This window comes from Klebsiella sp. JN_Kp121, assembly GCF_040062145.1.
In the GTDB taxonomy this organism is placed as follows: Bacteria; Pseudomonadota; Gammaproteobacteria; order Enterobacterales; family Enterobacteriaceae; genus Klebsiella; species Klebsiella aerogenes.
On the sequence record NZ_JBEAHX010000006.1, the window covers coordinates 173014 to 229613 of the forward strand.

Sequence of the window (56600 nt, forward strand, 5' to 3'; positions counted from 1 at the left end):
ATGCCGGTGCGCCTGAACTAAGTTCAGCTAGCACATGAAAACGGCGGGCCTGGTGCCCGCCGTTTTTTTATCTGCATCTGCTAAGCGCTGCGCCAGCAGGGAGCGCTCCCGGTTAGCCGTTATTGACCAGAATGACCCCGCCATGATCGTAGCGGTAGTGACAGTGCGCGTACTCCAGCGGCGTACCGTCTTCCAGATAGATAACCTGCTCAACCTCCAGCACCGGGTCGCTCGGCTCGCAGTTAAGATGTAATTTGTCCAGCTCATCCGGCTTCATCGCCCGCACCACCCGATAAGACCCCATCAGCTTCAGCCCCAGCGTCTCCTGCACATAACGAAACACCGAAGTCTGCAGATGACTTTTATTGAGCCCCGGCACCAGCGCCACCGGCATTACCGTGAGATCCAGCGAGACCGGCTCGCCGTTAAGCAACCGCAGGCGGACAAAGTCATACACCGGCGCATCGGCGTCGATCAGCAGCGAACTCTGTTCCTTCTCGCTGGGAAAACGCAGTTCAAAGCGCACTACTTCGCTTTGCACCTCGCCGAGATGCTCCCAGGTTTTGGTGGCGCCGAAATAGTCGCTGCCGGGCAGTTCCCACTGCGATAGCTGGAGGAAATTTTTCCGCACAAAGGTACCCTGCCCTTTGCGGGTGTAGATAAGCCCCTCGACAATCAGCTGACGCATTGCCTGCTGGATCGTCATCCGGCTGGTATTGAACTCTGCCGCCAGCGCAAACTGGTCAGGTAACGGCGCGCTGGCAGGATACTGCTGGCTAATGATCCGCTTTTTTATTTCCCGCGCGATATTAAGATACTTCGCCGTCATTCTCCGATCCTTTACTATTTTGTGAGGGGCTGGGGGGCAGCATACACCGCCCGCTCGCCGTTACATCTCTTCGCCATTACTGTGGATAACCCGCTTCAACCACGCGTAGCTTTTCTTCGGTACCCGCTTAAGATCCTTGAGATCGTGGTTTTCACGATTGACGTACACCACGCCGTAGCGTTTACGCATGTCGCCCTGCGAGCTAAGGATATCGATTAATCCCCAGCCGAGATAGCCTATCACCTGCGCCCCGTCTTCAAACATTGCCGCTTTCATGGCGTTAATGTGGTCACGGTGGTAGGCAATGCGGTAATCATCGGCGACCTGATTTTCGCCGTCCCAGGATTCGATCACCCCAATCCCGTTTTCAATTGGGAAGACCGGCAGCCGCCAGTCGTTGTAATAGCGGGTAATGATCGTGCGGAATCCCAGCGGATCGATCTGCCAGTTCCATTCCGTCGCTTTCAGGTATGGATTGTCCTGATTACCGAACAACATATAGTTGTTCACCGCCGTACCTGGCGGAATCGCGTCGCTATTGAGCGTGCGGCTGGCGTAGTAGCTGAATGCCAGATAGTCGACCTTCACCCTCGCCATCAACGCGATATCTTCAGGGCGATAGATATCGTCAAAACCTTCACGGGCGACAAAATGCATCACTTCCGGACTATAGCCCTCGCCCGCGTAGGCGCGCAGCAGATTCTGATTTAAAAACTCGTCCAGTTGCTGGGCGCACAGAATATCGCGCGGCTTACAGGTTGCCGGATAGACCAGCGCATGGGCCAGCATTCCGCCCATCAGACACTGCGGTTTGGCCTGATGCAGATAGTCGGTGAGATGGACGTGCGCCATCATTACGTGGTGCTGGATCTGGTAGAGTTCGCGCAAAGTTTTATAGCCACGCAGATAGCCGGTGATCAGAAAAGCCTCCGGCGAATGGTAAAGATTCTGTTCGTTGAAGGTCAGCCAGTACTTCACCTTATCGCCGTAGCAGTCGATCATCTTCTGGCCATAGCGGATAAAAGCGTCCATTACCCGGCGATCGGTAAAACCGTTATAGCGCTCCGCCAGCGACAAGGGCATATCGAAGTGATAGAGGCAGATCATCGGTTCAATACCGCGGGCAATGAGCTCATCAATAAACTGATGGTAGAACGCAATCCCCTCTTCATTAAACTCGCCATCTCCCTGCGGACAGACGCGGCTCCAGGCTATCTGGAAGCGATAGCAGTTCATGCCCAGATCCTGCATTAAATCAAAATCTTCGCGGAAGCGATGGTAGGAGTCGGTCGCTACCTTCCAGTCCGAGGCGAACTCCGACGGCTCACGGATATCGTACACCGACATCCCCTTCCCCCCCTCATTCCACGCCCCTTCGGTCTGCATGCTGGAGACCGAATTACCCCATAAAAAATTGGCCGGTAGTTTGTCTTTCATGGTTCGCCTCTGTATATGACTAGTCATTTAAATATTATGACTAGTCATATACAAAAAAACTACCGCCGAAGCAAAAGCAGGATCGTTTTCTGTGAGCCATACAAACAAAAAAGATCGCCGCAAGCGGCGATCTTTATAAGCACGAAAAAAACAGCGTTACTGGGCGTCAAGCTGCTTACGGCGATATTCCCCCTGGCGCTCCAGCATCCAACCCGGATACTCGCGCGGCAGCGCGCTGACCGCGTCAAGCTGGCGCAGCTCATCTTCACTCAGGCGAATAGCGGTGGCGGCAATGTTATCCTGCAACTGCTCGGCCCGTTTGGCGCCAATAATAACGCTGGTGACCGCCGGCTGATGCAGTAACCACGCCAGCGCAATCTGCGCCACCGAGACCCCTTTCGCTTCGGCTATCACCTGCATCACGTCAATGCAGTCAAAGGCGCGATCTTTATTCACCGGCGGGAAATCGAACTCCAGTCGACGACCGCCCGCTTCCGCCTGACCATCGCGGCGATATTTACCGCTCAACAGACCGCCCGCCAGCGGGCTCCAGACCATCAGGCCGAGACCTTCGCTTTGCATCATCGGCACCAGTTCGCGTTCCAGCTCACGCCCGGCAATCGTGTAGTAAGCCTGCAGAGAAGCAAAGCGCGAGAGCCCGAGGCGTTCAGCAATGCCCAGCGCTTTGGCGATTTGCCATGCCGCCCAGTTAGAAACGCCGATATAGCGCACATGCCCCTGCTGCACCAGGGTGTCGAGCGCCGACAGCGTCTCTTCAATAGGCGTCGCCGGATCGAAACCGTGTAATTGATAGAGATCGATATGATCGAGCTGCAGGCGGCGCAGGCTCTCTTTCACGCTGCCCATAATGTGGTAGCGTGAGCTGCCGCGCGAGTTCACCCCAGCGGTGCCGGTTTCGCCGAACACTTTGGTCGCCACCACCACGTTTTCACGCGGTATCTTCAGATTCTTTAACGCCTGGCCGGTAATCTCCTCCGAGCGTCCTTCTGAATAAACGTTGGCGGTATCGATGAAGTTGATGCCCGCATCCAGCGCGCTGCCCACCAGCTGTTCGGCTTCCGCCTGGCGCAGCTGGCCGATTTTTCCCCACATCCCCTCTTCGCCGCCGAAGGTCATGGTGCCAAGGCACAGCTCAGAGACAAACAGGCCGGTATTTCCCAGTTTTTGATAACGCATAGCAGTCTCCTCATTCGGATGATTAACGTCAGCCAGATAGTTATAGCCCGAGCGTCGTCATCGCGAATGGGGTGTTCCTGCCCGTTTCTTGCCCAATCCTCTGAAAATCAGCGCCACAGCGCGAGCATGGCGTAACCGGTGAGCGCCGCCCAGATCAGCAGCGGAATGGAATAAAGATGAAAACGCCACCAGATCCGGCGGTCGCCGGCCATCCGCAGCGCAATCAGGTTCGCCAGCGATCCGGGCAGCAGGCCAAAACCGCCGACGTTCACCGCCCAGGCTAACAGCATCGTTGGCGGCACGTAATTAAGCAGCAAAATAGTCGATGGCACGTTGCTGATAAACTGCGACAGTCCGATTGCCGTCAGCCATAGCCCGCCATGCGAGAGCTGGCCGACGCCGTTCAGCCACTGCTGCAGCACCGGCAGCTGCGTCAGCAGGTGAACGTCGATAAACATCGCCATAAACACCAGCAGCAGCGACCAGTCGACGTTGATAATCACCGCTCGCGCCAGCAGCAGGAACCCGACGGCAATGAGCGCCAGTCCCCAGAGTTCCTGCTTCATCTCCAGCGCAGCCAGAAAGATAAGGTAGAAAGCGAGGCAGCTCCACACCAGCTGCGGCCGCCACTCCGGCGCTTTGTCGCTACTTTGATAATTGAGCCGAGCGGCAGGGAAACAGAACCAACACAGCACCAATAGCGTGATCATCATCGCCGCCGCCAGCGGCAGCATCTGGCCGATAAAGGCAAGAAACGATAGCCCGGAGCGGCCCCACAGTAAAATATTCTGCGGATTGCCGATGGGCGTTAATAAAGAGCCGGCGTTAACCGCCAGCGCTTCAAAAATAATCAGCCGATTCACCGGAATGGCGCACCATTTTTTTAGCGTTAACGTGAGGGGAACGACAATGAACAGCGCGACGTCGTTGGTCAAAAAAGTGGAAAGCAGCGCGGCAGCCAGCACCATGAAGATGGCCAGTTGGCGTTCGGTGACGAAACGGCGCGCCATTTTGCGCCCCAGCACATCAAAATAACCGCTCAGTTCAATCCCTTTGGTCAGCAGCATCAGCCCACTAAGGGTGATGATAGTGTGCCAGTCGATAGCCTGCCCCCAGCGCTGAGGCGCGAAAGGAACAAACAGGCTAAGGATAACGGCGATAAGTAACAAAAGATGCAGGAAACGGTCGCGAGCGAGCGACTGCACAAAGGGGAGATTCATTCTGCGTGTAATCTCTGGGTAAACAGCTTAAATTGCGCCAGCGTCTCTTCGCTAACGTGGTGTTCCATTCCCTCAGCATCGCGGCGGGCAATCTCCGGACTCACGCCAATCGCCAGCAGAAAGTTTTCCACTATCTGATGACGCTCGCGGCTTTCATGGGCCAGCTTTTCCCCTTCCGGGGTTAAGAAGATCCCGCGCCAGGGGATCTGTTCGATCAAGCCGACACTCGCCAGACGCTTAAGCATTTTCGCCACCGTCGGTTGCGAAACGCCAAGACGCGCAGCCATATCCACCTGGCGCGCTTCGCCCACTTCGTTGATCAGATCGGAGATAAGCTCCACATAGTCATCAATCAGCTCGCGACGATGCGCTTCACGCACCTGACGAAACCCCTCTACGTGTTCTTCGACATTAACCAGCTGCGTCACTTTTTTAGTTATGGGCTTACCTGCGCGACGGTTCATTGTGCTTCCTCGTTGGTGTGACGCGTCAAGCATCATATAAAAGGATCCACATTGTAATGGATTGCGCCCGGAGCACAAAAAAATAACATTTTAGCCATAGCTATAAAATATAGCCTGTGCTATATCTGTATGTAATGCAAACAGCCATCACGGATTTGACGGCGCGAAGACGCAGGAGGAATAACCATGAACGAATTCAAGAGGTGCTTAAACGTGTTTAGCCATTCACCCTTTAAAGTACGCTTAATGCTGATCGGCATGCTGTGCGACATGATCAACGGCAAACCGCAGCAGGATAAACCTAACCACTAACGCGGCGTCGCGGTACGCCGCTTCATTTTTTTGTCATTTTTCCCCGTTAACCTACCCGGTTGTCTCGCCCTTCAGCGCTTTTTTCAAGTTTTGTAAGCTTTCTCGCAAAACAATCTGTTATGAACAGTTGACCTTACCATTCGCAGGCCCTATCGTTTGTCAGCCCTGCCACTACTGCGGCTCGCAGAGACCCTCTTCACGCACTGTCCAGCAGGTTTTACCCCCTTGATGCCAGGGGACGAACATGGCGTCTTGTTGATTACGAATTATGAATGTCACTCTGAAAGAAACGCTGGCCGCCCGCAGACTGGCCCTGAACCCGTGGACAGGATTCTACTTTTTACAGTCGCTGTTGATTAATCTGGCGCTTGGGTATGAATTTAGCTTGCTCTATACCGTTGCGTTTACCTGCGTACTCCATCTGCTTTGGCGCACCTTTCCGCGGGTACAAAAAGGGATAGTTGGCCTCTATTCCCTGCTGGCCGCGATGTACTATCCCTTCGGCCAGGCTTACGGCGCGCCAAACTTCAATACGCTGCTGGCGCTGCACGCCACCAACGTGGAAGAGTCGACGGAAATTCTCACTATTTTCCCGTGGTACAACTATTTGCTGGCGGTATTTATCTTCGCCCTCGGCGTCATTGCCGTACGGCGGAAACCACAGCCGCCCGCGCGCCTTGGCAAAGTGGAATATCTGGGGCTGCTGTTTAGCATCGGTATCTTCTTCCTGCAACCTGTGCAGAATCTGGCCTGGGGCGGCGTCTTTAAAGTCATTGATAGCGGTTACCCCGCCGTGCGCTTCGTAAAAGACGTGATCGTTAATAACAATGAAGTGCTGGATGAACAGGCGCGGATGGCGCAGTTGGCGAACATGAAAGATAGCTGGCACGTGCTGGCGGTGAAGCCGAAATACCATCTCTATGTCGTGGTGATTGGTGAGAGCGCGCGCCGCGATGCGCTTGGCGCTTTCGGCGGCCACTGGGACAACACGCCGTTCGCCAGTTCGGTCAACGGCTATCTGTTTAAAAACTACGTCGCCGCCAGCGGCTCCACGCAGAAATCGCTGGGCCTGACCCTCAATCGGGTGGTAGACGGTAAACCCCAGTATCAGGATAACTTCGTCACCCTCGCCAACCGCGCGGGCTTCCAGACCTGGTGGTTCTCCAATCAAGGGCAAATTGGTGAATACGACACCGCCATCGCCAGCATCGCCAAACGCGCCGATGAGGTACAGTTCCTGAAAAATGGGGATTTTGAAGCCAATAAAAATACGCAGGATGAGCAGCTGCTGAAACTGACCGAGCAGGTATTATCAGTCGAGCGCAGCCAGCCGCAGTTGATCGTATTGCATATTATGGGCTCGCACCCGCAGGCCTGCGATCGTACCAAAGGCAAGTACACCACCTTTGTGCAGTCAAAGGAGACCTCATGCTATCTCTACAGCGTGACGCAAACCGACGCGCTGTTGGCGAAACTCTACGGCCAGCTACAGAATTCCGGCAGCTCTTTCTCGCTCACCTATTTTTCCGATCACGGTCTGGCATTTAAAGAACGCGGTAAGGCGGTGCAGTATCTCGCCCATGATGACAAATATCAGCAGAACTTCCAGGTACCGTTTATGGTACTCTCCAGCGACGATAAAGCGCATAAGATGATTAAAGCCCGCCGCTCGGCGAATGATTTCCTCAGCTTCTTCTCGCAGTGGACCGGCATCAGCGCACAGGAAATTACCCCACGCTATCGCTTTATCTCGGAACAGAAAGCCGGACCGGTGTATATCACCAATTTCCAGTTACAGAAGGTGGATTACAACCATCTGGGCAGCGACGAGTTTACCGTCAACTAAACGGTATCGCCGAATCACAGGCAAAAAAAATCCGCCCCTTGAGGCGGATTTTTTATATCACCGAAGTGATTAGAAGCGGTAACCTACGCCAGCAATCCAGGTGCCGACGTCAACGTTACGAATGCGAGACTGCTCGTAGGAGAAGTCCAGGGCAACGTTTTCGATCGGGTTGAACTGCATACCAGCGCCGTAAGAGAAACCGTAGTCGCTCATGTCGGATTTCTGGTTCGGGAAGTTGTTGTTCTGGAACTTACCGTAGCCAACACCGATTACGCCGTAGATGCTCGCCCAGTCGTTCAGACGGTAAGCCGGACCAGCGGTGATGCCGTAGTACTGACCTTTGTTGTAAGTACCGTTGCTGGTGTTGTCTTTTTCGGTGTAGGTGAAGGAACCGATAACGCCCAGCGGGTTGTTATCTTGCTCGTAACGGTACTTAAGGTTGAAACCGCCTGCTTTGTTAGCTTTACCCTGCATGTCGCTCTGAGCGTAACCACCGGTAACGGTAGAAGTTGCAGCGAAAGCAGTAGTACCTACGGATGCAGCCAGAACAACGGCCAGTGCTGAAAGACGTGCAATTTTATTCATAACCACCTCAAATGTGTTTCTAATAAGTCCTAAGTCTTAAATATATCAAAAACTTTTGGGAAACTCTTTTGACTTTACATTGTCTAACATACTTTTTCATGTAAGCAAAAGTTTCCACGATTTCGTAACAATCTGGAAATCAAACACTTTTCGCGCAAAAAGTGCTTAACGTTTACCAGCCGTAAGCGCTGCGCATCCAGATTATTCTTAGTCGCGAAGGCATTCCCCTACGCATTTTACGCCATTGTACTGTTTTTCCACCCTCTTTTTTCAACAATCGCTAAACCGTTAAGCGGTTATTCCAGTACACTGGAACCTTTACCTCTTTTGACAAACCCTGACAGGAGAAAGGATGCCCGGCTCGTCCCGTAAAGTTCCGGCGTGGTTGCCGATACTGGTTATTTTGATCGCCATGGTCTCCATTCAGAGCGGCGCATCGCTGGCGAAATCGCTCTTCCCGTTGATTGGCGCACCGGGAGTCACCGCTCTACGCCTGACGCTCGGCACTTTAATTTTAGTCGTTATTTTTAAGCCGTGGCGACTGCGCTTTGCCCCGCAGCAGCGGCTACCGCTGTTCTTTTACGGCGTGGCGCTAGGGGCGATGAACTATCTCTTCTATTTATCGCTGCAGCGGATCCCGCTTGGCGTCGCGGTCGCGCTGGAGTTCACCGGGCCGCTGGCGGTGGCGCTCTTCGGTTCACGCCGCCCGCTTGATTTCGTCTGGGTGGCGCTGGCGGTGCTCGGGCTGTGGTTCCTGCTGCCGCTTGGGCAAAACGTAGGGGAAGTGGATTTAGTCGGCGCGCTGTTCGCGCTCGGCGCCGGCACATTCTGGGCGGTCTATATTCTTACCGGCCAGCGCGCGGGTGAAGAACATGGCCCGGCGACGGTGGCTATGGGCTCGCTCATCGCGGCGGTAATTTTTGTGCCCATCGGCGTCGTCCAGGCCAGCGATACGCTGCTGCAATGGTCGCTGCTGCCGCTGGGGCTTGGCATCGCCATTCTCTCCACCGCCCTACCCTATTCGCTGGAAATGATCGCCTTGACCCGGATGCCCACCCGTACCTTCGGCACGCTGATGAGCATGGAGCCGGCGCTGGCGGCGCTGTCGGGAATGGTGTTCCTCGGCGAGACGCTAACCCTGACGCAAACTCTGGCGTTAGGGGCGATTATCATCGCCTCAATGGGCTCAACGCTAACCATGCAACGGCACAGCAAAATCGAGAAAGTCGATATAAATTAAGATTTTGTTACCGGCCTGGCTCGCGTTCATAGCGAGCCAGTTGTGTGCTTCTAATTATCTGATTTAATAAAACTTTTTAAATAGCCAACAACTTAGCGCTATCGGACTGATATGGACAGCCGATGCCTCATACCCAATATCCCTTGCTATAATTAGTCCCGAAGTCATTTGGGACAAACGCTCTACATAATTCGAATTTGAAGTATGACGAGTATCAATATCAAGAGGATATGAAACTATGAGTACCGCAAAACTGGTTAAAACTAAAGCGTCTAACCTGCTCTATACCCGTAACGATGTCGCAGACAACGAAAAGAAAGCTACCGTTGAGCTGCTGAATCGCCAGGTGATCCAGTTCATCGACCTGTCGCTGATTACCAAACAGGCCCACTGGAATATGCGCGGTGCCAACTTTATCGCCGTCCATGAAATGCTGGATGGTTTCCGCACTGCGCTCACCGATCACCTTGATACGATGGCTGAACGTGCCGTTCAACTGGGCGGCGTCGCACTGGGCACCACTCAGGTCATCAACAGCAAAAGCCCGCTGAAAAGCTACCCGCTGGATATTCACTCCGTTCAGGAACACCTGAAAGAGCTGGCGGACCGTTACGCCATCGTGGCCAATGATGTGCGTAAAGCGATCAGCGAAGCGAAAGATGAAGACACCGCCGATATCTTTACCGCGGCTTCCCGCGACCTGGATAAATTCCTGTGGTTCATCGAAGCGAATATCGAATAAGCGTCTACCGCCGTCAGCGCCCGCTGGCGGCTTTTTCCTTTTCTCCCACGCTCCCCCCCGCAATCGCTTAGCTCGCCCACTTTTGGTGCATATGTATGTACACAATACGTACTAAAGTAAAACAATTGTAATAATCACCTCACACAATCGTTACAGCAAGATTGTTTTCCCATCAGGGTTTGCGTTAAAAATGCTCTGGTTATTCGCTACGTTTATATTGCACCAAAATGATGCCCCGTCACGGTGCGTTTGCTGTATCGAGTAACCGAAATTGTGCAAGCAATATGAAAGCTCCTGTTGAAAAACAATAGCTTGTAAAACTGGCACGATTTTTTCATTAGGCTACACGTTCTCGCAGGGGCTCGTCCCGTGGATAAAAAAGGAAATACTATGAAGTCTGTATTAAAAGTGTCACTGGCTGCACTGACCCTGGCTTTTGCGGTTTCGTCTCACGCCGCAGATAAAAAACTGGTAGTCGCCACCGATACGGCGTTTGTTCCGTTTGAATTTAAGCAAGGTGATAAATACGTCGGCTTCGATATTGACCTGTGGGCCGCGGTCGCTAAAGAGCTGAAACTGGACTACACCCTGAAACCAATGGACTTCAGCGGCATCATTCCCGCGCTGCAGACCAAAAACATCGATCTGGCGCTGGCGGGGATCACCATCACCGACGAGCGTAAAAAAGCAATCGACTTCTCCGACGGCTACTACAAAAGCGGCCTGCTGGTGATGGTGAACGCGAAAAACAATGACATTAAAGATGTGAAAGATCTGAACGGCAAAGTGGTCGCCGTGAAGAGCGGCACCGGCTCCGTTGATTATGCGAAAGCCAACATCAAAACCAAAGATCTGCGCCAGTTCCCGAACATTGATAACGCTTATATGGAACTGGGCACCGGCCGCGCTGACGCGGTACTGCACGACACGCCAAACATCCTGTACTTCATTAAAACTGCCGGTCAGGGCAAGTTCAAAGCGGTAGGCGAATCGCTGGAAGCGCAAAGCTACGGTATCGCCTTCCCGAAAGGCAGCGACGAACTGCGCGAAAAAGTGAACGGCGCGCTGAAAACGCTGCGTGAAAACGGCACCTACAACGAAATTTACAAAAAATGGTTCGGTACTGAACCAAAATAATAATCAGGACGACTTCCCGCGGCCAATCCGCCGCGGGCTCCACGGCGCCAGGGTCTCTTTGCCCGGCGCCGTATTCGCAGAGGCTTTCTCTGCTTTCGACACGGTAACAGTAACAGGAACACATTATGCAGTTTGACTGGAGTGCCATCTGGCCCGCTATTCCTATTTTGCTGGAAGGCGCCAAAATGACGCTGTGGATTTCGGTCCTCGGCCTGGTTGGCGGCCTTATCATCGGTCTGGTGGCCGGTTTCGCCCGCTGTTTCGGCGGCTGGATAGCCAACCACATCGCGCTGGTATTTATTGAAATCATCCGCGGCACGCCTATTGTGGTGCAGGTGATGTTCATTTACTTCGCGCTGCCGATGGCGTTTAGCGACTTACGCATCGACCCGTTCACCGCCGCGGTGGTGACCATCATGATCAACTCCGGGGCCTATATCGCGGAAATCACCCGCGGCGCGGTGCTGTCCATCCATAAAGGTTTCCGCGAAGCGGGTCTGGCGCTGGGACTCTCCCGCCGCGAGACCATCCGCCACGTGATCCTGCCGCTGGCGCTGCGCCGTATGCTGCCGCCGCTCGGTAACCAATGGATTATCAGTATCAAAGATACGTCGCTGTTTATCGTTATCGGCGTCGCCGAACTGACCCGCCAGGGCCAGGAAATTATTGCCGGTAACTTCCGCGCACTGGAAATCTGGAGCGCCGTTGCCGTCATTTATCTGATCATCACCCTGGTGTTGAGCTTCATTCTGCGTCGTCTTGAAAGAAGGATGAAAATCCTGTGATTGAATTTAAAAACGTTTCCAAACACTTTGGCCCGACTAAAGTGCTGCACGATATCGATCTGAAGATCAACAAAGGCGAAGTGGTCGTGATCATCGGGCCGTCCGGCTCCGGTAAATCCACGCTGCTGCGCTGCATCAATAAACTGGAAGAGATCACCAGCGGCGATCTTATCGTCGATGGCCTGAAGGTGAACGACCCGAAAGTTGACGAGCGCTTAATTCGCCAGGAAGCCGGAATGGTATTCCAGCAGTTCTATCTGTTCCCGCACCTGACGGCGCTGGAGAACGTGATGTTCGGCCCGCAGCGCGTGCGCGGCGCGTCGAAAGCGGCGGCGGAAACGCTGGCGAAAGAGCTGCTGGCGAAGGTGGGTCTCGCGGAACGCGCGCACCACTATCCATCCGAACTCTCCGGCGGCCAGCAGCAGCGAGTCGCCATTGCCCGTGCGCTGGCGGTGAAACCGAAAATGATGCTGTTTGATGAGCCGACTTCGGCACTTGACCCGGAACTACGCCATGAAGTGCTGAAAGTCATGCAGGACCTGGCCGAGGAAGGCATGACGATGGTCATCGTAACCCACGAAATCGGCTTTGCTGAAAAAGTGGCATCACGGCTGATCTTCATCGATAAAGGCCGTATCGCCGAAGACGGCGACCCGCAGGTTCTGGTGAAGAACCCGCCAAGCCCGCGTCTGCGCGAGTTTTTACAGCACGTAGCCTGATGCGCCCGGCTCTCCCCGGTAAGGGGAGAGCCGCTTTCCAGATTCATCCCACCGCTCCTTCTCCTCTGACCCCTTCTATACTTAGCAGTTTGAGATGCAATGGAGGCGCCCATGCCGTGGATCCTACTGTTGCTCGCTGCGCTGTGGATTTCGCCGCTGTCGGCGGCGTCATTGCCCGGCATTCCGGCGGCGACAACCGACAAAAGCACAGCCAGCGAGCCTGACCTCGAACAAAAAAAAGCCGCCTGGGCGGCATTAGCTGACGTGCTGGATAATCCAGACTCGCGGCAGGAGTTAATCGCTGAGCTGCGCAAAGCCGCCGCTACCCAGCCCCCTGCCGCCGCCCCCACGCTGACCCCGCCAGAAGTCAAAGACGAGCAAACCGTTCTGGAAAGCGTGACGGAAATTAGCCGCCAGTATAGCGAGCGCCTGTCGTCACGGTTTTCGCAGCTATGGCGCAATATCACCGGCTCGCCGCATAAGCCTTTCCATGCCGATGCTTTTCGCAATGCCGCTGGCGACTTCCTGCTGCTGGCCGGGCTGGTATTTGCCTTCTGGTGGTTAGTACGCCTGGCGGCGCTGCCGCTGTACCGCAAAATGGGCCATTGGGGAAGGCACAAAAACCGTGAGCGCAACAACTGGCTCCAGTTACCGGCAACCATCGCTGGCGCTTTTATCATTGACCTGCTGCTGCTGGCGCTAACGCTGTTTATCGGCCAGCTGTTAAGCGATCGTTTAAACGGCGGCAACCGCACCATTGCTTTCCAACAAAGCCTGTTTCTTAACGCCTTCGCGCTGATCGAGTTTTTTAAAGCCATTCTGCGATTGATTTTTTGCCCGCGGATTGCCGATTTACGCCCCTTCAATATCAGCGACGAACACGCAATCTACTGGAACTTACGCCTCAGCGCCCTGAGTAGCCTGATTGGTTACGGGCTGATCGTAGCGGTGCCGATTATCTCCAATCAGGTTAACGTGCAGATTGGCGCGCTGGCCAACGTCATCATAATGTTGTGCATTACGGTGTGGGCGTTGTATCTGATTTTCCACAACAAACGCGCCATCACTCAGGGGCTTATCCATCTTGCCGACCGCTCGCTGCCGTTCTTCAGCTTGTTTATTCGTGCTTTTGCGCTGGTCTGGCACTGGCTGGCCTGCGCTTACTTTATCGTGCTGTTCTTCTTTTCGCTCTTTGACCCCGGCAACAGCCTCAAATTTATGATGGGCGCGACGCTGCGCAGCCTCGCTATCGTCGGCGCCGCGGCGCTGGTATCCGGTATTTTGTCACGCTGGATAGCCAAAACCATCACCCTGTCGCCAGAAACCCAACGCCACTACCCGGAGCTGCAAAAACGGCTCAACGGCTGGATCTCCGCCTCGCTGAAAGCCGCGCGGATCCTTACGGTATGCGTGGCGGTGATGCTGTTGCTGAGCGCCTGGGGTCTATTTGATTTTCAGCAATGGCTTCACAATGATGCCGGGCAGAAAACGGTGGATGTCCTGATTCGTATCGCGCTGATCCTGTTCTTCTCCGCCGTCGGCTGGACCCTGCTGGCAAGCCTGATTGAGAACCGCCTGTCATCGGACATTCATGGACGCCCGCTGCCCAGCGCTCGCGCCAGAACGCTGCTGACGCTGTTTCGCAACGCGCTGGCGGTGGTCATTACCACTATTACGATAATGATCTTATTGTCGGAAGTGGGGGTGAACATCGCGCCGCTGCTGGCGGGCGCCGGGGCATTAGGATTGGCTATCTCTTTCGGCGCCCAAACGCTGGTCAAAGATATTATTACCGGCATCTTTATCCAGTTTGAAAACGGGATGAACACCGGCGATCTGGTGACCATCGGGCCATTAACCGGTACGGTGGAACGGATGTCGATCCGCTCGGTGGGCGTGCGCCAGGATACCGGGGCGTACCATATTATTCCCTGGTCTTCGATAACCACCTTCGCCAACTTTGTGCGCGGGATCGGTTCGGTGGTCGCCAACTATGATGTCGACAGGCAGGAGGATTTGGATAAAGCCAATCAGGCGCTGAAGGCGGCGGTAGACGATCTGATGGCGCAGGAGGAGATCCGCGGGCTGATTATTGGCGAACCGTCGTTCGCCGGGCTGGTAGGACTAAGCAATACCGCGTTTACGTTACGCGTCAGCTTTACGACGCTGCCGCTGAAGCAGTGGGCGGTACGCTTTGCCCTCGATACCCAGGTGAAGCAGCATTTCGATCGCGCCGGCGTGCGTGCGCCGGTACAAACCTGGCAGGTATTGCCGCCGCCGGGCAACGCAAACCCGGCGGCAGAGACTTAAAATGGACGGCGGCGCTTTGCGTCGTCCATAAAGCTCCAGGCGATAAAGCGGCTCTGTTTCTGCCCCTGCGCCATCTCTTTTTTCACCACTTTTACCGCGCCGACTTCGGTCAGCAGGCGATACAGCGGCGGCAGATTGTCGCCGCGGGAGACCAGCGAGGTAAACCATTTAACCTGGCGGCCGAACTGCTGGCTTTCGCGGATCATCTGCGAAATAAAGGCCACTTCGCCGCCTTCACACCACAGTTCCTGCTGCTGGCCGCCGAAGTTCAGTACGCTATCTTCCCCCAGCCCCAGATTACGGCGTTTACGCTCGCCACCGGCACGCGCGCTGGCGGCGGAATCGTGGAACGGCGGGTTGCAGAGGGTCGCATCATAGGTTTCATTCTTATGAATGATGCCGGTAAAGATTGCCTGGCCCTCTTTCTGACGACGCAGACGAATTTGTCGCGTCAGCCCTGGGTTGCCGTTGATAATCGCCTGGGCGCTGGCAAAGGCCTGCGGGTTGACTTCGCTACCGGTAAAGCGCCAGCCGTATTCATGTGCGCCAATCAGCGGATAGATGCAGTTCGCGCCGGTACCGATATCGAGAATGGTGGCTTTTTTCGGGATCTCGCCGCTATCCTGCGCCAGCAGGTCGGCCAGATGGTGGATATAGTCCGCGCGTCCCGGCACCGGCGGGCACAAGAAGCCGTCAGGAATATCCCAGTGTTTTACCGCGTAAAAGTGCGCCAGCAGCGCCTTATTCAACGCCTTCACCGCCAGTGGATTAGCAAAATCAATGGTTTGCTCACCTGCCGGATTCAGAGTGATATAGCTTTGCAGCTCAGGATGAGTCTGGCACAGCGCTGGCAAATCATAGCGTTGGTGATGACGGTTACGCGGGTGCAACCCCGGCTTTTCGGCTTTCATGGCAATCTCCTTTCAACAGCCGCGTAAGATACCCGTTGACGGCGGCGCGGTAAATAAGGGAGTCTGGATATCTTCTTATTTCGCTTTCTGGTGCTCTATGTACTTCTATCAACCTGCCGAAGGCCACGGCCTGCCGCACGACCCGCTGAATGCCATCGTCGGGCCGCGCCCCATCGGCTGGATCGCTTCGCTCGATAGCGCAGGGCAACGCAATCTCGCCCCCTACAGCTTCTTCAACTGCTTTAACTATCGGCCACCGATCATCGGTTTCGCCAGCGGCGGCTGGAAAGACAGTGTGCAGAACATTGTTGAAACAAAAGAATTTGTCTGGAATCTGGCTACCCGGCCACTCGCCGAAGCGATGAATGAAACTTCCGCCACTATTCCACGTCATGAAGATGAATTCCTGCGCGCCGGATTGACCGCCGCGCCGAGCCGGATCGTCCGCGCCCCGCGCGTGGCGGAAAGCCCGGTCAACTTCGAATGTCGCCTGTCGCAGTGTATTCAGTTAACGCGCGCCAGCGGTGAAGCCATCGATAGCTGGCTGGTGCTCGGTGAAGTGGTCGCCGTGCATATCGATGAGTCGCTGCTGGAAGACGGGATTTATCAAACCGCGAAAGCGCAGCCGATTTTACGCGCAGGCGGGCCGACGGCCTACTACAGCATTGATGAAAGCCAGCGCTTCGATATGATCCGCCCGGACGCTCGTTAACATTAGCGTAGCAAGGATAATACATGCCGCCGCGGGCGAATGCCCGGCGGCAATAAGCGCGTAAAGTGCTTGTTTGCCCACTATTATTTATCCGGTGGTTCTGCTCATCACGACCTAAACTTAAGGTATGTCCCATGCTGTTAATGAGGATATAGCCATGAGAACCTTTCTGCTCGCCCCCGCTTTTATCGCCCTTGCTCTCCTCTCCTTACCCACACAGGCCAACAACCCCGAGACCGCTGCCGTGGCCGTTGGCCCGCTGCGCCCGTCCGGCTCAGTTTCCGCCTCCGGCGCCAGCACCCTCGACGACTTACAGGCGCAACTGGCGCAAAAAGCCCACCAGCAGGGGGCGATTGCCTGGCGAATAAACGCCGCTGGCGGCGGCAACAAATTAGCCGGCACGGCGATTATTTATAAATAATCCTTCTGCCCGCGCCGGGAATACGCAGGCGGCAATGCCGGCGCCCGGGACTTGGCTGCGCATTTTTTGCCCCCATATTTTCTATACTGTTTACAGATTGCTAATACGAGGAGCGCATCATGGCATCAGGTTGGGCAAACGATGGGGCCGTCCAGGATCAAATTGACAGCACGGTAAACGATGCCGTCGCCCGCGCCCGCAGCGAGCTTCCTGGCGGAGAGAGCAACAAATTTTGTGAAGAATGCGGAGAGCCCATTCCGGAAGCGCGGCGTAAGGCGCTCGCCGGGGTCAGATACTGCGTGAAGTGCCAGCAGGATAAAGATTTACACAACAATACATATTCAGGATATAATCGTCGTGGCTCCAAAGACAGCCAGCTACGCTGACCTTCCTTTACCGTTCATTACCGCTGATTAAGCTTTCTTTTCACGCACGTTTTTTGGCGAAAAAAGTGGCAAAATGTGCCTTTAGTTGCCATGGCAACTAGTTTGTCCTTCTAGCGCAGCAATAGCGTAAAATAATTTATTAATAATCAATAAATTATTCTTCATTCAAAAAATTCGATGAAGACTGTGAATTTCCTTCGATTTTATCTCGCGACAAAAAACGTGATACTTATCACATCGACGGAACATCGTCCCCCTACAGAACACACTGCGAGAGATTAATTATGAAAAACATCAAATACGCTGCCGCTGCTATCGCCCTTTCCGCTCTGTCTTTCGGCGCATTCGCCGCTCAGCCGGTAACCCCAGCCCAGGCAGAAAGCATGAATAAAATCGGTGTTGTTTCCGCTGAAGGCGCAACAACACTGGATGGTCTGGAAGCCAAACTGGCTGCTAAAGCCGATGCCGCTGGCGCAACCGGCTACAGCATCACCTCCGCTAACACCAACAACAAAGTTAGCGGTACCGCGGTTATCTACAAATAATCGCAGCAATACTCTGAAATGCCACTGAATTAACCCTGAAAAGACCTTTTAAATACCCTTGTTTGCCCGTCCGAGCCACCGGACGGGCTTTTTTTTGTCCGTTTACCAGCGTTCGGCAACCTGCGCCAGGCCATTAGCGAGCGAAGTCGCCTGACCGGTGGCAACCAGGCAGCAGGCAAGCTGAATTTTCAGCGACTGCGGAACCGGCTCGCTACCGCTCACGCAGCGCTCAATCCAGCGCGCGGTAATTTCAGGATCTTTGGATTCCGGCAATGCCACTTTTTCCTGCACACTCTCGTCGGCCCGCTCATGCAACACTCTGGTTCCCGCCGCATCAATCAGGTTAATTTGCGGGCAGCGCTGCGGGTTGGCATAGACTTCACCTTCGGTACCGTGCATCAGCAGCGCCCGGCCACCGATCTGCGTAAAGAACGCCGCGACCTTGCCGACATATTCCGGATGCGACACGCTCGACAGCCGCAGCGCGGCATCTTCAGCGAACGGCGTCGCCAGTTTGGCCAGCGTATGCGCGCTGTTGCGCACCCCCATCTGCCAACGCAATGCCAGCTGCTTTTCCAGCGGCGGGCACAGCGCCCCGACCGGGATATAGACCGGCTCATGGCTGTCGAGACGCGCCTGGGCCTGACCCGCGTGGGTGGTGGCCGGGATCCCCATCAGCGCAAAAATGGTCTCGGTCAGGACGCGGGTTGGATCATGACTGACGCCATGAACCACCACCGGGAAACCGATTTTATGCAGCAGTACCGCCAGCAGCGGCGTCAGGTTGGCCTGTTTGCGCGCGCCGTTATAGCTGGGGATAACAATCGGCATCGGTTTCGCTACCGGCGGCGTCAGGCGGATGGTCTGTAGCTGCATCGCCTCATAAAAGCCCTGCATTTCAGCTTCGCCTTCGCCCTTGATGCGCAGCGCAATGAGAATAGCGCCCAGTTCCAGATCGTCCACTTCGCCGTTTAACATCCGCGTATACAGCGCACGGGCCGTGACTAAATCCAGGTCGCGAGCGTGATTTTTGCCGCGCCCGACTTCTTTGATGATTTTGGTGTAATCCATCGACTTGCTCCCTCCAGCGGTAGGCTCCGCCGACCGCACCGCTTATGCGCTTAGCGGCGTCGGCGACGCGTCTGTTTTGCTTTGCTTTTTACTATAACCTCGGGAACGCCCGGCTGCTCTATGGGAAATACCGGTAACGCATTTAACAATCGCGCGCCGTAATTTTTAGTCAGCAGGCGCTTATCGTAAATAATGACTTCGCCCCAGCACTGATGGCTACGGATCAGGCGCCCGACCTGTTGAATCAGGTTGAATGAGGCGCTCGGCAGGCTTTGCACCTCAAAGGGATAGCGGTTGAGGCTTTTCAACCACTCGCCTTCGGTGATCACCACCGGGCTGTCGATCGGCGGGAAGGCGATTTTATGGATATGCACCTGGCTTAACAGCTCGCCTTTTAAATCCAGCCCTTCGGCAAAAGATTGCAGGCCAACCAACACGCTGCGCTCGCCGCCTTCAACGCGTTTACGATGCAGCTCGACCAGTCGATAGCGCGGCTGGTCGCCCTGCACCAGCAGCATCAGGCGCAGATCGGTAACATGTTCCAGAAAGCGATTCATGGCCCGCCCGCTGGCGAACAGCACCAGCATACCAAGATGCTTTTTGCTCTCGACCTGCTCACGGAAAAAAGCCGCCATTTCGGCGATGTGCTGCTCTTCATTATCAATAAGCGGCTCATAGCGCATTTGCGGAATAATGATTTTTCCCTGCTCGACGTGATTGAACGGCGAGTCCAGCGCCACGAAACGATCGCCCGCTTTCTCTTTCAGGCCGCTCATCTCCTGCAGGCGCGAGAAGCTATTCAACGAACGCAGCGTCGCCGAGGTGACGACAATATGCGGCACGCTGCGCCACAGCAGACGTTCGAGCTGATCGCTGACGCGGATTCCCACGCAGTGGAACCAGACATGGATCTGGCCATCGCGAATCTCGCGGGTGGCCCACTTGGTCACCGGCGCGCCGGAAGACTGCGCCATTGAGGCCAGCCGCCACAGCTTGCTCTGACTTTCGAACATGCCAAGGGCCCGGTTCATCTGCAGCAGGATACGATGCAGGCGCACCACGTCGTGACTGCCGGTCTTTTCGCTAAGATCGTTGAGAAACAGCTCCGCCAGCCCGCGCAGCATTTCGGTGAGCTTGGCCAGCCGCTGGCAAATCTCCATCACTTCCTGCGGCAGTTCGCCCATCGGGAAGCGATGCTCCGCCTCCTGGGCGGCAGGCATATAGAGATTGAGAATATTATTGAGCGAGGCGATAAGCTCATACAGCTCTTCGCAGTGTTCATTTAACCGTTCCGGATTGGCCAACGGCGGCGTGGTCTTCGGACGGAATTGCTCCATGCAGGTCGCCACCAATTTGCTGAACAGATCCAACTGCAGCCGGTACCATGGCGCGGTTATCTCCGCGCTCATCTCTAAGGCGTCGCGGGCGACGTCCGGCAGATGGTGACCTTCGTCGAGCACCAACAGCAGGTTTTTCGGCTCTGGCAGCACCGCTTCGCTCTCCATGGCCGCCATCACCAACGCATGGTTGGCCACCACCACTTCCGCTTCCTGGATTTCGCGCCGGGCGACGAAGAATGGGCATTCACGGTAGTAGTGGCAGTTGCGGTTAAGACAGCTGGCTTTATCGGTGCTCAGCCGCCCCCACAGGGCGTCATCAATGGGCTTGTCGGTATGATCGCGCAGGCCGTCCCATTTATAGCCGTCGAGATCGGTTTTCAGCGTCGCGCAGAGCTTTTGTTCGGCCTGGTTTTTTGGCGTCAGATCGTCATCGAGGAACGCCAGCAGATCCTGCTGCGTCGCCTCGGTACTGGCCAGCGCCGCCAGATTACGCGGACAAACGTAGCGACCACGGCCAAAGGCGGCGGTAAAGCGCAGGTCGGGAATAATCTTGCGCAGCAGCGGCAGGTCTTTACTGTAGATTTGATCCTGCAGCGCGACGTTGGCGGTACTGACCACCAGCGTTTTTTGTTCCTCACGGGCAATGGCGATGCCGGGGATCAGATATGACAGCGTTTTGCCGACGCCGGTCGGCGCTTCGATAGCCAGATGCCGCCCCTCTTCCCCGGCGAGCGTTTTCGCCACATCGGCGATCATCTGCCGCTGCGGGGCTCGGGGGATAAAGTCCGGGATCTGTTCCTGAAGCGCCTTATACCAGGCGGCGATTTGCGCTTTAAGCGCAGCGGTCAAAGCCATGAGAAAACCTGAATACTGTATAAACAGCCACTATTGTGCCATTTTTGCCGGCCAGGAGGTATTGCTTTCTGTAGAGGGTGGAATCGCGCTCGATAAAAAACGCAATGAACGGCAAAAAAAACGGCCCGCCGCCGCGCACGCGGGCAGACGAGCCGTGATGATGCCTGAGCGCTTTATCGTCCCAGGCAACAGCGTCTTATTCGCCGGCAGGTTTACGCGGGCGACGACGACGCGGTGGTTTACCGTCCTGGGTACGCGCTTTCGGCGCTTCGCCATCCTGACGGCGCGGCGCCTGTTGGCTACGGCCCTGGCTCTGACCGCCGCGTCCCTGTCCCTGCCCCTGACCGCGGCCGCCGCCACGCTGCTGACGACCGTTTTGAATTGGCTCCGCTTTAATCGACGGATCCGGCTCATAACCGGCAATAGCAATACGCGGGATCTCTTTTTTCAGCAGACGCTCGATATCACGCAGCAGCTTATGCTCGTCCACGCAGACCAGCGACAGTGCTTCGCCGGTCGCCGCCGCGCGGCCGGTACGGCCAATCCGGTGTACGTAATCTTCCGGCACGTTCGGCAGCTCATAGTTGACCACGTGCGGCAGCTCTTCGATGTCGAGCCCGCGCGCGGCGATGTCGGTGGCGACCAGCACACGAATACCGCCGGATTTAAAGTCAGCCAGCGCGCGGGTACGCGCACCCTGGCTCTTATTGCCGTGGATGGCGGCGCTACGGATACCGTCTTTATTCAGCTGCTCCGCCAGATGGTTGGCACCGTGCTTGGTACGGGTAAAGACCAGCACCTGCTGCCAATTGCCTTCGCCAATCAGCTGCGAGAGCAGTTCACGCTTACGTTTCTTATCCACAAAGTGAACGTGCTGGGTGATCTGCTCAGAGGCGGTGTTGCGGCGCGCCACTTCGACTTCCAGCGGGTTATGCAGCAGTTTTTCCGCCAGCGCCTTGATCTCATCAGAGAAGGTGGCGGAGAACAGCAGGTTTTGACGACGCGGCGGCAGTTTAGCCAGCACGCGGCGGATGTCGTGGATAAAGCCCATATCCAGCATGCGGTCGGCTTCATCCAGTACCAGCACTTCGACTTTATCCAGGCTGACCGCGTTCTGATGTTCAAGATCCAGCAGACGGCCTGGGGTGGCGACGAGGATATCGACGCCGCCGCGCAGCTTCATCATCTGCGGGTTGATGCTCACGCCGCCGAAAACCACCAGCGAGCGGATATTGAGATATTTGCTGTAGTCGCGGACATTCTCACCCACCTGCGCCGCCAGTTCGCGGGTCGGCGTCAGGATCAGGGCGCGCACCGGACGGCGCCCCTTCGCGTGCGGCTGCTCCTGGGTCAGGCGCTGCAGCAGCGGCAGCGTAAAACCGGCGGTCTTGCCGGTCCCGGTCTGGGCGCTGGCCATCAGATCGCGGCCCTGCAGTACTGCCGGGATCGCCTGCTGCTGGATAGGGGTCGGCTCAACGTAGCCCTGCTCGGCGACGGCGCGCAGGATATCGGGATTCAGGCCAAGGGAATCAAAAGACATAACAACTCCGAACCGCCCCGGCCCGTTTAAGGGCGTAGTTTTCAGGGAGATTATTGCGATAGAGATGGCAAAAACCACAATGCCATGAAGGGGCGCAGTTTAGCAGATTTTGTGACGAACCGCATAAAATATCCCCGCAGGAATTACCAGCAAAATAATGCTCGCTTGCGCCGGGTAATTTTTCGTCTTCACCATGGTGGACAGTTCAGCGAATCGCCCCTATTATTAATCAATCGATTGATTAATTTTTTAGAGTGCGATGAACAGTACCTCCGTGACCAGTAAAGGCGAACAAGCCAAAAGCCAGCTTATCGCCGCCGCCATCGCGCAATTCGGCGAGTATGGCCTCCATGCGACGACCCGCGATATCGCCGCGCAGGCCGGGCAGAATATCGCCGCTATCACCTATTATTTCGGTTCGAAAGACGACCTGTATCTCGCCTGCGCACAGTGGATCGCCGACTGTATCGGCGAGAATTTCCGCCCGCATGCCGAGGCGGCCGAAGCCCTGTTGGCCCAGACGAAACCTGACAAACCGGCGCTGCGGGAATTGATCCTGCGCAGCTGCCGCGATATGAGTCTGCTGCTGACCCAGGACGACACGGTCAACCTCAGCAAGTTTATCTCTCGCGAGCAGCTCTCCCCTACCGCGGCTTACCAGCTAATCCACCAGCAGGTTATCGCTCCGCTACATAGCTATTTGACCCGGCTTATCGCCGCCTGGACCGGGCGCGATGCCAACGATACGCAGATGATTCTGCACACCCACGCCCTGCTTGGCGAGGTGCTGGCCTTCCGGCTCGGGCGGGAAACCATTTTACTGCGAACCGGCTGGGCGCAGTTCGATCAACAAAAGGCTGAACAAATTTTTCAGGTGATCACCTGTCATATCGATTTCATTCTGCAAGGGTTAGCGCAAAGGAGCCTGGGATCATGAAAAAACCCGTCGTCGTTCTATTGGTCGTCATCGTGCTCGCCGCGCTCGGCGGCGGCTGGTGGTGGTATCAAAGCAGCCAGGCAAAAGATCTCACTCTCTACGGCAATGTCGATATTCGCACTGTGAATATGAGCTTCCGCGTCGGCGGGCGGCTGGCAACCCTGAACGTCGATGAAGGCGATGAAATTCGCCGTGGGCAAACCCTCGGCGAACTTGACCGCGCGCCATATGAAAACGCGCTGCAACAGGCGCAGGCCAACGTCTCCACCGCCCAGGCGCAGTACGATTTGATGATGGCGGGCTACCGTGCCGAAGAGATTGCTCAGGCGGCGGCCGCGGTGAACCAGGCGCAGGCCGCCTGGGTCTATGCGCAGAATTTTTATCAACGTCAGCTCGGCCTGCGCGCCAGCAGCGCGATTTCCGCCAACGACCTCGAAAACGCCCGTTCTTCACGCGATCAGGCGCAGGCGACCCTAAAATCGGCGCAGGACAAACTGCGTCAATATCGCGCCGGTAACCGCCCGCAGGAAATTGCCCAGGCCAAAGCCAGCCTTGAACAGGCGCAGGCGGCCCTGGCGCAGGCTAAACTGGACCTGCACGATACCGTACTGACCGCGCCGTCCGACGGTACCCTGATGACCCGAGCCGTAGAGCCCGGCACCATGTTGAACGCCGGCGGCACGGTGTTGACGCTGTCATTAACCCATCCGGTTTGGGTACGCGCCTACGTTGACGAGAAAAACCTTGGCCAGGCGCAGCCGGGGCGCGAAGTACTGCTGTATACCGATAGCCGGCCGAACAAGCCCTATCACGGTAAAATCGGCTTTGTCTCCCCCAGCGCCGAATTCACGCCAAAGACCGTGGAAACACCGGATTTGCGCACCGATCTCGTCTACCGCTTGCGCATCGTGGTGAACGACGCCGACGCCTCGCTGCGTCAGGGCATGCCGGTGACCGTCTCCTTCAGCAACGGAAACGGGCATGAGTAAGGACGTCATTACCTTTAATGGCCTGAGCCGTCGTTTTCCAGGTATGGATAGGCCGGCGGTCGCGCCGCTGAACTGTACGCTCCACGCCGGATACGTTACCGGGCTTGTCGGCCCCGATGGTGCGGGTAAAACCACCCTGATGCGAATGCTGGCCGGTTTACTTAAGCCTGATGAGGGCAGCGCCAGCGTAATCGGCTTCGATCCGCTGAAGGACGACGGCGCGCTGCACGCGGCGCTCGGCTATATGCCGCAGAAATTCGGTCTGTATGAAGATCTGACGGTGATGGAAAACCTGAACCTGTACGCCGATCTGCGCAGCGTCACCGGCGAGGCGCGCAAGAAAATATTCGAGCGCCTGCTGGAATTCACATCTCTTGGCCCTTTCACCGGGCGATTAGCCGGCAAACTCTCCGGCGGCATGAAACAAAAGCTGGGGCTCGCCTGTACATTGGTAGGCGATCCTAAAGTGCTGTTGTTAGATGAGCCCGGAGTCGGGGTCGACCCTATCTCGCGCCGCGAGCTGTGGCAGATGGTGCACGAACTGGCCGGCGACGGCATGCTAATTTTGTGGAGCACCTCTTATCTCGATGAAGCCGAGCAGTGCCGCGATGTGCTGCTGATGAACGAAGGTAAATTGCTTTACCAGGGCGAACCGAAGGCGCTGACGCAAACCATGGCCGGGCGCAGCTTTCTGGTCTCCAGCCCGCAGGAAAACAACCGCCGCCTGTTGCAGCGGGCGTTGAAACTACCGCAAATTAGCGATGGCGTGATTCAGGGCAAATCGGTGCGTTTGATCCTGAAAAAGGCAGCCCGCATTGATGAGGTTCAGCAAAACGGCAACATGCCGCCGCTACAGGTGGCCGAAACCGCGCCGCGTTTTGAAGACGCCTTTATCGACCTGTTAGGCGGCGCCGGAACCGCCGAGTCGCCGTTAGGAGAGATTATTCATCACGTGGACGGCAACAAAGACGAAACGGTCATTGAAGCACGGTCGTTAACGAAAAAGTTTGGTGATTTCGCCGCCACCGACCACGTCGATTTCCAGGTTAAACGCGGTGAGATTTTCGGCCTGCTTGGCCCTAACGGCGCCGGTAAATCCACGACCTTCAAAATGATGTGCGGCCTGCTGGTGCCGACCGACGGAAAAGCGCTGGTGCTGGGAATGGATCTCAAGGTCAGCTCCGGTAAAGCGCGCCAGCATTTAGGCTATATGGCGCAAAAATTCTCGCTGTACGGCAACCTCAGCGTCGAGCAGAACCTGCGTTTTTTCTCCGGCGTTTACGGTCTACGCGGCCGGGCGCAAAATGAAAAAATCGCGCGCATGAGCGATGCCTTCGGCCTGAAAAGTATCGCCGGCCACGCCGCCGACGAGCTACCGCTCGGCTACAAGCAGCGGCTGGCGCTGGCCTGCTCGTTGATGCATGAACCCGACATTCTGTTTCTCGATGAACCCACCTCCGGTGTCGACCCGCTTACTCGCCGCGAATTCTGGCTGCATATCAACAGCATGGTCGATAAAGGGGTCACGGTAATGGTGACTACCCACTTTATGGATGAGGCGGAATACTGCGACCGCATCGGGCTGGTCTACCACGGCAAGCTTATCGCCAGCGGCACGCCGGACGCGCTGAAGGCGCAGGCGGCGAATGACAGTCAGGCGGATCCCACTATGGAACAGGCGTTTATTACCCTGATTAACCAATGGGACAAGGAAAACGGTCATGAGCAATAGCATTCTTTCCTGGCGACGGGTTCGCGCGCTGTGTGTCAAAGAGACCCGACAGATCGTCCGCGATCCCAGCAGTTGGCTAATTGCGGTGGTGATCCCCCTGCTCCTGCTGTTTATCTTCGGCTACGGCATAAACCTCGACTCCAGCAAACTGCGAGTCGGCGTATTGCTGGAGCAGCAGAGCGAAGAGGCGCTGGATTTCGTCCATACCATGACCGGCTCGCCCTATATCGACGCCACCGTCAGCGATAATCGCCAGCAGTTGATTGAGCTGATGCAGGCCGGGCGCATCCGCGCGATGGTCGTCATTCCCGTCGACTTTGACCGTCAGATGGCCCGCGCCGGCGCCAATGCGCCGATTCAGTTAATTACCGACGGTAGCGAACCGAATACCGCTAACTTCGCGCAGGGCTACGTCGAAGGTATCTGGCAGATCTGGCAACAGCAGCGGGCAGAAGACCGCGGTGAGACCTTTGAACCGCTTATCGACGTGCAGATGCGCTACTGGTTTAACCCGGCGGCCATCAGTCAGCACTTTATTATCCCTGGCGCAATTACCATCATCATGACCGTGGTCGGCGCGATATTGACCTCGCTGGTGGTAGCGCGCGAATGGGAACGCGGCACCATGGAAGCGCTGCTATCCACTGAAATCACCCGCGCCGAACTGCTGCTGTGCAAGATAATTCCCTACTATTTCCTCGGCATGCTGGCGATGTTGCTGTGTATGCTGGTATCGGTATTTATTCTCGGCGTGCCCTATCGCGGCTCGCTGCTGATTCTGTTTGTCATCACCAGCCTGTTTTTGCTTAGTACGCTGGGAATGGGGTTACTGATCTCGACCATTACCCGCAACCAGTTTAACGCTGCGCAGGTCGCGTTGAACGCCGCTTTTTTACCATCGATTATGTTGTCCGGGTTTATTTTCCAGATAGACAGTATGCCGGCGGTGATCCGCGCGGTGACCTACGTGATCCCGGCGCGTTATTTCGTCAACACCCTGCAAAGCCTGTTTCTGGCGGGCAATATTCCGGTGGTGCTGCTGGTGAACGTGCTGTTTTTGATTGCTTCGGCGGTGATGTTTATCGGCCTGACGTGGCTGAAAACCAAACGGCGTCTGGATTAACCCTGCGCTCGAATTTTGCCCGGTGGCGCTACGCTTACCGGGCCTACGGTAAGTTTCGGTCGCCCGGGTCCGACATGAGGAAGGTTTTATGTTTCATCGTTTATGGACATTAATCCGCAAAGAGCTGCAGTCGCTGCTGCGCGAACCGCAAACGCGGATGATTTTAATCATGCCGGTGCTGATTCAGGTATTGTTGTTTCCCTTTGCCGCCACGCTTGAGGTGACCAACGCTACCATCGCTATCTATAACGAAGATAGCGGCCGCCACGCGGTGGAGCTCACCCAGCGCTTTGCCCGCGCCAAAGCCTTTACCCACGTCCTGCTGCTGAAAAGCCCGCAGGCGATTCAACCGACCATCGATGAACAAAAAGCCCTGCTCGTGGTGCGCTTCCCGGCGGATTTCTCGCGTAATCTCGACAACTATCAAACCGCCCCGCTACAGCTACTGCTCGACGGGCGTAACTCCAACAGCGCGCAAATCGCCGCTAACTATCTACAGCAGATTGTTAAAAACTATCAGCAGGATCTGCTGCAGGATAAAGCGAAACCGAACAACAGCGAACTGGTGGTACGCAACTGGTACAACCCGAATCTCGACTATAAATGGTTCGTGGTGCCGTCGCTTATCGCCATGATCACCACCATCGGGGTGATGATCGTCACCTCGCTGTCGGTGGCTCGCGAGCGTGAACAGGGTACCCTCGATCAGCTGTTGGTCTCACCGCTCGCCACCTGGCAAATCTTCGTTGGCAAAGCCGTTCCGGCGCTGATAGTCGCCACGATGCAGGCGACTATCGTGCTGGCGATCGGTATCTGGGCTTATCAGATCCCGTTTGCCGGCTCGCTGCTGCTGTTCTATTTCACCATGCTGATTTACGGTCTATCGCTGGTGGGCTTTGGCTTATTGATTTCTTCGCTGTGTTCAACCCAGCAGCAGGCATTTATCGGCGTGTTCGTCTTTATGATGCCGGCGATTCTGCTATCCGGCTACGTTTCACCGGTAGAAAACATGCCGCAGTGGCTGCAGGATTTGACCTGGATAAACCCAATCCGGCACTTTACCGATATCACCAAGCAAATTTATCTGAAGGATGCGAGTCTGAAGATTGTGTGGGGAAGTTTGTGGCCGCTATTAGTCATAGCGGCCACTACCGGCTCAGCGGCGTATGCGATGTTCCGAAGAAAGATTGCCTAGTTTTTTATCTTTCGCCAGCAGCGATACCACCGCCGGGCCTGCCAGTATGACCAGCCCGGCGAGGGCCAACAGCAGGTTGTTGTGCAGCACGCGCGACAACAACCAGAGCACTATCATGGCGGCGCCGAAGTACCAGGTCGTGGTGAGTTCCTCAAGGAAGTCCCCGACATCGCGCCAGCGCGCTTCATGGTGACGCTGTAAAAACAACATCGCCAGCAGCGTGACGCCGTACAATACGCACAGCCCTAATCCGACGCGCACCAGCGCGCCGCTCAGCCAACCCATCACCAGTACCGCCACGACCAGTAGATGCAACATAATCTGCCAGCAACTAAGACCCGTTGCGACGCGTACACGTTGTTGCCACTTCATGGCTTCTCTCCTGAAGGATTTTTCTCTGTTACTCAGAGTACCGCACTTTACGGAAAATTCCGTATCACCGCATCTTTTTGTGACGTCTACTACACTATTTTATTCAGGAAAGTGACATTAACTGGAGAATTATGGCTAAGCCAACGTCGCGAATTTCGGTGAACGTGCTGACAATTAACACCCACAAGGGCTTTACGGCGTTTAATCGGCGTTTTATTTTGCCCGAACTGCGCGAGGCCGTTCGCAGCGTCAGCGCCGACATAGTTTGCCTACAGGAAGTGATGGGCGCGCACGAAGTGCACCCTTTGCATATCGAAAACTGGCCTGATACCACCCATTACGAGTTTCTTGCCGACACCATGTGGAGCGATTACGCCTACGGGCGCAACGCGGTCTACCCCGAAGGCCATCACGGCAATGCCGTACTGTCGCGCTTTCCCATTGAATATTATGAAAATCGCGATATCTCGGTCGGCAATGGCGAAAAACGCGGCCTGCTTTACTGTCGCATCGTACCTCCGCACAGCGGCACGACGATCCACGTCATCTGCGTGCATCTCGGTCTTCGCGCGCACCAGCGGCAGGCACAGCTAACGATGCTGGCGGAGTGGGTCAATACGCTACCGGCAGGCGATCCGGTGGTGGTGGCAGGCGACTTCAACGACTGGCGCCAGCAGGCTAATCAGCCTTTAAAAGCGCAGGCGGGGCTTGAGGAGATTTTTACCCGCGCCCGCGGGCGGCCGCTACGCACCTTCCCGGTCGCTTTCCCGTTGCTGCGCCTCGATCGTATTTACGTTAAGAATGCGCATGCCAGCCATCCGAAGGCGCTGGCGCTTAAACACTGGCGGCATCTGTCCGATCATGCGCCCCTGAGCGTGGAGATACATCTGTGAAATGTCGCTGGCAGGAAGGCAATCGCATTACCCTACTGGAGAATGGCGACCAGTATTATCCGGCGTTATTCGCCGCCATTGGCCGCGCGCAGCGCAAGGTGATCCTTGAATCCTTTATCTGGTTTGAAGACGAGGTGGGCTGGCGACTGCATGCGGTGCTACTGAAAGCCGCCCGCCGGGGTATTCAGGTGGAAGTGCTGCTCGACGGCTACGGCTCGCCGGACCTCAGCGATGAGTTTGTCGGCGAACTCACCGCCGCTGGCGTGGTTTTCCGCTACTACGATCCGCGCCCGCGCCTCATGGGCATGCGTACCAATTTATTCCGCCGCATGCATCGAAAAATCGTGGTGATTGACGACACAACCGCGTTTGTTGGCGGCATTAACTACTCTGCCGAGCACATGAGCGATTACGGACCGGAGGCGAAACAGGATTATGCCGTGCAGGTTGAAGGGCCGGTGGTGCTCGATATTCTCCAATTCGAACTGGAGAACCTGCCCACCAGCGAGGCAGCCCGCCGCTGGTGGCGACGCCGTCGGCATCAGCCGGAAATTAACCAAACCCCTGGCGAAGCGCAGGCGCTGTTTATCTGGCGCGATAACCATGAACATCGTGACGATATTGAACGTCACTATCTGAAAATGCTGACCAGCGCCCGCCGCGAGGTCATCATCGCCAACGCCTATTTCTTTCCCGGCTACCGTCTGCTGCACGCGATGCGCAATGCCGCGCGGCGCGGCGTACGGGTGAAGCTGATTGTCCAGGGCGAGCCGGACATTCCGATTGTTAAGTTTGGCGCCCACCTGCTGTACCACTACCTGATTAAAGGCGGCGTTCAGGTGTATGAATACCGCCGCCGTCCGCTGCATGGCAAGGTTGCGCTGGCGGACGACCACTGGGCCACCGTCGGTTCCAGTAACCTCGACCCGCTGAGCCTGTCGTTGAATCTGGAGGCCAACCTGATTATCCACGACCGCGAGTTCAACCAGACCCTGCGCGATAACCTCAACGGCCTTATCGCCAGAGATTGCCAGCAGATAGATAAGTCTATGCTGCCAAAACGCAACTGGTGGCGGCTCGGCGTCAGCGTGCTGGCCTTCCACTTTCTGCGCCACTTCCCCGCCTGGGTCGGTTGGCTGCCGGCGCATACCCCGCAATTAGCCAGGGTCACCCCGCCGGTGCAGCCGGAAATCGAAACCCAGGACCGGGTAGAAACGCAAACCAGAGACAATCCGCTATGAGCAAATCGCATCCCCGCTGGCGGATGGCGAAAAGAGTGCTGACCGTGCTCTTTTTTATCGCCGTCATCGTATTGCTGGTGATTTACGCGCAAAAGGTCGACTGGCAGGATGTATGGAAGGTCATCCGCGGCTACGATCGTCTGGCGCTATTTAGCGCCGTTGGGTTGGTTATCGTCAGCTACCTGATTTATGGCTGCTACGATCTGCTCGGGCGAGCCTGGTGCGGCCACAAGCTGGCAAAAAAACAGGTGATGCTGGTGTCGTTTATCTGCTACGCCTTTAACCTGACGCTCAGCACCTGGGTCGGCGGGATCGGGATGCGCTATCGGTTGTACTCGCGGCTGGGGCTGAACGGCGGCACTATTACCCGTATTTTCTCGCTTAGCATTACCACCAACTGGTTGGGCTATATTCTACTGGGCGGCGTCATTTTCACCGCGAATCTGGTGACGTTGCCGCCGCACTGGTACATCAGTCAAACCACGCTGCGTATTATTGGCGGCGTTCTGCTGCTTTTAACCCTGATCTATCTTTTCGGTTGCGCCTTCGCCAAACGCCGCCACATGACGATTAAGGGACAGCGGTTGGTGCTGCCCTCTTTTCGTTTCGCTCTACTACAGATCGGGATTTCAGCGGCGAACTGGATGGTGATGGGGGCGATTATCTGGCTGCTACTGGGCAGCGAGATTAACTATTTTTTGGTGCTGGGCGTGCTGCTGGTGAGCAGTATCGCCGGCGTTATCGTTCATATTCCCGCCGGGATTGGCGTGCTGGAGGCGGTGTTTATCGCCATGCTCTCCGGCGAGTCGATTTCGAAGGGGGCGATAATTGCCGCTCTGCTGGCGTGGCGCGCGCTGTACTATTTTCTGCCGTTGCTGCTGGCGACCATCGCCTATCTGGTGCTGGAGAGTCGGGCGAAAAAGCTGCGGCAAAAAAACGAGCGCAAGCTGGCCCGCGGATGAAACGGCCCGGTTGCGCTTACCGGGCGACATTTTTGCGGATTGCCTGGTTTGGTAGCCCGGATAAGGCGCATCGCGCCGCTATCCGGGATGATATTAACGGCGGTTGCCGAAGATACGCAGCAGCATCAGGAACAGGTTGATGAAGTCCAGATACAGCGTTAAGGCGCCGAGAATAGAGTATTTACGCAGCGTGGCGCTATCGCGGGTATCAATCTGCTCGCCGATGTTTTTCAGCTTCTGGGTGTCGTAGGCGGTCAGGCCAACAAACACCAGCACACCAATGTAGGTTACCGCCCACATCAGCGCTTCGCTCTTCAGCCACAGGTTAACCAGCGACGCCAGCACGATACCAATCAGCCCCATAAACAGCATGCTGCCGAAGCCGCTCAGATCGCGCTTAGTGGTGTACCCATACAGGCTCATCGCCCCGAACATCCCGCCGGTCACCACAAAAGTGCTGGCGATAGACGAATAGGTATAAACAATAAAGATGCTCGCTAACGTTAGCCCTGTTAACGCCGAATAAAGCATAAACAGCGTCGTCGCCATACCCGCGCTTAAGCGCTGCACCATCCCTGAGAGCACAAACACCAGCGCCAGTTGGGCGATGATCAGCCCGAAGAAAGTGATTTTGCTTGAAAAGACGAACATCATGACCGCCGGGGTATTCGCCGCAAACCACGCGATAAACGCGGTTAACAACAACCCGACCGTCATCCAGCCGTAAACCTGCGCCATGTAGGTCTGCAGGCCGCTGCGGCTCTGAACAATGGAATCGGAACGAGGGAATCTGTCCATGACTATCTCCTGATTAACAAGTTTCTCTCAGTAAGCGTATCACACTACCAGCGCTCTGCCGCCTGATGATCGCTGTCGCGGGCATCGACCCAGCGTTCGCCATCCGGCGTCGCCTCGCGTTTCCAGAACGGCGCGCGGGTTTTCAGGTAATCCATGATGAACTCGCCGGCGGCGAAGGCGCTGCCGCGGTGGGCGCTGGTCACACCAACAAAAACAATCTCTTCGCCCGGCCACATTTCGCCAATGCGATGGATAACCGTCACCCGGCCAAGCGGCCAACGTTCCCGCGCCTGTTCGACGATTTCCGACAGCGATTTCTCGGTCATGCCCGGATAGTGCTCCAGCGTCAGCGCTTTCACGCTGTCGCCGAGATTGTGATTACGTACTTTGCCGGTGAAGGTGACCACCGCGCCGTCTTCATCGCGCTCGGCCAGCCACGGATACTCATCGCCGACGCAAAAGCGCGCCGGGCTTACCACGATACGAGTCTGCGTCATCTTAGCCCCCGGTGACCGGCGGGAAAAACGCCACTTCGTCGCCGCTCGCGACCGGATGGTCAAACGAGGTCAGCGTCTGGTTGACCGCCGCCAGCAATTTTCCTTCTTCCAGCGCCAGCGCCCAGCGGTCCCCGCGCGCGGCAAGCTGCTGACGCACGGCTTCAACGGTCGGCAATTCGCTGGCGTCGAGAGTCAGGGTATCGGTGCCAACCAGTTCGCGCACCTGGGCAAAAAACAGGACGTTAATCATGGGCTTCCTCCACCTTAAAATCGCCGGACTTGCCGCCGCTTTTCGCCAGCAGACGAACCGGGCCAATGACCATATCTTTCTGTACCGCTTTACACATGTCGTAGATGGTCAGCGCGGCAACCGAGGCCGCGGTCAGCGCTTCCATTTCTACGCCGGTTTTACCGGTCAGGCGGCAGAGTGACTCAATGCGCACGCGGTTATGCTCCGGCTGCGCCTGCAGGTTCACTTCTACTTTGCTGAGCATCAGCGGATGACACAGCGGGATCAGCTCCCAGGTACGTTTCGCGGCCTGAATCCCGGCGATACGCGCGGTGGCGAATACATCGCCTTTATGGTGGCTGCCGTCGATAATCATCGCAAGCGTTGCGGCCTGCATTTCGACGTAAGCCTCAGCGCGCGCCTCGCGTACCGTTTCCGCTTTGCCGGAGACGTCAACCATGTGGGCTTCGCCCGCGGCGTTAATGTGGGTCAGTTGTGACATAAACTATTTCTTTAAATGAGGAATGAAGTTGCACGGGCGAGTGCGCGCATCCAGCTGTGGCGCGATAATATTTTCCCACGCGGTGGCGCAGGCCTTGGTCGAGCCCGGCATCGCGAAAATCAGCGTGCGGTTGGCAACGCCAGCAACGGCGCGGGACTGCAGCGTCGAGGTGCCTATCTCTTCAAAGGAGAGCATACGGAACACTTCGCCAAAACCTTCGACCTCGCGGTCAAACAGCGGCAGCAACGCTTCCGGCGCCTGATCGCCATCGGTAAAACCGGTACCACCGGTGATCAACACCACCTGCACCTCATCGCTGGCAATCCACGCCGAAACCTGGGCGCGAATCGCGTAGCGGTTCTCTTTCACAATAGCCTTATCGACGAGGGTATGTCCCGCTTCGTGCAGCGCATCGCGCAGCCAGTGGCCGGAGGTATCGTCCTCTTCGCCGCGGCGGTTGGAAACGGTAAGAATAGCAATACGGGTCGGGATAAACTCAGCGTTAGCCTGGCTCATCTGAATGCTCCTTTCGAAAACGATTATCCGCCAATATACGACAGGTTCTGCGTAATACCGGTGTTGCCCTGATGCAGGAAATGGGTCTGCTTTTTATGGGTTAAGGCTTCGGCTATCCGCGCTTCCAGCTCGGCCTGCTGCTCGTCCTCGGCCATCAGGTCGCGCAGATCTACGCCGCCTTCGCCGAACAGACACAGGTGCAGTTTGCCAACGGATGAGACGCGAAGACGGTTACAGGTGGCGCAGAAGTCTTTTTCATACGGCATGATCAAGCCGATTTCACCGGCGTAATCCGGGTGACAAAAGACCTGTGCCGGGCCATCGCTTCGTTGACGGATCTGGTGGATCCAACCGCGGCGCAGCAGTTCATCGCGCAGCACCATACCGGAAATGTGGTGACGGCGGAACAGGTCGCTGCCCTCGCCGGTTTCCATTAACTCAATAAAACGCAGTTGAATACGGCGAGGTTTGATCCACGCGAGGAAAGTGTCGAGCTGGTGATGGTTGACATCACGCATCAGCACGGTGTTGACCTTAACCTTTTCAAAGCCGGCGGCAAAGGCGGCGTCAATACCGTCCATCACCTGCTGAAATTTATCCTGACCGGTGATGGCATGGAACTGGCGAGCGTCGAGGCTATCGACGCTGACGTTAATCGCCGTCAGCCCGGCATCGCGCCAGCGTTCGACATCACGCGCCAGGCGATAACCATTGGTGGTCACCGCGATCTGACGAATCGCGCTGTTTTCACGCACGGCGGCAATAATCTCGGTAAAGTCGCGACGTAACGAGGGTTCGCCGCCGGTGAGGCGGACTTTTTCCGTGCCAAGGGCGGAAAAAGCGCGCGTCACGCGGCGCACTTCGTCTACGCTAAGAAAACCCTTGTTGGTCACGGCGCCAGGCTTGTAGCCGTCCGGCAGGCAGTAGGTGCAACGAAAGTTACACACGTCGGTAATCGACAGGCGCAAGTAATAAAACTTACGCGCAAATGCATCAGTAAGCTGTGAGGCCATATACACCTTTCCAAGTACGGGAGGCGCGGTCATTTCTTTCCACGCCCTGGCGACAGCGCGGCTGCCGCGGCCAGAGCACCATATCTTGCGACACAGGTACTAAGGCTAGAGTGTTAGTTGGTTATGCCGATAGTAGCGCTTTAACGATGGTTTCGCCATTTTCATTTTCGCTATATAATCATCTATATATCGCTAATATCTTGCATTTTCAGTACAGAATAGCCAAAAATCACACTTTAACATTGATATCGGTCAGTTTGACGGAAACCGGGCATTATCTTTTAGGGGTAGATCGGAGACGCTAAACCCGAACATTGAACAGAAGGAATTCGTATGCGCAATCGCACTTTCGCCGATCTGGACCGCGTCGTCGCCCTTGGCGGAGGCCACGGTTTGGGGCGGGTGATGTCGTCGCTCTCGTCGCTCGGCTCACGCCTGACCGGCATCGTGACCACCACCGATAACGGCGGATCAACGGGGCGAATTCGCCGCTCGGAAGGGGGGATCGCCTGGGGCGATATGCGCAACTGCATTAATCAATTAATCGCCGAACCCAGCGTCGCTTCCGCGATGTTTGAATATCGTTTTGGCGGCAATGGCGAGCTTTCCGGGCATAACCTCGGAAATCTGATGTTAAAGGCGCTGGATCACCTGAGTGTGCGGCCTTTAGAGGCGATCAATTTGATCAGAAACCTGCTTAAAGTGGATGCTTTCCTGATTCCGATGTCGGAGCAACCGGTCGATCTGGTGGCGCTCGATCATGAAGGCCATGAAGTGTATGGCGAAGTGAATATCGATCAGCTGGATCACATCCCGCAGGAACTGATGCTCAGCCCACCGGTTCCGGCGACTCGCGAAGCGGTTGAGGCCATCGCCGAGGCCGATCTGATCCTGATTGGGCCAGGGAGCTTCTACACCAGCCTGCTGCCCATTTTACTGCTCGACGAAATGGCCCAGGCGCTGCGGCGGACCCCGGCGCCCATGGTGTTTATCGATAACCTGGGTAAGGAACATAGTCCTGCCGCCAATCTAACGCTGGCGGACAGAATGACTATTCTGGAACATTACGTCGGCAAAAAAGTGATTGATGCCGCCATCGTCGGGCCGAAAGCCGATGTTAAGGGTATGGAAGAACGACTGGTGATTCAGACCGCGCTGGACGCCAGCGATGTCACCTATCGTCATGACCGCGTGCTGCTACGCCAGGCGCTGGAGCAGGCTATTCAGGCATTAGGTTAATCCTTAAGCGGCACTATTTTAAACAAGATGACGCCTCAGATTAAAATCTTAAGGTTGTCTTAAAATATCGCTGTCAACATAACGAACATCTCCTACTACGGGTATTCGTTATGTCGTTTATTTCTTTACGTCGGCCGGTACTCGGCCGCACGGCTTATTTGACGCTCTTTGCCTGTTATATCGGTATCTTTCTTAACCTGGCCTTTTATCGCCAGGTTTTCCCGCTACTGCCGGTAAACAATCTCCATAACTGGCTGGTTTTCCTTAGCATGCCGATCGTGGCAATTAGCGTGATGAACATCATCACCACCCTCGCCTCGTTCTTAAAGCTCGACCGGGTAGTCATCAGCCTGTTTATTCTGCTGAGCGCCTCGGCGCAGTACTTTATCTGGACCTTCGGCGTGGTGATCGACCGTTCGATGATCGCCAATATCTTCGATACGACACCTGCGGAAAGTTTTGCCCTGCTGTCGACGCAAATGGTCATCGTGCTGGGTCTCTCCGGGCTATTGATGGTTCTGGTCGCCTGGTGGATTAAAGTTCGCAGACCGGCCTCTTTCTGGCGCGGTGCGACGATGCGCCTGCTCAATATCGCCGTTTCAGCGCTGCTCATTGTGCTGGTGGCGGCGCTGTTCTACAAAGATTACGCCTCGGTATTCCGTAACAATAAGGAGCTGGTGAAATCTTTAAGCCCTTCCAACAGCATTGTGGCGCTGAACTCGTGGTATGCGCATAACCGGATGGATAACCTGCCGCTGGTGAAGATCGGCGAAGATGCCAAACAGAAAGCGGTGATGCATAACGGCGCGCGTAAAAATCTGACCATCGTGGTGCTGGGCGAAACCTCGCGCGCCGAGAATTTCTCGCTGGGCGGCTACGATCGCGAAACTAACCCGCGCCTGAAACAGGACGACGTGGTGTACTTCCCGAAAACCACCTCCTGCGGCACCGCAACCGCGGTTTCCGTCCCCTGCATGTTCTCCAATATGCCGCGCGCGCATTACGATGAAGAACTGGCGCACCATCAGGAAGGCGTTCTGGATATTCTACAGCGCGCCGGTGTTCAGGTGCTATGGAACGACAACGATGGCGGCTGTAAAGGCGCCTGTGACCGCGTACCGCACCAAAACGTCACCAACCTGAACCTCAGCGGCGAGTGCATTGATGGCGAGTGCTACGATGACGTGCTGTTCCATAATCTTAATAGCTATATCGATAATTTACAGCAGGATGGCATTATCGTTCTGCACACCATTGGTAGTCATGGCCCGACCTATTACAATCGCTACCCGGCTGAATTCAAAAAATTCACCCCGACCTGCGATACCAATGAAATCCAAAGTTGTACGCAACAACAGTTGACCAATACCTACGACAACACCATTTTGTACGTCGACTATGTGGTTGATAAAGCCATAAAATTACTACAGTCCAAACAGAATAAATTCACCACCAGTCTGGTGTATTTGTCTGACCACGGCGAATCGCTGGGTGAAGATGGCGTGTATCTGCATGGCCTGCCGTACTCCATAGCGCCGGATACGCAAAAACACGTGCCGATGCTGCTGTGGTTGTCGCCGGATTATCAGCAACGCTATGGCGTATCCAGCCAGTGTTTGCAACAGCAGGCGAAGACGAACGATTATTCACAAGATAATCTGTTCTCTACCCTGCTTGGCCTGCTCGGGGTAGACACCCGCGAGTATCAGGCAAAAGACGACCTTTTAACGCCATGTAGAGAGACCGGCAGATGAAAATCTTAGTCATTGAAGACGATGCGCTCCTGTTACAAGGGTTAATTCTGGCCATGCAAAGCGAAGGCTATGTCTGCGATGGCGTCGCCACCGCGCATGAAGCCGCGCTGTCGTTAGCCAGCAACCATTACAGTCTGGTGGTGCTCGACCTGGGCCTGCCGGATGAAGACGGTCTGCATTTCCTGGCGCGTATGCGCCGGGAGAAATTCACCCAACCGGTGTTAATCCTCACCGCCCGCGATACCGTGGGCGACCGCATCAGCGGACTGGATACCGGCGCTGACGATTACCTGGTGAAACCTTTCGCGCTTGAAGAGCTCAACGCCCGCATTCGCGCGCTGCTGCGTCGCCATAATAATCAGGGCGATAATGAGCTGACCGTCGGCAACCTGCGCCTTAATGTTACCCGTCGTCAGGTGTGGCTGGCCGGCGAATCGCTGGAGCTGACGCCAAAAGAGTATGCTTTGCTCTCGCGCCTGATGATGAAGGCCGGCAGCCCGGTACATCGCGAAATTCTCTACAATGATATCTACAGCTGGGATAACGAACCGGCCACCAATACCCTCGAAGTGCATATCCATAATCTGCGCGACAAGATTGGTAAAGCGCGGATCCGCACCGTCCGCGGCTTTGGTTACATGCTGGTGAATAATACGGAGTCAGAATAACGCTATGGCACTGTTTGCGACCGAAACCTGGACCATGCGCCACCGCCTGCTGTTGACCATCGGCGCGATTCTGGTGGTCTGCCAGCTGATCAGCGTATTTTGGCTATGGCATGAAAGCAAAGAGCAAATCCAGCTGCTGGTTGCCAGCGCCATTGAGGGTCATAACAATCAAAGGCACGTCGAACATGAGGTACGCGAGGCGGTCGCCAGCCTGCTGGTGCCAAGCCTGCTGATCATCGGTCTGGCGCTATATATCAGCCTGATGGCGGTGAAGAAAATCACCCGTCCGCTATCAAATCTGCAGAGCGAGCTGGAAAGCCGGACGCCGGATAATCTGCAACCCATTATTTTGCAGGAGTCGGTGCCGGAAGTGACCGCAGTGACCATGGCGATTAATCAACTGGTGTCGCGGCTGACCCTGACGCTCGATCGCGAGCGTCTGTTTACCGCCGACGTCGCCCACGAACTGCGTACCCCTCTTGCCGGGCTGCGCTTGCATCTGGAACTGCTGGCGAAGGTTCACGGCGTCAGCGTTGATCCGTTAATTCAACGCCTCGATCAGATGACCAACAGCATTTCGCAGCTGCTACAACTGGCGCGCGTCGGGCAGTCGTTTTCCGCCGGGAGTTACCAGCAGGTGCATTTGCACGAAGATGTGGTGGAGCCTCTGCAGGATGAGCTGAAAACAATGCTCGAAGCGCGCCAGCAGACGCTGGAGATAGAAAGCGGCGCCGGCGAGGATCTCATTTCCGGGGATGCGACGTTAGCGCGGGTGATTTTACGCAATCTGGTGGAGAATGCGCACCGCTATAGCCCCGTGGGGTCGAAGATTAAGATTTCGGTAAAACCGGGAAATACGCCGATTCTGGCAGTTGAAGATGAAGGGCCGGGCATTGATGAGGCCAAAAGCGGCGAACTGAGTAAAGCGTTTGTCCGTATGGATAGCCGCTATGGTGGAATAGGCCTCGGTTTAAGCATTGTCACCCGCATCGCTCAACTGCACGATGCGCAATTCTTTTTACATAACCGTCAACCCGGACCGGGCGTCCGCGCCTGGGTGCTGTTCCCACGCAGTTCGCGTCAGAAGGTTAATACCCATTGATGTAAGAAGGCGACCACTATCACAAAGGCGGTCGCAATGGCCAGATATTCACGGTTGGTCAGTTTTTGCATGGCGCTATCCTCATTAAACTGAGGATAGTGTCGCTGAAGAAAATTAAGCCAACATTAAGATCCTACGATAATAGCGTGACGGCAATTGCAAATTGCCGTCATTTTTGCACGGCTCCCCTATCACCCTTATGATGCCGCAATAAACAGTTCGCGTAGCTGATGCAATTGATCGCGGATCTGCGCGGCTTCCTCAAACTCAAGGTTCTGGGCATGCTGCATCATTTGCCCTTCCAGCTCGTGGATCTTCTGCTGCAGCGCTTTCGGCGTCAGTTCGACGCTATCGGCTTCCACCGGAGAACGGGCTTTGCCACGGCCTTTGGCTTTGGTCTTCGCGATGTTCTGACCCAGCGCCAGAATATCGACCACTTTCTTATTAAGACCCTGCGGCACAATACCGTGCTCTTCGTTATAACGCTGCTGCTTCTCGCGGCGGCGTTCGGTTTCACCGATCGCCTTCGCCATCGATGGCGTGATTTTATCGCCGTAAAGAATCGCCTTACCGTTCACGTTACGCGCCGCGCGGCCGATGGTCTGGATAAGCGAGCGCTCGGAACGCAGGAAGCCCTCTTTATCGGCATCAAGTATCGCCACCAGCGATACTTCCGGCATATCCAGCCCTTCGCGCAGCAGGTTGATCCCCACCAGCACGTCGAACTCGCCAAGACGCAGATCGCGAATAATTTCCATACGCTCGACGGTATCGATATCGGAGTGCAGATAGCGCACCCGTTCACCGTGCTCTTCCAGGTATTCGGTTAAATCCTCCGCCATGCGTTTGGTCAGCGTCGTCACCAGTACACGCTCATTGATCGCCGCACGGGTACGGATTTCTGATAACAGATCGTCGACCTGCGTCGCCACCGGCCGCACTTCGATAACCGGATCCAGTAGGCCCGTTGGGCGAACGACCTGGTCTACCACCTCATCGCCGGATTTTTCCAGCTCATAGGGACCCGGCGTCGCTGAAACGTAGATGGTCTGGGGTGCCAGCGCTTCAAACTCTTCGAACTTCATCGGCCGGTTATCCAGCGCTGACGGCAGGCGAAAGCCATATTCCACCAGCGTCTCTTTACGCGCCCGGTCGCCACGGTACATACCGCCGATTTGCGGGATAGTCACGTGCGATTCATCGATAACCAGCAGGCCATCCGCCGGCAGGTAGTCGAACAGCGTCGGCGGCGGCTCGCCCGGCCCGCGCCCGGAGAGAAAGCGCGAGTAGTTTTCAATCCCCGAGCAGTAGCCCAGCTCGTTCATCATTTCGAGGTCGAACTGAGTGCGCTGGCTCAGCCGCTGCTCTTCAAGCAGTTTATTGTTCGCCAGCAGGACCTTGCGGCGGTCAGCCAGCTCGTCTTTGATCTCTTCCATCGCCTGTACGATACGCTCGCGCGGCGTAACGTAGTGGGTCTTCGGATAGATGGTATAGCGTGGAATGGACGATTCGACGTGGCCGGTCAGCGGGTCAAACAGCGATAGCCGCTCGACCTCTTCGTCAAACAGTTCAATACGCAGCGCGATATCATCGGATTCCGCCGGGAAGACATCGATAACTTCGCCGCGGACGCGGAAAGTGCCGCGCTGGAAGGCCTGATCGTTGCGGGTGTATTGCAGTTCCGCCAGTCGACGCAGGATCGCCCGCTGGTCGATCAGCATGCCGGTGGTCAGGTGCAGCATCATCTTCAGATACAGATCCGGGTCGCCAAGTCCGTAAATGGCGGAAACCGAAGCCACCACCACTACATCGCGCCGTTCGAGCAACGCTTTGGTGGCCGACAGACGCATCTGCTCAATGTGTTCGTTCACCGAGGCGTCTTTTTCGATAAAGGTATCCGAGCTCGGTACGTAGGCTTCAGGCTGGTAATAATCGTAGTAGGAGACAAAATACTCCACCGCATTCTCGGGAAAGAACTCTTTCATCTCGCCATACAGCTGCGCCGCCAGGGTTTTGTTCGGCGCCAGCACCATCGTCGGGCGCTGTAAGTCAGCGATAACGTTGGCGATGGTGAAGGTTTTCCCCGAACCGGTTACCCCAAGCAGGGTTTGATGCGCAAGGCCATCTTCCAGCCCCTCTTCCAGACGGCGGATGGCTTCGGGCTGATCGCCGGAAGGACGGAATGCGGAGTGCAGCTTGAATGGTTTGCTCATATTTCAGGACCTGAAGATGGGATTGGCCAGCAGGTGTTTAATTCTACCCTTCAGTTTCATTTTTGCCAATAAATAATACTGGATATAAAAACAGTATCGCATTATTGTATGGCGGCAAAAGGACGCGCGGTCGTCCGACTGCGGGCGTAAAATGCGCGCTTTGCGGAATAATCCACCAGCCTGTGTGGTTATCCCCAGAAACATTTATCATTTAACATTTGTCAAGCAAGGTAATGAATCTTTTATGGCAGCCGGTGACACTTTTCTGACAGCCATTGCTTTTATTTAACTTGCTGAAATAAAACATAATTTACCAAAAGACGGGTTTCGCGCCAATTTGCTCGCAGGCCGCGTACTCTCTAGCTTACCGCAAGTTTTCTAACTCTAATACACAAGGTTATCCACAGGAATAGTGGATAACTGCCTGCAGGCCGCGAGGTCTGCCACCCGGCAGAAAAGTCTCATCGGACCAAAGCCCGTGGCTAAAAAAAATTATCGAATTTTTTTTGATATTTATCAGCTAAAGACGGCTGGATTTTTTGCGTTTTCTGGACCACATTTCATCGTCCTGTCAACAAAAAATAGAGCCGTCTCGCAGGTTTATGCGGGGTTATTGCAGGGGGCTCAGATCCAGGTACTGCGCGAGATCCTGACGTTGCGATGCGTCGGCAAGCCAGGGAATTTCCCCCAGCAGCGGCGCTGGCAATACCCGCGTTAAGGTTTGCAGATATTCGCGATGGCGTTTACCCGGCGGCTGGATATCGTTGGCGATCCAGCCCACGAGCGGCAGCCCGGCTTCGCGTACCGCCTGGGCGGTGAGCATCGCGTGATTGATACAGCCAAGTTTGACGCCGACCACTAAAATCACCGGCAATTGCTCCTGCTGCGCCCAGTCGGCGAAGGTCAGGGTTTCCGAGAGCGGCGTAAACCAGCCGCCCGCCCCTTCCACCAGCACCCAGTCGGCCAGGCGCTCCAGTTCGCGTAAACCGCTGGAAAGCGTCGTCGCGGCAATCGGTCGCCCTTCATCGGCGCTAATAATATGCGGCGAGGTCGGCTCGGCAAAAGTATAAGGGTTAACCTGTTCATAGCGCAGCGCCACCCGGCTATTACGCTGCAGGGCCAGCGCATCTTCATTGCGTAACCCTTGTGCGGTCAGGTCGCTCCCGGAAGCCACCGGCTTATAGCCTGCGGTGTTAAATCCCAGCTGATTCGCCGCCTGCAGCAGCGCGCTACTGGCGACGGTTTTACCGACTTCAGTATCGGTTCCGGTGACGAAGAAACGTTTAGTCACGTTCAATGACTCCTGTAAAAAGATGATACGTCAGCGGGCACTGGCCCTGCTGTTGCGGCCAGGCCAGTTGCAGTTCGCGCAGCTTGCCGCGGCTAAGCGGCGCAGACGCCCGCCCCTGATGTAAGTGGGTAGCGCCAATGCCCTTTAGCGAGCGCATGGCGCTTAACGCGTCGGCGAACGGTAAGCTAATCTGATGCACGACGCCTTCGGCGCGCAGGCCACTCAGCGCCGCCCTTACCGCCTGTTCGCTGAGAAAACGGTTGGCATGGGGATGTTCATCGACCGCCCGCCACGCTTGATTGAGTTCCGGTAGCGATCCGGCGAGCAACGTGGTGAACGCTACTCGCCCGCCGGGCCGCACCACCCGGTACAGCTCGCCGATTGCCGCGCTTAGCTCGTCACACCACTGCACCGCCAGGTTACTCCATGCCAGATCGAAGCAGGCATCCGGCACCGGCAGCGCTTCGATATCGCCCTGCAGATAATGCTGCGCGGCGCCGTTGCGTTGCGCCTGCGCCAGCATCCCGGCGGAGAGATCCAGCGCGGTAACTTCGCTTCCCGCTTCGCGCCAGTAACGGCTCATGCTGCCGGGCCCGCAGCCAGCGTCCAGCACTCGGGCAAAATCGCTCCTCGCCAACTGGCGCAGCAGCAATTCAGCGCTGCGGCGCTGCAGCTCATCATGTTGCGTATAGCCGCTGGCCGCGCGACCAAACGCCGCGGCCACAGCCTGCTTATTCACCGTGGCCATGAAGCACCTCCAGTAAACGCGCAATGTCCTCGGCCTGATGAGCGGCAGTCAGAGTCAGGCGCAGACGCGCGCCGCCGGCGGGAACCGTCGGCGGACGAATGGCGGTAGCCCAACAGCCGGCCTCGCGTAGGCTGGATGCCAGGGCTAGCGCTCGCGCGTTATCGCCAACGATCAGCGGCTGAATCGCGCTCCGGGAATCGGTCAGCCCCAGCGAAACATCGCCCATTCCAGCGCGGAACTGACGGATGCGGGCGCTCAAGAATTCCCGCCGCTGCTGGCCCTCATCGCTACGAATGATCCGCAACGCCGCGCTCAGCGCTACCGCCTGCGCCGGCGGCATCGCGGTGCTGTAGATGAGATGACGGGCAAACTGCAGCAGATAATCGGCCATCGATTCACTGCACAGTACCGCCGCGCCGCTTACCCCAAACGCCTTGCCGAAGGTGACTACCAGCAGCTCCGGGCGAACCGCCTGCGTATGACAGCTTCCGCGCCCTTCATCGCCAATCGCCCCGATTCCGTGAGCATCATCAACAAGTAATAATGCTCCGGCGCTGCGGGCTGCCGCCTGAATGTCAGCCAGCGGCGCGCTGTCGCCGTCCATACTGAAAATCCCTTCGGTAACGACTAACTGCTGGCCGTCCAGCGGTTTCGCCAGCAATTGAGCAAGCTGTTGCGGGTCATTGTGGGTAAAGCGGCGCAGCTGCGCCGGGCTGAGGCTTGCCGCCTCCAGCAGGGAGGCATGGCTCAGGCGATCGGCCACAATGCGATCGTCTTTTTCCGCCAGCGCGGCAATCAACGCCTGATTCGCGGCAAAGCCGGAGATAAACAGCAACGCGCGCGGATAGCCCAGCCAGTCGGCAAGTTCCTCTTCCAGCGCGCGATGCGCCTCACTATAGCCGCTAACGTGGCCCGATCCGCCGGAACCGACGCCATAACGTTCCGCCCCCTGCTGCCAGGCGGCGATAATCGCGCCATGCTGGCTCAGGCCCAGGTAGTCATTACTGGAGAAGTTGAGCCAGCGCTCCCCTTCACGCTCCAGCCAGCGTCCGGCGCCGTGGCTTACCGGCAGGCGGCGGCGAAAAGCCTCCGCCGCCCGCCGTTCGTCCAGCGCCCGATCGATTCGTTGCTGCCAGCTCATAGCGCCGCCGCGTTGTAGTATTCCTCAGTGTCCGGGGTGAGTAAGGCCTGCTCCAGGCGCTGCTGCTGCTCATTATCACCTTCCAGCACCGCCGTCTGCTGCGGGTTGATGCCCAGCTTGCGGAACAGCTGCAGGTCTTTATCTTCTTCCGGGTTTGGCGTCGTCAGTAGCTTGCAGCCATAGAAAATCGAGTTCGCCCCGGCCATAAAGCACATCGCCTGGGTCTGCTCGTTCATCTGCTCGCGCCCGGCGGAGAGACGCACGTAGGAGGTTGGCATCATGATGCGCGCAATGGCGATCGTGCGGATGAAATCGAAAGCGTCAACATCGTCGTTATCCGCCAGCGGCGTACCTTTGACCTTCACCAGCATGTTGATCGGCACGCTTTCCGGCGGCGTTGGCAGATTAGCCAACTGCAGCAGCAGCCCGGCGCGATCGTTCACGCTTTCCCCCAACCCGACGATTCCACCGGAGCACACTTTAATCCCGGCATCGCGTACCTTATCCAGCGTATCCAGACGTTCCTGATAGGTACGGGTGGTGATGATGTTGCCGTAAAATTCCGGCGAGGTGTCAAGGTTATGGTTGTAGTAATCCAGCCCCGCGCCGGCCAGGCGCTGCGCCTGGCTATCGGTAAGGGTGCCGAGCGTCATACAGGACTCCAGCCCCAGCGCCTTGACGCCTTTCACCATCTGCTCCAGATACGGCATATCGCGATCATTAGGGTTCTTCCACGCCGCGCCCATGCAGAAGCGGGTCGAGCCGGCGTTTTTCGCCTGACGCGCTGATTCCAGCACCTGCTCGACTTCCATCAGGCGCTCGGATTCAAGACCGGTTTTGTAGCGTGCGCTTTGCGGGCAATATTTACAGTCTTCCGGACAAGCGCCGGTTTTAATCGACAGCAACGTACTAACCTGCACCTGACGCGGGTCAAAATGCTGGCGGTGGATTTGCTGCGCTTCAAAGAGCAGATCGATGAGTGGTTTATTAAATAACTCAGTAACTTGCGACATTGTCCAGCGTGCGTGGTGAGCCATTGGCCTCTCCAAAAGGTTTTGTTAATTTGCGGTTCGGTTTATACTCGTAAACCTAAATGTTTTCAAAATGGTTTACAAGTCGCTTATGACACTGGACGATCTCACTTTCGATCGGCGCCACATCTGGCACCCCTACACCTCTATGACTTCCCCCCTACCGGTCTACCCGGTGGTTTCCGCCCACGGTTGCGAGCTGTCCCTCGCCGGCGGCGAACAACTGGTTGACGGCATGTCCTCCTGGTGGGCGGCGATCCATGGCTACAATCACCCGCGCCTGAATGCGGCGATGAAAGCGCAGATCGACCAGATGTCGCACGTGATGTTCGGCGGGATCACCCATCCGTCGGCGGTGGCGCTCTGTCGCCAGCTGGTGGCGATGACGCCGGAATCGCTGGAGTGCGTTTTCCTCGCCGATTCCGGTTCGGTGGCGGTAGAAGTGGCGATGAAAATGGCGCTGCAGTACTGGCAGGCTAAAGGCCAACCGCGCCGTCGTTTCCTGACCTTCCGCAACGGCTATCACGGTGACACCTTCGGCGCGATGTCGGTCTGCGATCCGCAGAATTCAATGCACAGCCTGTGGCAGGGCTATCTGCCGGATAACCTGTTTGCCCCCGCGCCGCAAAGCCGCTTCGACGGCGAGTGGGATGAGATGGATATGGTGCCGTTTGCCCGCCTGATGGCCGCGCATCGCCACGAAATCGCCGCGGTGATCCTCGAACCGGTAGTCCAGGGCGCCGGCGGGATGCGCATGTACCATCCGGAGTGGCTAAAGCGAGTGCGTAAAATGTGCGACCGGGAAGGGATTTTGCTGATCGCCGATGAGATTGCCACCGGCTTTGGCCGTACCGGCAAACTGTTCGCCTGCGAGCATGCCGGTATCTCCGCCGATATTCTGTGTCTGGGTAAAGCGCTGACCGGCGGTACCATGACCCTTTCCGCCGCCATCACCACCCGAACGGTAGCTGAAACCATCAGCGATGGCGAAGCCGGCTGCTTTATGCACGGCCCCACCTTTATGGGCAATCCGCTGGCCTGCGCGGTGGCAAGCGAAAGCCTGCGCCTGCTGGAGAGCGGCGAATGGCAACAGCAGGTAGCGGCGATTGAAGCCCAGCTGAAGGCCGAGCTGGCTCCGGCGCGCGAGTCAGAATGGGTCGCCGACGTGCGCGTACTCGGCGCGATTGGCGTGGTTGAAACCCGTCATCCGGTGAACATGGCCGCTCTGCAGCGCTTTTTTGTTGAGCAAGGGGTATGGATCCGCCCGTTTGGCCGGCTGATTTATCTGATGCCACCGTACATCATCAGCCCACAACAGCTGACTCGCCTGACCCGAGCGGTCAATATGGCGGTACAAGAAGAAACATTTTTTAGCGAATAAACAGCGGAATTGCGCCGTCGGGAAGGCTACACTTCTTTGTTAATCAGCGCATTATCAATGAGGATGAAGCATGAAACTGACCAGTCACGATCTGCAGGACGGCGGCAAGCTGCCTAATCGTCACGTATTCAACGGTATGGGGTACGATGGCGATAATCTTTCGCCGCATCTGATGTGGGACGACGTTCCCGCAGGAACCAAAAGCTTTGTCGTCACCTGCTACGACCCGGATGCGCCGACCGGTTCCGGCTGGTGGCACTGGGTGGTAGCCAACCTGCCTGCCGATACCCGGGTTTTACCGCAGGGGGCCGGTTCCGGTCAGGCGGAGCTACCAGAAGAGGCCATTCAGACCCGCACCGATTTTGGTAAGGCCGGCTACGGCGGCGCGGCGCCGCCGAAGGGGGAAACCCACCGCTACATTTTTACCGTACACGCGCTGGATATCGATAAGATTGATATCGACGCCGAGGCGAGCGGCGCGATGGTCGGCTTTAATGTCCATTTCCATTCGCTCGCCAGCGCTTCCATCACCGCCCTGTTCAGTTAATTATCCCCCCGGATAGCGGCTTGCGCCTTATCCGGGCAACCCGCGGCACCGGTATATTGTCGGGTGGCGCTGCGCTTACCCGACCTACGGTCCGTGCGGCCTGCCTTTAATTTATTCACCATGCTTGCTGAAACTGCCGTTGTTGGCGGCCTCAAAATCGCTGAGACGTTCCCGGAAGGCCGGGGCAGCCCGCATGGATGCGGGCTGAGGGCCGTGTTTTGCAAGGACGCTGCCTCGGCCCGACCCGAAGCCTGCAGGGATAAGTCGAAGGTACCACGAAGTGGCGATTTTGGCGGCCAGAGACCGGGGGTACAGGGGGCGGCGGCGACTGGCCGCCCCCTGTGCGCTCCCTGCGCCATGAGGGACATAACGCAGAAGAAATATTGGGAGCGCAATGTGTCGGAATTAACACAAAGCACATGTTTTCCCCGACCAAAACCGTTGCAAACCGATAACAGTATCTACGGTCCAAACGTAGCCCCGGTAAGCGCAGCGCCACCGGGGAGAATGACCTTACTGTTCAGTGGCCACCTGCAGCGCGGTTTTACGCACGCGTGCGTACCACACCACCGTCAGCAGCCCCAGCCAGACCAGCCCGGCTAACAGCGCCACGCGCGTCTCTTCCACCATTCCCAGCACGGCGATCACCAGCCCCATAAACAGTAGCGTCAACAGCGGGCCAACCGGCCAGAAGGGGATCGGGAATTCGATCTTACTGCGCTCTTCGGCCGACAAACCGCGGCGCATCGAGAAATGAGAGAGCAGGATCATCAGCCACACCCAGACGGTGGCGAACGCCGCCAGCGAGGCAATCAGGACAAAGACCTGTTCCGGCATCAGATAGTTAAGCACCACCGCCACCAGCAGCGCCACGCCCATCACCACGACCGTCATCCAGGGTACGCCGTTGCTGGCGATCCGCTGGAAGCACTTCGGCGCAAGCCCCTCTTTCGACATACCGTACATCATGCGCCCGGCGCCAAAAATATCGCTGTTAATCGCCGAGATACTGGCACTAATCACGATGATATTCAGTACGGTCGCCGCCGCCGGGATCCCGAGGCCATCAAAGATCAGCACAAACGGACTGCCCTGCTCGCCAAAACTATTCCACGGGAAGATCGCCATCAGCACCGCCAGGGTGCAGACGTAAAACAGAATAATACGCAGCGGAATGGTGTTGATGGCCTGCGGGATGACCTTCTTCGGGTTCTGCGCTTCCGCCGCCGTGACGCCGATAATCTCTACACCGCCGAAAGCGAACATCACTATGCCAAGCGAGGCGATGATCCCCTGCCAGCCATTTGGCGCAAAGCCGCCGTGGCTCCACAGATTTTCCAGCCCGGTGGCCGGGAAACTATGGCCAAAGCCAAAGAAGATGATCCCCGCGCCCGCCGCCATCATAGCGATAATCGCCACCACTTTAATCAGCGACAGCCAGAACTCCATCTCGCCGAACACCCGCACGTTGCACAGGTTCATCGCGCCAATAAAGAAGATGATGCTGAGGATCCAGATCCAGCGCGGCACATCGGGATACCACAACCCCATATAGATACCGAACGCGGTGACGTCGGCCAGCGCCACGATCACCATTTCAAAGGTGTAGGTCCAGCCGGTAATAAATCCGGCCAGCGGCCCGAGATACTGGCGAGCGTAGCTGCCGAAGGAGCCGGAAACCGGATTGCGCACCGCCATTTCACCCAGCGCGCGCATGACCATAAAGACCGCCGCGCCGCCGATCAGATAGGCCAGCAGCACCGCCGGACCCGCCGCCTTAATGGCGGAGGCCGAACCGTAGAACAGCCCGGTGCCGATAGCGGAACCGAGCGCAATAAAACGAATGTGTCGGGCATTCAGCCCGCGCAGCAGATGCGGTTTGTGTTGTTGTTGCATATACAGGTGTCCTGGTTTTTTTATATGACGACAAATATGCGATGTAGGACGGCCGGGGGGATGACATCCCCCCGACGCGGGTACAGAGAACAACGGTGATTAATTCAGGCCAGGCAATACGGCAGGCAGCAGACGCGTCAGGTGACGTGCGGCCAAAAGCTCGGTGGCATTTTCAATATCAGGAGCGAAGAAACGGTCTTGGGTATAATGCGGCACGCGTTCGCGCAGCAGATGACGCGCCTCTTCCAGCAGCGGACTGGTGGTCAGCCCTTCGCGCATATCCAGCCCCTGCGCCGCCGCCAGCCACTCGACGGCCAGCACCCCGCGGGTGTTTTCCGCCATCGCCCACAGGCGACGACCGGCAGCCGGCGCCATCGAGACGTGGTCTTCCTGGTTCGCGGAGGTGGGCAGGCTGTCAACGCTATGCGGGTGCGACAGCGCTTTGTTTTCACTGGCTAAAGCCGCCGCCGTGACCTGGGCTATCATAAAGCCGGAGTTGACGCCGCCATTTTTCACGAGGAACGGCGGCAGCTGCGACATATGGCTGTCCATCATCAGCGCGATACGACGCTCGGAGAGCGAGCCGATTTCCGCGATCGCCAGTGCGATATTATCCGCCGCCATCGCTACCGGTTCGGCATGGAAGTTACCGCCGGAGATGACGTCATTTTCGGCGGCAAAGACCAGCGGGTTATCGGAGACCGCGTTCGCTTCGGCTAACAATACTTCCGCCGCCTGGCGGATCTGCGTCAGGCAGGCGCCCATCACCTGCGGCTGACAGCGCAGAGAGTACGGATCCTGCACCTTGGCGCAGTTATGATGCGACTGCGAAATCGCGCTGTCATCGGTCAACAGGTGGCGATACAGCGCCGCCGCATCAATCTGACCACGCTGGCCGCGCACCTCGTGAATACGCGCATCGAACGGACGACGCGAACCCAGCGCCGCTTCGGTGGTTAACGCCCCGCAAACGACCGCGGAGGCGAACAGATCTTCGGCTTCGAACAGACCGCGCAGCGCAAAGGCCGTCGACGCCTGGGTGCCGTTCAGCAGCGCCAGACCTTCTTTCGCCGCCAGGGTAATCGGCTCCAGCCCCGCCTGACGTAACGCTTCCGTCGCCGGCAGCCATTCGCCGCCGCGTACCCGCGCTTTGCCTTCGCCAAGCAGCGTCAGCGACATATGCGCCAGCGGCGCAAGGTCGCCGGAGGCGCCGACGGAACCTTTCGCCGGGATCCACGGCGTCACGCCGGCATTGACCAGACCAATCAGCGCCTGGATCACGCTCAGGCGGATCCCGGAGAAACCGCGGGACAGGCTGTTAATCTTCAGCACCATAATCAGGCGCGCCAGGTCATCGTCCAGCGGCTCGCCAACGCCTGCCGCATGGGATAGCACCAGCGAACGCTGCAGGTTCTCCAGATCTTCCGTCGAGATACGGGTCTGCGCCAGCAGGCCAAAACCGGTGTTGATACCGTAGGCGGTCCGCCCTTCGGCGAGGATGGCGTTAACGCAGGCCACGCTCTCATCAATTGCCGCAAACGCGCTGCTATCAAGGGTAATGTTCAGCGGGTGGCTGTAAACGTCGCGGAGCTGCGACAGGCTCAGTTGCCCCGGAATTAGCGTTAAAGATTTCATTTAGCGTTCCCCTGCGTTGCCGCAACCATCGGAAGATTCAGACCCTGTTCCACCGCGCATTCAATGGCGATATCGTAACCCGCGTCGGCATGACGCATTACGCCGGTCGCCGGGTCGTTATGCAGGACGCGAGCGATACGCGCCGCCGCTTCATCGGTACCATCACAGACGATAACCATCCCGGAGTGCTGCGAGAAGCCCATGCCTACGCCGCCGCCGTGGTGCAGCGACACCCAGGTCGCGCCGCTGGCGGTGTTAAGCAGTGCGTTGAGCAACGGCCAGTCAGATACCGCATCCGAGCCGTCGCGCATGGCTTCGGTTTCGCGGTTCGGGCTGGAGACGGAGCCGGAATCAAGGTGATCGCGGCCAATCACGATCGGCGCGGAGACTTCGCCGCTACGTACCATTTCGTTAAAGGCCAGCCCCAGCTTCTGCCGCCACTCCAGACCTACCCAGCAGATACGCGCCGGCAGTCCCTGGAAGCTGATGCGCTCGCGCGCCATATCCAGCCAGTGGTGCAGATGCTTATCATCTTTAATGATCTCTTTCACCTTCGCGTCGGTTTTGTAGATATCCTGCGGATCGCCGGACAGCGCTACCCAACGGAACGGGCCGATACCGCGGCAGAACAGCGGACGGATATACGCCGGCACGAAGCCCGGGAAATCGAAGGCGTTGCTGACGCCCATTTCCTGCGCCATCTGGCGGATGTTGTTGCCGTAGTCGAAGGTCGGTACGCCCATTTCATTAAAGGCCAGCATCGCCTGAACGTGGTCGGCCATCGAGCGTTTCGCCGCCAGGATAGTGCCTTGCGGATCGGATTCGGCTTTCTGCTGATACTCCTCCCAGCTCCATCCTTTCGGCAGATAGCCGTGCAGCGGGTCGTGGGCGCTGGTCTGGTCGGTAACCATATCCGGGCGAACGCCGCGTTTCACCAGTTCCGGAACGATATCCGCGGCGTTGCCGCACAGCGCGATGGAGATAGCGCGGCCTTCGGCGGTGTATTTTTTGATGCGCGCCAGGGCGTCATCCAGAGAAGTGGCCTGTTCATCCACGTAGCGGGTACGCAGACGGAAATCGATGCGGCTCTGCTGGCATTCAATGTTCAGCGAGCAGGCGCCTGCCAGCGTCGCAGCCAGCGGCTGCGCACCGCCCATGCCACCCAGACCGGCGGTTAACACCCAGCGACCTTTCAGGCTGCCCTGATAGTGCTGGCGACCGGCTTCGACGAAGGTTTCGTAGGTGCCCTGTACGATGCCCTGGCTACCGATGTAGATCCAGCTGCCGGCGGTCATCTGGCCGTACATTGCCAACCCTTTGGCATCCAGTTCGTTGAAGTGTTCCCAGGTGGCCCAGTGCGGGACCAGGTTGGAGTTAGCGATCAGCACGCGCGGCGAGTTTTCATGCGTTTTAAATACGCCGACCGGTTTGCCGGACTGCACCAGCAGGGTCTCGTCGCTTTCCAGGTTTTTCAGCGCCTTCACGATAGCGTCATAGCATTCCCAGTTGCGCGCAGCGCGACCAATACCGCCATAGACCACCAGCTCATGCGGGTTTTCGGCGACATCGGGATCGAGGTTATTCATTAACATACGCAGCGGCGCTTCGGTCAACCAGCTCTTGGCGGTCAGCGTCGTGCCTCTCGGGGCACGTACGTCCAGCTGGCGATATTTGCTTTGCGACATCGGGGTTTCTCCTGACAATTAACGTTGTGTACGTAGATACATATACTTGTCTATACAACTCTACGCAAGCCAGGATTTAACAGAAATGATACAATTTTGTTATATTGCGTCAGCAATCACGTTTTGCTGACGCCAGGGAGAATTACGAGCTGAAATGGCCCTGCAGACGGTAGCGCGCGCCGGGAAACAGCAGGCGAGCGTGTGAGACAATATGCGTCGTCGACCAGGTGCGGCGGCGAATAAGCAGGCAGGGATCGTGCGGCAGGATGCGCAGCAGCGCGCACTCTTCTGACGTCGCCTGCACCGCCTCGACGATATGTTCGCCTTCGGTTAACGGCGCAATCAGCGACAGATAATCATGCGGCGTGGTGGCGGTGTAATCCTGTAATAGATAGTCTGGCACCACCGCGGCATTGACGCAGCGGTCTTCAATTTGTACCGGGACATCATTTTCAAAATGCACCATCAGCGAATGAAAGATACGCGTGCCTTCGGCGACGTTGAGCGCCTCCGCCTGGATAACATCCGCTTCGGTCTCCTCTAAAAGCAGCACGTCGCAGCGGTGCTGGTGACGGCGGGAGGCAATCTCATCGGCTATGCTGCGCACTTCAAACAGCGCCGACTGCCCTTTCGGCTCGGCGACGAAGGTACCGACTCCCTGTAGCCTCACCAGCAAGCCTTCATCCGTCAGTTCGCGCAGCGCGCGGTTGATGGTCATGCGGCTGAAGCCGAACTGGGCGACCAGTTCAGCCTCCGAGGGAATTCGGTCGTGCGGACGCCACTCGCCGCGGTGGATCTTTTCGCTGATCGCCTGCTTCACCTTTTCATAGAAAGGCGCGGGCGCGGAACGAGGTTGTTGTGCAAACATGGCCTGGCTTTCCTTATGCGTAATAAGCGGAGCGGCGAAACGAAAATAATAGCGCGGATCGCTAGCGCCACCAATGGGCGATTTGCCATGCCAGACGGGCCGCCGCGCGGGCGCCCTGTCCGTCGATGTCAAATTGCGGATTAAACTCGACCAAATCCACCGCCTGTAGCTTACCGCTGCGGCACAACGGCTCAACGATCCGCAGCAGGGTCGCCAGCGGCACGCCCAGCGCCGCCGGCGCGGAAACCGCCGGCATTTCGCGCGCCGGCAGCACGTCGAGATCGATAGTCAGATACAGACGGTCGAATTGCGCGATATTGCGCTCAAGCTCCGGCAACACGCGTGTTTCGAAGGCTGCCAGCACCTCCAGATCCTCAACGATAGCCACCTGGCGGCGCGCCGCTTCATCCCATAGCGCCTGGGTGTTCGCCGCCCGGCTAACCCCGATGCAGGTATAGTGAAAACCTCGCTGCTGCGCTTCACACTCCAGCGCCAGCTGGCGGAACGGCGTCCCGGAACTGGCGCATTCGGCAAAGCGTAAATCCAGATGCGCATCGAGATTAATAATGCCCACTTTTTCGCCCGGGAAGGCGTCCAGTACCCCAGCGCCGTGGCCGAAGGCCGTCTCGTGGCCGCCGCCCAGCACCAGCGTGCGTTTGCCGGCGCGTTGACAGACGGCCACCGCCTCGCGTAGCACCTGGTGCGCGGCTTCTAACTGTTCGCCATCGACGCTAATAGTGCCCATATCCACGCAGCGGTCATGGCCCTGATGACTGGCCATATTGGCTAAGGCCCGGCGTAACGTTTCCGGGCCATCTCCGGCGCCGGTGCGCCCTTTATTACGCCGTACGCCTTCGTCGCAGGCGAAGCCGAGCAGCGCGATATCGCCAGGCATCTCCTGCGGCGCGAAGCGTTCTGCGCGGGCGATGGTCTGGAACAGGCGCAGCGCATTGGGCGCCTCCGCGCTATCATCACGCCCTTGCCAAAGGTTCGCGGGGGTAGCTTGCCACAGCATCATTGCAGTTCTCCTCGTACCACGCGCCCCCAGAGCGGCGCGCGCCCCGGCTCATACACCATCTCGACCGGATGCTCGGCATCCCAGATAGCGAAGTTTGCGACAAAGCCCGCCGCCAGCTGACCATGACTCTCCTGTCGCCCCAGCGCCCGCGCGGCATGGCGAGTTACCCCGGCCCAGGCCTCTTCCGGGGTTAAACCAAACTTGACGCAGGCCATGTTCATCGCCAGATGCAGGCTGGCGAAGGGGCTGGTGCCCGGGTTGAAATCGGTCGCCACCGCCATCGGCACCTGGTACTTGCGTAACAGTTCCACCGGCGGTTTGCGGGTTTCATTAAGGAAGTAGAACGCGCCGGGGAGCAGGGCTGCCACGGTGCCGCTTTCGCGCATCGCCGCCACGCCCTCTTCCGTCAGATACTCGATATGGTCGGCGGAAAGCCCATGATAGCGGCTCACCAGTTGAGCGCCGCCCAGCGACGAGAGCTGCTCAACGTGGCCTTTTACCGGAATGCCCAGCGCCTGCGCGGCCTGAAATACGCGCTCGGTTTGCTGTGGACTGAAGCCGACGTTTTCACAGAAGACGTCAACGCTTTCAAACAGCCCCTCTTGCCACAGCGTCGGCAGTATGGTCTCGCAGACCAGCGAGATATAGCCATCGGCGTCGCCATGATATTCCGGCGGCGTGGCGTGGGCGGAGAGCAGCGTCGCCGACAGTTCCACGCCATTGTCGTCAGCCAGTTGTCGGGCGACCCGCAGCATTTTGCGTTCGTTTTGCAGATCGAGA

55 protein-coding genes and 1 riboswitch (2 of these 56 only partly in view) are annotated in these 56600 nt (G+C 57.0%); of the genes, 27 read left to right on the top strand and 28 right to left on the bottom strand.

The features are described 5' to 3' along the window. Positions 1-21, top strand: the 3' end of a protein-coding gene (gene ldtB, locus ABLU86_RS11030) for a L,D-transpeptidase (protein ID WP_015367569.1). The gene continues 894 nt to the left of window position 1, outside the view; 21 of the gene's 915 nt are visible here — the last part of the coding sequence; its start codon lies off the left edge, out of view; the stop codon is at positions 19-21. 91 nt (positions 22-112) lie between these two features. Here ldtB and ABLU86_RS11035 read toward each other — a convergent pair whose 3' ends face one another. The 5 genes from ABLU86_RS11035 to mntR all read right to left on the bottom strand — a co-directional run bounded on the left by ABLU86_RS11035 (position 113) and on the right by mntR (position 5147). Then, positions 113-829, bottom strand: a complete 717-nt coding sequence (locus tag ABLU86_RS11035) for a GntR family transcriptional regulator (protein WP_072382604.1) — start codon at positions 827-829, stop codon at positions 113-115. Positions 830-889: 60 nt separating this feature from the next. Then, the gene (locus ABLU86_RS11040) at positions 890-2266 is read right to left on the bottom strand and encodes a glycoside hydrolase family 1 protein (protein WP_072382606.1); all 1377 of its coding nucleotides are present in this window, start codon (positions 2264-2266) and stop codon (positions 890-892) included. A gap of 156 nt (positions 2267-2422) precedes the next feature. Next, positions 2423-3463: an aldo/keto reductase gene (locus tag ABLU86_RS11045; RefSeq protein WP_015704826.1), complete on the bottom strand. Its 1041-nt coding sequence runs from the start codon at positions 3461-3463 to the stop codon at positions 2423-2425. A gap of 107 nt (positions 3464-3570) precedes the next feature. Further along, positions 3571-4683 (bottom strand): anion transporter, encoded by a 1113-nt coding sequence (locus ABLU86_RS11050; protein WP_020079302.1) that lies wholly within the window; start codon positions 4681-4683, stop codon positions 3571-3573. Beyond that, positions 4680-5147: a manganese-binding transcriptional regulator MntR gene (gene mntR / locus ABLU86_RS11055; protein ID WP_015367574.1), complete on the bottom strand. Its 468-nt coding sequence runs from the start codon at positions 5145-5147 to the stop codon at positions 4680-4682. Before mntR ends, ABLU86_RS11050 begins: the two co-directional genes overlap by 4 nt. Before the next feature lie 186 nt (positions 5148-5333). On the opposite strand from mntR, the gene mntS reads away from it, so the two are divergent. Both mntS and ABLU86_RS11065 read left to right on the top strand, forming a co-directional pair. Then, on the top strand, positions 5334-5459 hold the full coding sequence (gene mntS, locus ABLU86_RS11060) for a manganase accumulation protein MntS (RefSeq protein WP_015367575.1): 126 nt from the start codon (positions 5334-5336) through the stop codon (positions 5457-5459). Between the two features lie 268 nt (positions 5460-5727). Next, a complete protein-coding gene (locus tag ABLU86_RS11065; protein ID WP_045360002.1) occupies positions 5728-7305 on the top strand; it encodes a phosphoethanolamine transferase in 1578 nt (525 codons plus the stop codon). A 69-nt stretch (positions 7306-7374) separates the two neighbouring features. On the opposite strand, the gene ompX is transcribed toward ABLU86_RS11065, so the two are convergent. Next, positions 7375-7890 (bottom strand): outer membrane protein OmpX, encoded by a 516-nt coding sequence (gene ompX / locus ABLU86_RS11070; RefSeq protein WP_015367577.1) that lies wholly within the window; start codon positions 7888-7890, stop codon positions 7375-7377. Between the two features lie 352 nt (positions 7891-8242). Between ompX and rhtA the strand changes: the two genes are divergently transcribed. The 6 genes from rhtA (at position 8243) to ybiO (ending at position 14823) form a co-directional block, all read left to right on the top strand. Next, positions 8243-9130 carry a threonine/homoserine exporter RhtA gene (gene rhtA, locus ABLU86_RS11075; RefSeq protein WP_285177959.1) on the top strand — a complete coding sequence of 296 codons (888 nt, stop codon included), beginning with the start codon at positions 8243-8245 and terminating at the stop codon, positions 9128-9130. Positions 9131-9368: 238 nt separating this feature from the next. Next, complete coding sequence (gene dps / locus ABLU86_RS11080) at positions 9369-9872, top strand: DNA starvation/stationary phase protection protein Dps (RefSeq protein ID WP_032712933.1); 504 nt, start codon at positions 9369-9371, stop codon at positions 9870-9872. Between the two features lie 390 nt (positions 9873-10262). Further along, positions 10263-11009, top strand: a complete 747-nt coding sequence (glnH, locus tag ABLU86_RS11085) for a glutamine ABC transporter substrate-binding protein GlnH (RefSeq protein ID WP_015367580.1) — start codon at positions 10263-10265, stop codon at positions 11007-11009. A 125-nt stretch (positions 11010-11134) separates the two neighbouring features. Continuing rightward, positions 11135-11794 (top strand): glutamine ABC transporter permease GlnP, encoded by a 660-nt coding sequence (gene glnP / locus ABLU86_RS11090; protein WP_015367581.1) that lies wholly within the window; start codon positions 11135-11137, stop codon positions 11792-11794. Next, positions 11791-12513: a glutamine ABC transporter ATP-binding protein GlnQ gene (gene glnQ / locus ABLU86_RS11095; RefSeq protein ID WP_015367582.1), complete on the top strand. Its 723-nt coding sequence runs from the start codon at positions 11791-11793 to the stop codon at positions 12511-12513. Before glnP ends, glnQ begins: the two co-directional genes overlap by 4 nt. A gap of 111 nt (positions 12514-12624) precedes the next feature. After that, positions 12625-14823 (top strand): mechanosensitive channel protein, encoded by a 2199-nt coding sequence (gene ybiO, locus ABLU86_RS11100; RefSeq protein ID WP_047076969.1) that lies wholly within the window; start codon positions 12625-12627, stop codon positions 14821-14823. On the opposite strand, the gene rlmF is transcribed toward ybiO, so the two are convergent. Further along, positions 14820-15734 (bottom strand): 23S rRNA (adenine(1618)-N(6))-methyltransferase RlmF, encoded by a 915-nt coding sequence (gene rlmF, locus ABLU86_RS11105; RefSeq protein WP_087876739.1) that lies wholly within the window; start codon positions 15732-15734, stop codon positions 14820-14822. The genes ybiO and rlmF overlap by 4 nt on opposite strands. 97 nt (positions 15735-15831) lie before the next feature. Between rlmF and ABLU86_RS11110 the strand changes: the two genes are divergently transcribed. The 4 genes from ABLU86_RS11110 (at position 15832) to ybiJ (ending at position 17798) form a co-directional block, all read left to right on the top strand. After that, positions 15832-16446, top strand: a complete 615-nt coding sequence (locus ABLU86_RS11110; RefSeq protein WP_015704818.1) for a flavin reductase family protein — start codon at positions 15832-15834, stop codon at positions 16444-16446. Between the two features lie 157 nt (positions 16447-16603). Beyond that, positions 16604-16867 (top strand): YdgH/BhsA/McbA-like domain containing protein, encoded by a 264-nt coding sequence (locus ABLU86_RS11115; RefSeq protein ID WP_072269073.1) that lies wholly within the window; start codon positions 16604-16606, stop codon positions 16865-16867. Between the two features lie 119 nt (positions 16868-16986). Next, entirely contained in the window at positions 16987-17253 is a 267-nt protein-coding gene (locus ABLU86_RS11120) for a DksA/TraR family C4-type zinc finger protein (protein WP_015367587.1), read from the top strand. A gap of 284 nt (positions 17254-17537) precedes the next feature. Beyond that, positions 17538-17798, top strand: coding sequence for a DUF1471 family protein YbiJ (gene ybiJ / locus ABLU86_RS11125; RefSeq protein WP_015367588.1), 261 nt, complete (start codon positions 17538-17540; stop codon positions 17796-17798). A gap of 102 nt (positions 17799-17900) precedes the next feature. Here the strand turns inward: ybiJ and ybiB are convergent, their stop codons facing one another. The 3 genes from ybiB to rhlE all read right to left on the bottom strand — a co-directional run bounded on the left by ybiB (position 17901) and on the right by rhlE (position 22604). After that, complete coding sequence (gene ybiB / locus ABLU86_RS11130; RefSeq protein ID WP_045360011.1) at positions 17901-18869, bottom strand: DNA-binding protein YbiB; 969 nt, start codon at positions 18867-18869, stop codon at positions 17901-17903. Between the two features lie 50 nt (positions 18870-18919). Beyond that, the gene (dinG, locus tag ABLU86_RS11135) at positions 18920-21064 is read right to left on the bottom strand and encodes an ATP-dependent DNA helicase DinG (RefSeq protein WP_015367590.1); all 2145 of its coding nucleotides are present in this window, start codon (positions 21062-21064) and stop codon (positions 18920-18922) included. 196 nt (positions 21065-21260) lie between these two features. Beyond that, positions 21261-22604, bottom strand: coding sequence for an ATP-dependent RNA helicase RhlE (rhlE, locus tag ABLU86_RS11140; RefSeq protein WP_045360014.1), 1344 nt, complete (start codon positions 22602-22604; stop codon positions 21261-21263). 259 nt (positions 22605-22863) lie between these two features. Between rhlE and cecR the strand changes: the two genes are divergently transcribed. The 5 genes from cecR (at position 22864) to ABLU86_RS11165 (ending at position 28580) form a co-directional block, all read left to right on the top strand. Next, positions 22864-23541, top strand: a complete 678-nt coding sequence (cecR, locus tag ABLU86_RS11145) for a transcriptional regulator CecR (RefSeq protein WP_015704813.1) — start codon at positions 22864-22866, stop codon at positions 23539-23541. After that, entirely contained in the window at positions 23538-24530 is a 993-nt protein-coding gene (hlyD, locus tag ABLU86_RS11150; RefSeq protein ID WP_072382610.1) for a secretion protein HlyD, read from the top strand. The genes cecR and hlyD overlap by 4 nt, the downstream gene beginning before the upstream one ends. Then, positions 24523-26262 carry an ATP-binding cassette domain-containing protein gene (locus ABLU86_RS11155; RefSeq protein WP_348796126.1) on the top strand — a complete coding sequence of 580 codons (1740 nt, stop codon included), beginning with the start codon at positions 24523-24525 and terminating at the stop codon, positions 26260-26262. Before hlyD ends, ABLU86_RS11155 begins: the two co-directional genes overlap by 8 nt. Continuing rightward, positions 26252-27385, top strand: a complete 1134-nt coding sequence (locus ABLU86_RS11160; protein ID WP_042895141.1) for an ABC transporter permease — start codon at positions 26252-26254, stop codon at positions 27383-27385. Before ABLU86_RS11155 ends, ABLU86_RS11160 begins: the two co-directional genes overlap by 11 nt. Before the next feature lie 88 nt (positions 27386-27473). Beyond that, positions 27474-28580: an ABC transporter permease gene (locus tag ABLU86_RS11165; RefSeq protein WP_015704809.1), complete on the top strand. Its 1107-nt coding sequence runs from the start codon at positions 27474-27476 to the stop codon at positions 28578-28580. On the opposite strand, the gene ABLU86_RS11170 is transcribed toward ABLU86_RS11165, so the two are convergent. After that, positions 28542-28952: a YbhQ family protein gene (locus ABLU86_RS11170; RefSeq protein ID WP_032712926.1), complete on the bottom strand. Its 411-nt coding sequence runs from the start codon at positions 28950-28952 to the stop codon at positions 28542-28544. The genes ABLU86_RS11165 and ABLU86_RS11170 overlap by 39 nt on opposite strands. A gap of 131 nt (positions 28953-29083) precedes the next feature. On the opposite strand from ABLU86_RS11170, the gene ABLU86_RS11175 reads away from it, so the two are divergent. From ABLU86_RS11175 to ABLU86_RS11185, 3 genes are read left to right on the top strand one after another with little or no spacing between them, the layout of a single operon-like run. Beyond that, a complete protein-coding gene (locus ABLU86_RS11175) occupies positions 29084-29845 on the top strand; it encodes an endonuclease/exonuclease/phosphatase family protein (protein ID WP_042895144.1) in 762 nt (253 codons plus the stop codon). Then, entirely contained in the window at positions 29842-31086 is a 1245-nt protein-coding gene (gene clsB / locus ABLU86_RS11180) for a cardiolipin synthase ClsB (RefSeq protein WP_042895146.1), read from the top strand. Before ABLU86_RS11175 ends, clsB begins: the two co-directional genes overlap by 4 nt. After that, the gene (locus ABLU86_RS11185; protein WP_042895148.1) at positions 31083-32048 is read left to right on the top strand and encodes a lysylphosphatidylglycerol synthase domain-containing protein; all 966 of its coding nucleotides are present in this window, start codon (positions 31083-31085) and stop codon (positions 32046-32048) included. The genes clsB and ABLU86_RS11185 overlap by 4 nt, the downstream gene beginning before the upstream one ends. A gap of 93 nt (positions 32049-32141) precedes the next feature. On the opposite strand, the gene ABLU86_RS11190 is transcribed toward ABLU86_RS11185, so the two are convergent. The 6 genes from ABLU86_RS11190 to moaA all read right to left on the bottom strand — a co-directional run bounded on the left by ABLU86_RS11190 (position 32142) and on the right by moaA (position 35603). Continuing rightward, a complete protein-coding gene (locus ABLU86_RS11190; RefSeq protein ID WP_015367602.1) occupies positions 32142-32846 on the bottom strand; it encodes a Bax inhibitor-1/YccA family protein in 705 nt (234 codons plus the stop codon). Positions 32847-32890: 44 nt separating this feature from the next. Continuing rightward, positions 32891-33343 carry a molybdopterin synthase catalytic subunit MoaE gene (moaE, locus tag ABLU86_RS11195; protein ID WP_045386643.1) on the bottom strand — a complete coding sequence of 151 codons (453 nt, stop codon included), beginning with the start codon at positions 33341-33343 and terminating at the stop codon, positions 32891-32893. Between the two features lies 1 nt (position 33344). Beyond that, on the bottom strand, positions 33345-33593 hold the full coding sequence (gene moaD, locus ABLU86_RS11200; RefSeq protein ID WP_015367604.1) for a molybdopterin synthase sulfur carrier subunit: 249 nt from the start codon (positions 33591-33593) through the stop codon (positions 33345-33347). Then, positions 33586-34074 carry a cyclic pyranopterin monophosphate synthase MoaC gene (gene moaC / locus ABLU86_RS11205; protein WP_015367605.1) on the bottom strand — a complete coding sequence of 163 codons (489 nt, stop codon included), beginning with the start codon at positions 34072-34074 and terminating at the stop codon, positions 33586-33588. Before moaC ends, moaD begins: the two co-directional genes overlap by 8 nt. Before the next feature lie 3 nt (positions 34075-34077). Beyond that, positions 34078-34590 (bottom strand): molybdenum cofactor biosynthesis protein B, encoded by a 513-nt coding sequence (moaB, locus tag ABLU86_RS11210; protein ID WP_020079310.1) that lies wholly within the window; start codon positions 34588-34590, stop codon positions 34078-34080. Between the two features lie 23 nt (positions 34591-34613). Further along, positions 34614-35603 carry a GTP 3',8-cyclase MoaA gene (gene moaA, locus ABLU86_RS11215; RefSeq protein WP_059304916.1) on the bottom strand — a complete coding sequence of 330 codons (990 nt, stop codon included), beginning with the start codon at positions 35601-35603 and terminating at the stop codon, positions 34614-34616. Further along, positions 35591-35728: riboswitch (molybdenum cofactor riboswitch) on the bottom strand. (Overlaps the previous gene by 13 nt.) A gap of 208 nt (positions 35729-35936) precedes the next feature. Between moaA and yvcK the strand changes: the two genes are divergently transcribed. The 4 genes from yvcK to pmrB all read left to right on the top strand — a co-directional run bounded on the left by yvcK (position 35937) and on the right by pmrB (position 40366). Beyond that, positions 35937-36842 (top strand): uridine diphosphate-N-acetylglucosamine-binding protein YvcK, encoded by a 906-nt coding sequence (gene yvcK / locus ABLU86_RS11220; RefSeq protein WP_015704803.1) that lies wholly within the window; start codon positions 35937-35939, stop codon positions 36840-36842. A 110-nt stretch (positions 36843-36952) separates the two neighbouring features. Next, a complete protein-coding gene (eptA, locus tag ABLU86_RS11225) occupies positions 36953-38596 on the top strand; it encodes a phosphoethanolamine transferase EptA (protein ID WP_348796127.1) in 1644 nt (547 codons plus the stop codon). Continuing rightward, on the top strand, positions 38593-39264 hold the full coding sequence (pmrA, locus tag ABLU86_RS11230; RefSeq protein ID WP_032705592.1) for a two-component system response regulator PmrA: 672 nt from the start codon (positions 38593-38595) through the stop codon (positions 39262-39264). Before eptA ends, pmrA begins: the two co-directional genes overlap by 4 nt. A 4-nt stretch (positions 39265-39268) precedes the next feature. Then, the gene (gene pmrB / locus ABLU86_RS11235) at positions 39269-40366 is read left to right on the top strand and encodes a two-component system sensor histidine kinase PmrB (protein WP_046883538.1); all 1098 of its coding nucleotides are present in this window, start codon (positions 39269-39271) and stop codon (positions 40364-40366) included. Positions 40367-40563: 197 nt separating this feature from the next. On the opposite strand, the gene uvrB is transcribed toward pmrB, so the two are convergent. The 5 genes from uvrB to bioB all read right to left on the bottom strand — a co-directional run bounded on the left by uvrB (position 40564) and on the right by bioB (position 46796). After that, the gene (gene uvrB, locus ABLU86_RS11240; protein WP_015367612.1) at positions 40564-42579 is read right to left on the bottom strand and encodes an excinuclease ABC subunit UvrB; all 2016 of its coding nucleotides are present in this window, start codon (positions 42577-42579) and stop codon (positions 40564-40566) included. A gap of 610 nt (positions 42580-43189) precedes the next feature. Then, the gene (gene bioD, locus ABLU86_RS11245; protein ID WP_015704797.1) at positions 43190-43870 is read right to left on the bottom strand and encodes a dethiobiotin synthase; all 681 of its coding nucleotides are present in this window, start codon (positions 43868-43870) and stop codon (positions 43190-43192) included. After that, complete coding sequence (gene bioC / locus ABLU86_RS11250) at positions 43863-44618, bottom strand: malonyl-ACP O-methyltransferase BioC (RefSeq protein WP_348796128.1); 756 nt, start codon at positions 44616-44618, stop codon at positions 43863-43865. Before bioC ends, bioD begins: the two co-directional genes overlap by 8 nt. Next, positions 44602-45759, bottom strand: a complete 1158-nt coding sequence (gene bioF / locus ABLU86_RS11255) for an 8-amino-7-oxononanoate synthase (RefSeq protein ID WP_348796129.1) — start codon at positions 45757-45759, stop codon at positions 44602-44604. Before bioF ends, bioC begins: the two co-directional genes overlap by 17 nt. After that, positions 45756-46796: a biotin synthase BioB gene (gene bioB / locus ABLU86_RS11260; protein WP_015704794.1), complete on the bottom strand. Its 1041-nt coding sequence runs from the start codon at positions 46794-46796 to the stop codon at positions 45756-45758. Before bioB ends, bioF begins: the two co-directional genes overlap by 4 nt. 85 nt (positions 46797-46881) lie before the next feature. Here bioB and bioA point away from each other — a divergent pair, with 85 nt between their 5' ends. Both bioA and ABLU86_RS11270 read left to right on the top strand, forming a co-directional pair. Further along, positions 46882-48171 (top strand): adenosylmethionine--8-amino-7-oxononanoate transaminase, encoded by a 1290-nt coding sequence (bioA, locus tag ABLU86_RS11265; protein WP_063443424.1) that lies wholly within the window; start codon positions 46882-46884, stop codon positions 48169-48171. A 70-nt stretch (positions 48172-48241) separates the two neighbouring features. Next, the gene (locus ABLU86_RS11270; RefSeq protein ID WP_015367619.1) at positions 48242-48718 is read left to right on the top strand and encodes a kinase inhibitor; all 477 of its coding nucleotides are present in this window, start codon (positions 48242-48244) and stop codon (positions 48716-48718) included. A gap of 513 nt (positions 48719-49231) precedes the next feature. On the opposite strand, the gene ABLU86_RS11275 is transcribed toward ABLU86_RS11270, so the two are convergent. The 6 genes from ABLU86_RS11275 to hutI form a co-directional block, all read right to left on the bottom strand. Further along, positions 49232-50614: an amino acid permease gene (locus ABLU86_RS11275; RefSeq protein WP_015367620.1), complete on the bottom strand. Its 1383-nt coding sequence runs from the start codon at positions 50612-50614 to the stop codon at positions 49232-49234. Positions 50615-50713: 99 nt separating this feature from the next. Next, positions 50714-52249 carry a histidine ammonia-lyase gene (hutH, locus tag ABLU86_RS11280; protein ID WP_015367622.1) on the bottom strand — a complete coding sequence of 512 codons (1536 nt, stop codon included), beginning with the start codon at positions 52247-52249 and terminating at the stop codon, positions 50714-50716. Then, entirely contained in the window at positions 52246-53934 is a 1689-nt protein-coding gene (gene hutU / locus ABLU86_RS11285) for a urocanate hydratase (protein WP_042895633.1), read from the bottom strand. The genes hutH and hutU overlap by 4 nt, the downstream gene beginning before the upstream one ends. Before the next feature lie 142 nt (positions 53935-54076). Beyond that, complete coding sequence (locus ABLU86_RS11290) at positions 54077-54802, bottom strand: histidine utilization repressor (RefSeq protein WP_042895636.1); 726 nt, start codon at positions 54800-54802, stop codon at positions 54077-54079. Positions 54803-54863: 61 nt separating this feature from the next. Beyond that, positions 54864-55820, bottom strand: coding sequence for a formimidoylglutamase (gene hutG, locus ABLU86_RS11295; protein ID WP_042895638.1), 957 nt, complete (start codon positions 55818-55820; stop codon positions 54864-54866). Next, positions 55817-56600 carry the 3' portion of an imidazolonepropionase gene (gene hutI / locus ABLU86_RS11300; RefSeq protein ID WP_163359289.1) on the bottom strand. It continues 476 nt past the right edge of the window, so only the last 784 of its 1260 coding nucleotides appear in the window; the start codon falls outside the window, past its right edge; its stop codon occupies positions 55817-55819. Before hutI ends, hutG begins: the two co-directional genes overlap by 4 nt.

What these genes read in the sequence shown, in the direction of transcription:
- ABLU86_RS11035 (WP_072382604.1), bottom strand. Translation starts at nt 829, where the DNA reads ATGACGGCGAAGTATCTTAATATCGCGCGGGAAATAAAAAAGCGGATC.
- ABLU86_RS11040 (WP_072382606.1), bottom strand. Translation starts at nt 2,266, where the DNA reads ATGAAAGACAAACTACCGGCCAATTTTTTATGGGGTAATTCGGTCTCC.
- ABLU86_RS11045 (WP_015704826.1), bottom strand. Translation starts at nt 3,463, where the DNA reads ATGCGTTATCAAAAACTGGGAAATACCGGCCTGTTTGTCTCTGAGCTG.
- ABLU86_RS11050 (WP_020079302.1), bottom strand. Translation starts at nt 4,683, where the DNA reads ATGAATCTCCCCTTTGTGCAGTCGCTCGCTCGCGACCGTTTCCTGCAT.
- mntR (WP_015367574.1), bottom strand. Translation starts at nt 5,147, where the DNA reads ATGAACCGTCGCGCAGGTAAGCCCATAACTAAAAAAGTGACGCAGCTG.
- mntS (WP_015367575.1), top strand. Translation starts at nt 5,334, where the DNA reads ATGAACGAATTCAAGAGGTGCTTAAACGTGTTTAGCCATTCACCCTTT.
- ABLU86_RS11065 (WP_045360002.1), top strand. Translation starts at nt 5,728, where the DNA reads ATGAATGTCACTCTGAAAGAAACGCTGGCCGCCCGCAGACTGGCCCTG.
- ompX (WP_015367577.1), bottom strand. Translation starts at nt 7,890, where the DNA reads ATGAATAAAATTGCACGTCTTTCAGCACTGGCCGTTGTTCTGGCTGCA.
- rhtA (WP_285177959.1), top strand. Translation starts at nt 8,243, where the DNA reads ATGCCCGGCTCGTCCCGTAAAGTTCCGGCGTGGTTGCCGATACTGGTT.
- dps (WP_032712933.1), top strand. Translation starts at nt 9,369, where the DNA reads ATGAGTACCGCAAAACTGGTTAAAACTAAAGCGTCTAACCTGCTCTAT.
- glnH (WP_015367580.1), top strand. Translation starts at nt 10,263, where the DNA reads ATGAAGTCTGTATTAAAAGTGTCACTGGCTGCACTGACCCTGGCTTTT.
- glnP (WP_015367581.1), top strand. Translation starts at nt 11,135, where the DNA reads ATGCAGTTTGACTGGAGTGCCATCTGGCCCGCTATTCCTATTTTGCTG.
- ybiO (WP_047076969.1), top strand. Translation starts at nt 12,625, where the DNA reads ATGCCGTGGATCCTACTGTTGCTCGCTGCGCTGTGGATTTCGCCGCTG.
- rlmF (WP_087876739.1), bottom strand. Translation starts at nt 15,734, where the DNA reads ATGAAAGCCGAAAAGCCGGGGTTGCACCCGCGTAACCGTCATCACCAA.
- ABLU86_RS11110 (WP_015704818.1), top strand. Translation starts at nt 15,832, where the DNA reads ATGTACTTCTATCAACCTGCCGAAGGCCACGGCCTGCCGCACGACCCG.
- ABLU86_RS11115 (WP_072269073.1), top strand. Translation starts at nt 16,604, where the DNA reads ATGAGAACCTTTCTGCTCGCCCCCGCTTTTATCGCCCTTGCTCTCCTC.
- ABLU86_RS11120 (WP_015367587.1), top strand. Translation starts at nt 16,987, where the DNA reads ATGGCATCAGGTTGGGCAAACGATGGGGCCGTCCAGGATCAAATTGAC.
- ybiJ (WP_015367588.1), top strand. Translation starts at nt 17,538, where the DNA reads ATGAAAAACATCAAATACGCTGCCGCTGCTATCGCCCTTTCCGCTCTG.
- ybiB (WP_045360011.1), bottom strand. Translation starts at nt 18,869, where the DNA reads ATGGATTACACCAAAATCATCAAAGAAGTCGGGCGCGGCAAAAATCAC.
- dinG (WP_015367590.1), bottom strand. Translation starts at nt 21,064, where the DNA reads ATGGCTTTGACCGCTGCGCTTAAAGCGCAAATCGCCGCCTGGTATAAG.
- rhlE (WP_045360014.1), bottom strand. Translation starts at nt 22,604, where the DNA reads ATGTCTTTTGATTCCCTTGGCCTGAATCCCGATATCCTGCGCGCCGTC.
- cecR (WP_015704813.1), top strand. Translation starts at nt 22,864, where the DNA reads ATGAACAGTACCTCCGTGACCAGTAAAGGCGAACAAGCCAAAAGCCAG.
- hlyD (WP_072382610.1), top strand. Translation starts at nt 23,538, where the DNA reads ATGAAAAAACCCGTCGTCGTTCTATTGGTCGTCATCGTGCTCGCCGCG.
- ABLU86_RS11155 (WP_348796126.1), top strand. Translation starts at nt 24,523, where the DNA reads ATGAGTAAGGACGTCATTACCTTTAATGGCCTGAGCCGTCGTTTTCCA.
- ABLU86_RS11160 (WP_042895141.1), top strand. Translation starts at nt 26,252, where the DNA reads ATGAGCAATAGCATTCTTTCCTGGCGACGGGTTCGCGCGCTGTGTGTC.
- ABLU86_RS11165 (WP_015704809.1), top strand. Translation starts at nt 27,474, where the DNA reads ATGTTTCATCGTTTATGGACATTAATCCGCAAAGAGCTGCAGTCGCTG.
- ABLU86_RS11170 (WP_032712926.1), bottom strand. Translation starts at nt 28,952, where the DNA reads ATGAAGTGGCAACAACGTGTACGCGTCGCAACGGGTCTTAGTTGCTGG.
- ABLU86_RS11175 (WP_042895144.1), top strand. Translation starts at nt 29,084, where the DNA reads ATGGCTAAGCCAACGTCGCGAATTTCGGTGAACGTGCTGACAATTAAC.
- ABLU86_RS11185 (WP_042895148.1), top strand. Translation starts at nt 31,083, where the DNA reads ATGAGCAAATCGCATCCCCGCTGGCGGATGGCGAAAAGAGTGCTGACC.
- ABLU86_RS11190 (WP_015367602.1), bottom strand. Translation starts at nt 32,846, where the DNA reads ATGGACAGATTCCCTCGTTCCGATTCCATTGTTCAGAGCCGCAGCGGC.
- moaE (WP_045386643.1), bottom strand. Translation starts at nt 33,343, where the DNA reads ATGACGCAGACTCGTATCGTGGTAAGCCCGGCGCGCTTTTGCGTCGGC.
- moaD (WP_015367604.1), bottom strand. Translation starts at nt 33,593, where the DNA reads ATGATTAACGTCCTGTTTTTTGCCCAGGTGCGCGAACTGGTTGGCACC.
- moaC (WP_015367605.1), bottom strand. Translation starts at nt 34,074, where the DNA reads ATGTCACAACTGACCCACATTAACGCCGCGGGCGAAGCCCACATGGTT.
- moaB (WP_020079310.1), bottom strand. Translation starts at nt 34,590, where the DNA reads ATGAGCCAGGCTAACGCTGAGTTTATCCCGACCCGTATTGCTATTCTT.
- moaA (WP_059304916.1), bottom strand. Translation starts at nt 35,603, where the DNA reads ATGGCCTCACAGCTTACTGATGCATTTGCGCGTAAGTTTTATTACTTG.
- yvcK (WP_015704803.1), top strand. Translation starts at nt 35,937, where the DNA reads ATGCGCAATCGCACTTTCGCCGATCTGGACCGCGTCGTCGCCCTTGGC.
- eptA (WP_348796127.1), top strand. Translation starts at nt 36,953, where the DNA reads ATGTCGTTTATTTCTTTACGTCGGCCGGTACTCGGCCGCACGGCTTAT.
- pmrA (WP_032705592.1), top strand. Translation starts at nt 38,593, where the DNA reads ATGAAAATCTTAGTCATTGAAGACGATGCGCTCCTGTTACAAGGGTTA.
- pmrB (WP_046883538.1), top strand. Translation starts at nt 39,269, where the DNA reads ATGGCACTGTTTGCGACCGAAACCTGGACCATGCGCCACCGCCTGCTG.
- uvrB (WP_015367612.1), bottom strand. Translation starts at nt 42,579, where the DNA reads ATGAGCAAACCATTCAAGCTGCACTCCGCATTCCGTCCTTCCGGCGAT.
- bioC (WP_348796128.1), bottom strand. Translation starts at nt 44,618, where the DNA reads ATGGCCACGGTGAATAAGCAGGCTGTGGCCGCGGCGTTTGGTCGCGCG.
- bioF (WP_348796129.1), bottom strand. Translation starts at nt 45,759, where the DNA reads ATGAGCTGGCAGCAACGAATCGATCGGGCGCTGGACGAACGGCGGGCG.
- bioB (WP_015704794.1), bottom strand. Translation starts at nt 46,796, where the DNA reads ATGGCTCACCACGCACGCTGGACAATGTCGCAAGTTACTGAGTTATTT.
- bioA (WP_063443424.1), top strand. Translation starts at nt 46,882, where the DNA reads ATGACACTGGACGATCTCACTTTCGATCGGCGCCACATCTGGCACCCC.
- ABLU86_RS11270 (WP_015367619.1), top strand. Translation starts at nt 48,242, where the DNA reads ATGAAACTGACCAGTCACGATCTGCAGGACGGCGGCAAGCTGCCTAAT.
- ABLU86_RS11275 (WP_015367620.1), bottom strand. Translation starts at nt 50,614, where the DNA reads ATGCAACAACAACACAAACCGCATCTGCTGCGCGGGCTGAATGCCCGA.
- hutH (WP_015367622.1), bottom strand. Translation starts at nt 52,249, where the DNA reads ATGAAATCTTTAACGCTAATTCCGGGGCAACTGAGCCTGTCGCAGCTC.
- hutU (WP_042895633.1), bottom strand. Translation starts at nt 53,934, where the DNA reads ATGTCGCAAAGCAAATATCGCCAGCTGGACGTACGTGCCCCGAGAGGC.
- ABLU86_RS11290 (WP_042895636.1), bottom strand. Translation starts at nt 54,802, where the DNA reads ATGTTTGCACAACAACCTCGTTCCGCGCCCGCGCCTTTCTATGAAAAG.
- hutG (WP_042895638.1), bottom strand. Translation starts at nt 55,820, where the DNA reads ATGATGCTGTGGCAAGCTACCCCCGCGAACCTTTGGCAAGGGCGTGAT.